Origin of the sequence: Flavobacterium humi (assembly GCF_004745595.1) — a bacterium.
GTDB lineage: Bacteria > Bacteroidota > Bacteroidia > Flavobacteriales > Flavobacteriaceae > Flavobacterium > Flavobacterium humi.
In genome coordinates, this window is sequence record NZ_SRLH01000006.1 from 115,344 (window position 1) to 173,014 (window position 57,671).

Annotated in this window: 45 protein-coding genes and 1 tRNA gene (2 of these 46 cut by a window edge); 18 read left to right on the forward strand and 28 right to left on the reverse strand. The window is 39.5% G+C overall.

Translation table 11 applies throughout. From position 1 onward, the window contains the following. Positions 1 to 1,842, forward strand: partial view of an AsmA family protein gene (locus tag E4635_RS11950; RefSeq protein WP_135526931.1) — the 3' portion only. The gene continues 963 nt to the left of window position 1, outside the view; only the last 1,842 of its 2,805 coding nucleotides appear in the window; the start codon falls outside the window, past its left edge; its stop codon occupies positions 1,840 to 1,842. Positions 1,843 to 1,844: 2 nt separating this feature from the next. Here the strand turns inward: E4635_RS11950 and E4635_RS11955 are convergent, their stop codons facing one another. After that, positions 1,845 to 3,410 carry a hypothetical protein gene (locus E4635_RS11955; RefSeq protein ID WP_135526932.1) on the reverse strand — a complete coding sequence of 522 codons (1,566 nt, stop codon included), beginning with the start codon at positions 3,408 to 3,410 and terminating at the stop codon, positions 1,845 to 1,847. Positions 3,411 to 3,796: 386 nt separating this feature from the next. Between E4635_RS11955 and E4635_RS11960 the strand changes: the two genes are divergently transcribed. Continuing rightward, a complete protein-coding gene (locus E4635_RS11960) occupies positions 3,797 to 5,248 on the forward strand; it encodes a site-specific integrase (protein WP_135526933.1) in 1,452 nt (483 codons plus the stop codon). 179 nt (positions 5,249 to 5,427) lie between these two features. Here E4635_RS11960 and E4635_RS11965 read toward each other — a convergent pair whose 3' ends face one another. From E4635_RS11965 to E4635_RS11995, 7 genes are all read right to left on the reverse strand, one after another. Next, positions 5,428 to 7,059, reverse strand: coding sequence for a type I restriction-modification system subunit M (locus tag E4635_RS11965; protein ID WP_135526934.1), 1,632 nt, complete (start codon positions 7,057 to 7,059; stop codon positions 5,428 to 5,430). Positions 7,060 to 7,072: 13 nt separating this feature from the next. Further along, a complete protein-coding gene (locus tag E4635_RS11970; RefSeq protein WP_135526935.1) occupies positions 7,073 to 8,200 on the reverse strand; it encodes an AAA family ATPase in 1,128 nt (375 codons plus the stop codon). Position 8,201: 1 nt separating this feature from the next. Beyond that, a complete protein-coding gene (locus E4635_RS11975; RefSeq protein WP_135526936.1) occupies positions 8,202 to 9,500 on the reverse strand; it encodes a restriction endonuclease subunit S in 1,299 nt (432 codons plus the stop codon). Further along, positions 9,493 to 12,489: a type I restriction endonuclease subunit R gene (locus E4635_RS11980; RefSeq protein WP_135526937.1), complete on the reverse strand. Its 2,997-nt coding sequence runs from the start codon at positions 12,487 to 12,489 to the stop codon at positions 9,493 to 9,495. The genes E4635_RS11975 and E4635_RS11980 overlap by 8 nt, the downstream gene beginning before the upstream one ends. Next, positions 12,486 to 12,674, reverse strand: coding sequence for a helix-turn-helix transcriptional regulator (locus E4635_RS11985; RefSeq protein ID WP_135526938.1), 189 nt, complete (start codon positions 12,672 to 12,674; stop codon positions 12,486 to 12,488). The genes E4635_RS11980 and E4635_RS11985 overlap by 4 nt, the downstream gene beginning before the upstream one ends. Before the next feature lie 206 nt (positions 12,675 to 12,880). After that, a complete protein-coding gene (locus tag E4635_RS11990) occupies positions 12,881 to 14,509 on the reverse strand; it encodes a hypothetical protein (RefSeq protein ID WP_135526939.1) in 1,629 nt (542 codons plus the stop codon). A gap of 441 nt (positions 14,510 to 14,950) precedes the next feature. Next, a complete protein-coding gene (locus E4635_RS11995) occupies positions 14,951 to 15,178 on the reverse strand; it encodes a helix-turn-helix domain-containing protein (RefSeq protein WP_135526940.1) in 228 nt (75 codons plus the stop codon). A 113-nt stretch (positions 15,179 to 15,291) separates the two neighbouring features. Here E4635_RS11995 and E4635_RS12000 point away from each other — a divergent pair, with 113 nt between their 5' ends. Next, the gene (locus E4635_RS12000) at positions 15,292 to 16,455 is read left to right on the forward strand and encodes an FISUMP domain-containing protein (RefSeq protein WP_135526941.1); all 1,164 of its coding nucleotides are present in this window, start codon (positions 15,292 to 15,294) and stop codon (positions 16,453 to 16,455) included. 927 nt (positions 16,456 to 17,382) lie between these two features. Here the strand turns inward: E4635_RS12000 and E4635_RS12010 are convergent. Next, positions 17,383 to 17,455: transfer RNA gene (locus E4635_RS12010), tRNA-Phe, on the reverse strand. A 99-nt stretch (positions 17,456 to 17,554) separates the two neighbouring features. Between E4635_RS12010 and E4635_RS12015 the strand changes: the two genes are divergently transcribed. From E4635_RS12015 to E4635_RS12035, 5 genes are all read left to right on the forward strand, one after another. After that, positions 17,555 to 18,286: a type III pantothenate kinase gene (locus E4635_RS12015; RefSeq protein WP_135526943.1), complete on the forward strand. Its 732-nt coding sequence runs from the start codon at positions 17,555 to 17,557 to the stop codon at positions 18,284 to 18,286. After that, positions 18,283 to 19,518, forward strand: a complete 1,236-nt coding sequence (locus tag E4635_RS12020) for an outer membrane beta-barrel protein (protein WP_135526944.1) — start codon at positions 18,283 to 18,285, stop codon at positions 19,516 to 19,518. Before E4635_RS12015 ends, E4635_RS12020 begins: the two co-directional genes overlap by 4 nt. A 9-nt stretch (positions 19,519 to 19,527) precedes the next feature. Continuing rightward, positions 19,528 to 20,085, forward strand: a complete 558-nt coding sequence (lptC, locus tag E4635_RS12025) for an LPS export ABC transporter periplasmic protein LptC (protein WP_135526945.1) — start codon at positions 19,528 to 19,530, stop codon at positions 20,083 to 20,085. A gap of 15 nt (positions 20,086 to 20,100) precedes the next feature. After that, entirely contained in the window at positions 20,101 to 20,295 is a 195-nt protein-coding gene (locus E4635_RS12030; RefSeq protein ID WP_135526946.1) for a hypothetical protein, read from the forward strand. A gap of 96 nt (positions 20,296 to 20,391) precedes the next feature. Next, entirely contained in the window at positions 20,392 to 22,485 is a 2,094-nt protein-coding gene (locus E4635_RS12035; protein WP_135526947.1) for a peptidylprolyl isomerase, read from the forward strand. A 63-nt stretch (positions 22,486 to 22,548) separates the two neighbouring features. Here the strand turns inward: E4635_RS12035 and E4635_RS12040 are convergent, their stop codons facing one another. Both E4635_RS12040 and E4635_RS12045 read right to left on the reverse strand, forming a co-directional pair. After that, entirely contained in the window at positions 22,549 to 23,463 is a 915-nt protein-coding gene (locus tag E4635_RS12040) for a GYDIA family GHMP kinase (RefSeq protein ID WP_135526948.1), read from the reverse strand. A gap of 127 nt (positions 23,464 to 23,590) precedes the next feature. Continuing rightward, complete coding sequence (locus E4635_RS12045; RefSeq protein ID WP_262710643.1) at positions 23,591 to 24,919, reverse strand: hydroxymethylglutaryl-CoA reductase, degradative; 1,329 nt, start codon at positions 24,917 to 24,919, stop codon at positions 23,591 to 23,593. A 157-nt stretch (positions 24,920 to 25,076) separates the two neighbouring features. On the opposite strand from E4635_RS12045, the gene E4635_RS12050 reads away from it, so the two are divergent. From E4635_RS12050 to E4635_RS12075, 6 genes are all read left to right on the forward strand, one after another. Further along, complete coding sequence (locus E4635_RS12050) at positions 25,077 to 27,251, forward strand: S9 family peptidase (protein WP_135526950.1); 2,175 nt, start codon at positions 25,077 to 25,079, stop codon at positions 27,249 to 27,251. Positions 27,252 to 27,286: 35 nt separating this feature from the next. Then, positions 27,287 to 29,002, forward strand: coding sequence for a peptide MFS transporter (locus tag E4635_RS12055; protein ID WP_135526951.1), 1,716 nt, complete (start codon positions 27,287 to 27,289; stop codon positions 29,000 to 29,002). 77 nt (positions 29,003 to 29,079) lie between these two features. After that, entirely contained in the window at positions 29,080 to 30,738 is a 1,659-nt protein-coding gene (locus E4635_RS12060) for a peptide MFS transporter (protein WP_135526952.1), read from the forward strand. A 4-nt stretch (positions 30,739 to 30,742) separates the two neighbouring features. Further along, complete coding sequence (locus E4635_RS12065; protein WP_135526953.1) at positions 30,743 to 32,227, forward strand: peptide MFS transporter; 1,485 nt, start codon at positions 30,743 to 30,745, stop codon at positions 32,225 to 32,227. A 49-nt stretch (positions 32,228 to 32,276) separates the two neighbouring features. Next, on the forward strand, positions 32,277 to 32,732 hold the full coding sequence (locus E4635_RS12070; RefSeq protein ID WP_135526954.1) for a thioredoxin family protein: 456 nt from the start codon (positions 32,277 to 32,279) through the stop codon (positions 32,730 to 32,732). A 36-nt stretch (positions 32,733 to 32,768) separates the two neighbouring features. Then, a complete protein-coding gene (locus E4635_RS12075; RefSeq protein WP_135526955.1) occupies positions 32,769 to 33,326 on the forward strand; it encodes a thioredoxin family protein in 558 nt (185 codons plus the stop codon). A gap of 13 nt (positions 33,327 to 33,339) precedes the next feature. Here the strand turns inward: E4635_RS12075 and E4635_RS12080 are convergent, their stop codons facing one another. The 5 genes from E4635_RS12080 to surE all read right to left on the reverse strand — a co-directional run bounded on the left by E4635_RS12080 (position 33,340) and on the right by surE (position 38,195). Then, on the reverse strand, positions 33,340 to 35,325 hold the full coding sequence (locus tag E4635_RS12080; protein ID WP_246020769.1) for a ComEC/Rec2 family competence protein: 1,986 nt from the start codon (positions 35,323 to 35,325) through the stop codon (positions 33,340 to 33,342). Positions 35,326 to 35,414: 89 nt separating this feature from the next. Next, positions 35,415 to 35,984 carry a C40 family peptidase gene (locus E4635_RS12085; RefSeq protein WP_135526957.1) on the reverse strand — a complete coding sequence of 190 codons (570 nt, stop codon included), beginning with the start codon at positions 35,982 to 35,984 and terminating at the stop codon, positions 35,415 to 35,417. Between the two features lie 25 nt (positions 35,985 to 36,009). Beyond that, positions 36,010 to 37,140, reverse strand: a complete 1,131-nt coding sequence (gene lpxB / locus E4635_RS12090; RefSeq protein WP_135526958.1) for a lipid-A-disaccharide synthase — start codon at positions 37,138 to 37,140, stop codon at positions 36,010 to 36,012. A gap of 11 nt (positions 37,141 to 37,151) precedes the next feature. After that, positions 37,152 to 37,424 (reverse strand): hypothetical protein, encoded by a 273-nt coding sequence (locus tag E4635_RS12095; RefSeq protein WP_135526959.1) that lies wholly within the window; start codon positions 37,422 to 37,424, stop codon positions 37,152 to 37,154. A 3-nt stretch (positions 37,425 to 37,427) separates the two neighbouring features. Then, positions 37,428 to 38,195, reverse strand: a complete 768-nt coding sequence (gene surE / locus E4635_RS12100; protein ID WP_135526960.1) for a 5'/3'-nucleotidase SurE — start codon at positions 38,193 to 38,195, stop codon at positions 37,428 to 37,430. 152 nt (positions 38,196 to 38,347) lie between these two features. On the opposite strand from surE, the gene E4635_RS12105 reads away from it, so the two are divergent. Continuing rightward, positions 38,348 to 40,525, forward strand: coding sequence for a carboxy terminal-processing peptidase (locus tag E4635_RS12105; RefSeq protein ID WP_135526961.1), 2,178 nt, complete (start codon positions 38,348 to 38,350; stop codon positions 40,523 to 40,525). Positions 40,526 to 40,655: 130 nt separating this feature from the next. Here the strand turns inward: E4635_RS12105 and E4635_RS12110 are convergent, their stop codons facing one another. Continuing rightward, on the reverse strand, positions 40,656 to 41,219 hold the full coding sequence (locus tag E4635_RS12110; RefSeq protein ID WP_135526962.1) for a hypothetical protein: 564 nt from the start codon (positions 41,217 to 41,219) through the stop codon (positions 40,656 to 40,658). 80 nt (positions 41,220 to 41,299) lie between these two features. Between E4635_RS12110 and E4635_RS12115 the strand changes: the two genes are divergently transcribed. Next, positions 41,300 to 42,112 carry a DNA/RNA non-specific endonuclease gene (locus tag E4635_RS12115; RefSeq protein ID WP_135526963.1) on the forward strand — a complete coding sequence of 271 codons (813 nt, stop codon included), beginning with the start codon at positions 41,300 to 41,302 and terminating at the stop codon, positions 42,110 to 42,112. 85 nt (positions 42,113 to 42,197) lie between these two features. Here E4635_RS12115 and rodA read toward each other — a convergent pair whose 3' ends face one another. The 6 genes from rodA to purH are packed head-to-tail and all read right to left on the reverse strand — an operon-like array spanning position 42,198 to position 49,349. After that, positions 42,198 to 43,454 (reverse strand): rod shape-determining protein RodA, encoded by a 1,257-nt coding sequence (gene rodA / locus E4635_RS12120; protein WP_135526964.1) that lies wholly within the window; start codon positions 43,452 to 43,454, stop codon positions 42,198 to 42,200. Continuing rightward, on the reverse strand, positions 43,455 to 45,395 hold the full coding sequence (gene mrdA, locus E4635_RS12125; RefSeq protein WP_135526965.1) for a penicillin-binding protein 2: 1,941 nt from the start codon (positions 45,393 to 45,395) through the stop codon (positions 43,455 to 43,457). Next, positions 45,392 to 45,898 carry a rod shape-determining protein MreD gene (locus E4635_RS12130; RefSeq protein ID WP_135526966.1) on the reverse strand — a complete coding sequence of 169 codons (507 nt, stop codon included), beginning with the start codon at positions 45,896 to 45,898 and terminating at the stop codon, positions 45,392 to 45,394. Before E4635_RS12130 ends, mrdA begins: the two co-directional genes overlap by 4 nt. Further along, on the reverse strand, positions 45,895 to 46,722 hold the full coding sequence (gene mreC / locus E4635_RS12135) for a rod shape-determining protein MreC (protein WP_135526967.1): 828 nt from the start codon (positions 46,720 to 46,722) through the stop codon (positions 45,895 to 45,897). The genes E4635_RS12130 and mreC overlap by 4 nt, the downstream gene beginning before the upstream one ends. 12 nt (positions 46,723 to 46,734) lie before the next feature. Then, the gene (locus tag E4635_RS12140) at positions 46,735 to 47,763 is read right to left on the reverse strand and encodes a rod shape-determining protein (protein WP_135526968.1); all 1,029 of its coding nucleotides are present in this window, start codon (positions 47,761 to 47,763) and stop codon (positions 46,735 to 46,737) included. A gap of 53 nt (positions 47,764 to 47,816) precedes the next feature. Beyond that, a complete protein-coding gene (gene purH, locus E4635_RS12145; protein WP_135526969.1) occupies positions 47,817 to 49,349 on the reverse strand; it encodes a bifunctional phosphoribosylaminoimidazolecarboxamide formyltransferase/IMP cyclohydrolase in 1,533 nt (510 codons plus the stop codon). A gap of 159 nt (positions 49,350 to 49,508) precedes the next feature. Here purH and E4635_RS12150 point away from each other — a divergent pair, with 159 nt between their 5' ends. Then, positions 49,509 to 50,765 carry an ABC transporter permease gene (locus E4635_RS12150; protein ID WP_135526970.1) on the forward strand — a complete coding sequence of 419 codons (1,257 nt, stop codon included), beginning with the start codon at positions 49,509 to 49,511 and terminating at the stop codon, positions 50,763 to 50,765. 64 nt (positions 50,766 to 50,829) lie between these two features. Here E4635_RS12150 and accD read toward each other — a convergent pair whose 3' ends face one another. The 3 genes from accD to tamL form a co-directional block, all read right to left on the reverse strand. Beyond that, complete coding sequence (accD, locus tag E4635_RS12155; protein WP_135526971.1) at positions 50,830 to 51,684, reverse strand: acetyl-CoA carboxylase, carboxyltransferase subunit beta; 855 nt, start codon at positions 51,682 to 51,684, stop codon at positions 50,830 to 50,832. Between the two features lie 77 nt (positions 51,685 to 51,761). After that, a complete protein-coding gene (fbaA, locus tag E4635_RS12160; protein ID WP_135526972.1) occupies positions 51,762 to 52,829 on the reverse strand; it encodes a class II fructose-bisphosphate aldolase in 1,068 nt (355 codons plus the stop codon). Between the two features lie 40 nt (positions 52,830 to 52,869). Next, on the reverse strand, positions 52,870 to 55,416 hold the full coding sequence (gene tamL, locus E4635_RS12165) for a translocation and assembly module lipoprotein TamL (protein WP_135526973.1): 2,547 nt from the start codon (positions 55,414 to 55,416) through the stop codon (positions 52,870 to 52,872). Positions 55,417 to 55,452: 36 nt separating this feature from the next. Here tamL and E4635_RS12170 point away from each other — a divergent pair, with 36 nt between their 5' ends. Beyond that, a complete protein-coding gene (locus E4635_RS12170) occupies positions 55,453 to 56,181 on the forward strand; it encodes a TrmH family RNA methyltransferase (RefSeq protein ID WP_135526974.1) in 729 nt (242 codons plus the stop codon). Between the two features lie 76 nt (positions 56,182 to 56,257). Here the strand turns inward: E4635_RS12170 and porT are convergent, their stop codons facing one another. Continuing rightward, the gene (gene porT, locus E4635_RS12175) at positions 56,258 to 56,965 is read right to left on the reverse strand and encodes a type IX secretion/gliding motility protein PorT/SprT (protein WP_135526975.1); all 708 of its coding nucleotides are present in this window, start codon (positions 56,963 to 56,965) and stop codon (positions 56,258 to 56,260) included. A gap of 2 nt (positions 56,966 to 56,967) precedes the next feature. After that, positions 56,968 to 57,671 carry the 3' portion of a bifunctional demethylmenaquinone methyltransferase/2-methoxy-6-polyprenyl-1,4-benzoquinol methylase UbiE gene (gene ubiE, locus E4635_RS12180; RefSeq protein WP_135526976.1) on the reverse strand. Its footprint extends 28 nt past the window's final position, so the window shows 704 of its 732 coding nt (coding positions 29-732); the start codon falls outside the window, past its right edge; the stop codon is at positions 56,968 to 56,970.

The following is a 57,671-nucleotide window of genomic DNA, read 5'->3' on the forward strand; positions in this document are numbered from 1 at the left end:
GCCATGAATATCCGCAAGGGTTACATTTCTTATAAAGAAAGCCCGTTTCCGACCTCCAACATCGAAATGAAGTTTAAGACGAAATTACCGTCATTGAACACAGACAGCCTGATTGTTGATCTGGATACGCTGTTCTTCAATGTTGACAAGGATTTCCTGGGAGCAAGGATTCATTCGAAAGGGATGAAGAACATTGCCCTTTCCGCAGATGTAAAATCGAAACTGGACCTGTCAAAATTAAACCGGGCCATAGGATTGCAAAACCTGGATATGAAAGGATTGTTTTCTGCCAAAATAAAAGCCAAAGGAGTTTATAACGCGTCCAGGCATTTGTTCCCGAAAGCGGACGGTTTTGTCAATTTGGAAAACGGATGGTTAAAAACCAGTTATTATCCTAATCCGATCGAGCATATTCAGTTTAAAGGAAAAATCAAGAATACGACAGGATTGTACAAAGATTTGAATGTTTCCCTGACACCGGCTTCTTTTTCGTTTGAAGGAAATCCTATATATGTGCAGGCCGCCCTGTCGGATTTCGATAACATACACTATGATATCAAGGCGAAGGGCAATCTGGATGTGGGCAAGATATATAAGGTTTTTGCGCAAAAAGGCTTGAGTGTCAACGGATTTATCAAAGCAGATGTTGCTTTTAAGGGAACACAAAGCGATGCTATGTCCGGACGGTACGACCGATTGGACAACAAAGGGACGCTCCTGGTACAAAACATTGTGACGGTTTCGAAATATTTTCCTAAGCCTTTCCTGATCAAGGAAGGGAGTTTTACCTTCGACCGGGATAAAATGTGGTTTAAAACCTTTATGGCTAACTACGGCCAGTCTGATTTTGCGATGGATGGCTACCTTCAAAATGCCATCAATTTTGTCTTGGCAGAAAAAGGGACTTTGAAAGGGAATTTCTCGGTTCATTCCGATTTTATAAATGTTGATGAATTCATGTCAGGAACCAATGAAGGACAAGTTCCGCCGTCAGGGGCAAAACAGGCCAAGCCGGCTACAGGAGAAGGAGTGGTGCTTTTGCCGGTCAATACGGCCCTTTCTTTGGCTGCGAATGTTAAAAAAGTAAGCTTTGAAGGCCTGGACCTAAACAACCTGGCCGGGAACCTTGCCCTGGAAGAGGGAAAACTGAAACTGAAAAACACTTCCTTTAACCTCATTGACAGCCGCCTGATGATTGATGGGGCCTATGATGATATAAATACCGGTAAAGCCAACTTTGATTTGCGTTTCCTGGCCAAAGATTTTAATGTCAAAAAGGCCTATAACGAAATCCGGCTTTTTAAGGAATTGGTTTCCGCTGCCGAAAACGCCGAAGGGATCATTTCTGTCGACTACAAACTCAAAGGAGTCCTCGACGGGGCAATGCAGCCCATAATGCCTTCTTTGCAGGGCAATGGCGTAATTTCTGTGAGAAAGGTAAAAATGAAAGGGTTCCGGTTATTGGGCGCTGTAAGCAAAAAAACAGGCTCGGATGGCATTAACGATCCGGACCTTAGTGCATTTGACATAAAATCGTCTATCAGGAATAATGTCATTACCGTAGAGGAAACCAAAGTGAAAGTTGCCTTGTTCCGCCTTAAATTTAACGGGGAAACGAATTTTGACGGACAGTTGAACCTCAGGATGCGCCTTGGATTGCCGCCTTTGGGGATTATAGGAATCCCGGTGGTTATTACCGGTACCAATGATAAACCGGTTGTGAAAATATTCAGCAAAACGGGCAAGGAAGTCGAGAAAACGGAATTTACTGAAGATAAAAGCGTTTCGGCCCCACCTGCAACAACAGAACCTAAAGCAGAGGAATCTCCTAAAAAACCGTAAGGTTAAATCAGTATTTTTTTCAAGCCTTCTTCAATGCTGCGCCAAAAGAGGTTGTAAAACGATTTTTCCGGAATGCGTTCCACGGCTACTTCAGTATCCTTTATTTTTTCGTCCGTATCTTTTTTAACAAAAATACGCGCAATGGCGGTTAGCAGCTTGTTTTTCTTTTCCGGTTTTTTTTCCCGGTAAACGGTAAATTTCAAATCGTCATAATCAATCCCAAAATGGCCTCCGGAGGTTTTATCATTTCCTGTAAAATCAAAATAAACGATGTCAAGCATCCCTTTGGCCGTAACATTTATATAGGGTTTTATAAAAGGGGCCAGCCTGTCTGCCGGCAATTTGCGAATGTTGCCTTTGATCCTGAAACCATCGGTTTTGTCCAGTACATTGAGCGACCAGTTTACTTTCATGGGTGAAATATTCATGAAACGGCATCGGATGGCAATGGCAACATCGGGTAGTTTTTTCTTTTGGAAACCACTGTTAAGGTGCCTGGCATTCAGGTTGAAATGATTAAAGGATATAAGGCCCGGGCCTCTTTCGGAAGTTTTTTCTTCTTCGTATTCCAGTACTGAATTTTGAATTTTAAGGGTGTCGATAGCCAAATCAAATGGCATTTCCCGAAGCAGTTTATTGTACAGCGGCTTTTTCCGAAGGTCGTCAGGCGGCATTTTCGGACGGTAAATATTGGCATTGGCTCGGTTTATCAGTATCGCCCCGGCATGGAAAAAGAATTGCTCCTCTTTGTCAAAACCCCATCGCATTTTCTCAAACCGTATGGTTGAAGCATTTAAAGTGTAGATGTCCCGTTCTTTCGGCATTCGTTTTACGAAATCTGCCCGGTTGTATTGAGGGGTCATGGTGAATTTTTCCAGCAACAATCCTGTATCGCTGGTTTCAATCTGCCCGGATTTGATGTGATAAAACGCATTGGGGCGGTAATACAGGCTGTCGCATCGGAAAGTATAGTTTTGGTACGCAAAAGGGATTTTATGTTCCAGGAGCTTATCGGTAATGGCTACATTTTTCAGTTTAACCGAAATATTGGCAACGTTTAAAATAATCTTATCGTTTTTGATGTTTATGATTTTTATATCGCCACGGTTCAGGTAAATGTCGGGCACTACAATAATTTTCCCAAAAGGGGCAACTACGTCAGACCGGATGCTTTTAGGATTGTTGATTGCGTTTTCATTTTGTTTGTATAAAATGACTTCAGGCTTGGTGATAGTGATGTTTTCAGCCTTGATTTTAGACCGGAAGACAAGGTCCCAAATCTTGACGCCTTTTATGTCAACCACACCGATTTTCGCATAAATGCCTTTTTTTATTACCGTGTCGTTAAGCGCGGCTTTTGGGCATAGCATGATGTTTTCCGCGAGGATAGTGTTTTTCAATAGGGAAATATCCAGATTTTTGTAAGTGATGCTGTATGGAGAATTGTTCTGGTCGTTAATGAGTTTTGGTAGCCGTACCGAAACCCAATAGTCCAGCCCCAAATCAAGCAATATTGCAGCTAGGAATAATACCAATACACTTATAAGTATTTTTTTAACCCATTTCATAGGAATGATTTTAGGTTTTTAAATTTCGGTATAAATGGTTGGCAGATACTTACATTTTGCAGGATTTAGTTTATGTAATTATTAGGTGATTGAGGATTTGCATGTGAAAATGTGGTTCCAGGCAAAAAACGGAATAGCATTAAATACAAAAAACCCACTCGTTTGAGTGGGTTTTTTAACAGTGGTGCCTCCAGTACTAAAGTAGTATTTTATCTAAACTATTGGAAACATTACTTAAATGCCATTATTGGTAGGGTTTTACAAAGTTTTATAAAAATGGTCACTTATCAAAATATATCAAAAATAGCCATATTTTAATAGTTTTTTATACCGTATATTCTACCGTAATGTAAAAAATGAGTATCTTTGAGTATCAAAAAAGTGATATGAAAAAGCCAGTTATAAATTACGTACTCGAATCCAAGGCAAAAAATCCGAATGAGCGAACAAAACCCGAACTCATTATCGCAATGGTTCACGCTGGGTTTATTACTCAAATTGATAATCAAATAAAACACGAGCGTTTTAAAGTATCGCTTGAAACAACGATAAAACCAAAAAATTTCGGTTTGATTAAAGATAACTTCCGATTCAATGAAGACGTATTTGCAAACTTTTCAAGACAAAATAAAGGCGTTAAAACCGCAATGCAGATTTTTGAAACCAAAGTTGACGAATTATATAGTAACTATTTGATAAACGACATTCAACCGACAGCTAAGCAGTTTAAAACAGATTTGTTAATTCAGCTGGGGCGTAAACAACGGGAGCAAAAGAAAACTTTCACGATATTAGCTTACCTCAACGATAAGATAAGTTTGTTTGAATCGTTGAAAGGTAGCGGGCGTAAAGATGAAATTGACGAAAATTCAATCAAAGTGTATCGAACTTTAAAAGTATATTTAGAGCGTTATGAACTTGTTAAGCAAATTCAATTAACATTTGAGAATTTTGACGAATCAACATACTGGGAGTTTTGGAACATTCAGGATGAAATTTTGAGGGGCAAAATAAGCATTCCAAAAAAAGTAGGTGAACGCAAAATAGCTGTCCAAGAAAACGGCTTTCTGATGAGTTCAATTAATAAGTATCAAAAAACATTAATGCGTTTATTGCGTTTGGCAATTGTTGACGGTATAAACGTCAATCTGAATGTTAATAATACTAATCTCATTGTTACTAAAAGCCCAGCGAGCAAAGATATATACGTAAGCGAAAGCGATTTGGTTAAAATTTGGAATTATGAGCCCACCACCACCGAAATGCTATTAGCTAAAGATTACCTTATGTTAGCCAGTTTAACGGGAATGCGCTACGAAAGCATGGAAGTGGCTAATTTGGAACAGATTGAAACGTATAAGGACGGCAGTTATAATTTCAGTTACATTCATTCCAAACAAAACAAAACGGAGACTGAGTGCTATATACCATTGTTTAATCCAGTAATGGAAATCTTAAAGCGATACGGAAATAAGTTTCCTGTACTACCAGCTAATCAAATCGTAAATGAAAATATTAAAATGTTGTTCGGATTGGCGGGAATAAACGCAATGCAGACAATAACTAACGTTACGTATAAATCAGGCGTGATAATTGAAAGCAAGCCCGCTAATGAAGTTATAAGCACACATGATTGTCGTAAAAGTTTCATAACCAACTTGTTTTTAGCTGGCGGAGCTGAAAATATTGTAATGGGAGTAACGCATCCCGATAAAAAACCAATGCACGCAATGGCTGGGGTTTATAACAAATCAACTCTTTTGGATAAAGCTAAGCAGTTTTATGATGAGGTTAATCGTGTTCAAAGAGAAAAACAAAGTGAACTATATAAATTCTAACATATTAAGAAATATATGTGTTTGTAAATAAAAAACTTTAAGAGATGGCATTCAAAAAGAGATGGGATGAGCGCACTCTAACATGTCCTCCTTTTTCTTTTTGTTACAGTCTAATATTCTTTTAATCACAAAAACAAGTTCGAGATTTCTACATTTCATTCATGCCAATAGTGTGAGCATTATATTGGATTCAATCCTAACTCTTTCAAATATTCGTTGTGTTTATCTGTGTTTGTTTTTATACTTTTATTTATTTCAGTTAGTTTAATGTTTACATCTTTCAAGTCAATTTGTATCTCGTCTTCTGAGGTACTCACATATCTTGAAATGTTTAGATTGTAGTCGTTCTTTTTGATTTCGTCCATTGAAACTCTACGAGAATAACGCTCTCTTTCATTTCTGAATTTGTACGTTTCTACTATATTGTCCAAATGTTTTTCAGAAAGTGTATTTTGTCGTTTTCCTTTTTCAAATTGTTCTCCTGCATTGATAAACAATACATCATCTTTCTTCTTACATCTTTTCAAAATCAAAATGCAAACAGGAATACCTGTCGAGTAAAATAAATTGGAAGGTAAACCAATTACAGTGTCAATATAGTTTTCTTTTAAAAGTTTTTCCCTTATTCTTGATTCTGCACCACTACGGAATAAAACTCCGTGAGGTAAAATAATTGCCATAGTTCCTTCTTTAGCTAAAAAGTGCATTCCGTGTAAAAGGAAAGCAAAGTCGGCTGCTGATTTGGGTGCTAAACCATATCCTTTGAAGCGAAAATCTTCTGCTAAAGTATCATTTGGTTCCCAACGCAAACTAAATGGCGGATTGGCTACAATGGCATCAAACTCAATTTTTTTACTCGGATTCATTTCATTGAGTAAATCCCATTGATTGAGCAAAGTGTCACCGTGGAATATCTCAAACTCGGAATCTTTCATACCGTGCAAAAGCATATTCATTCGGGCAAGATTGTAGGTTGTTATATTCTTTTCTTGCCCATAAATTTTACCGATATTTCCTTTAGCTTTCTTTAGTTGGGTTCTTACATTTAAAAGCAAAGAACCCGAACCACAAGTGAAATCCAAAACCTTGTTCAGTTTAGACTTATAACCAGTTGTTGGGTCGTGGGAATCTAACAATACAATTCGTGAAAGAATGGTTGAAATTTGTTGAGGCGTATAAAATTCTCCTGCCTTTTTTCCTGAACCTGCTGCAAACTTCCCAATCAAATATTCATAAGCATCACCAAGCGTGTCGGTATCGGTCGAAAAGTCTGCAATTCCTTCAGCTATTTTGGTTATTATCTTACAGAGTTTATCGTTTCTTTCTTTTTCAGTTTTACCAAGCTTTTCCGAATTCAGATTAATTTCAGAGAACAAGCCCTTAAAAGTGCTATCAAACGATTCATTTTCTATGTATCGAAACCCATCTCCTAAAGTTTTTAATAATTCACCTTTTTGAGTACGGGCTAACTCGGTAATGTTACTCCACAAAAATTTTGGTTTGATTACATAATGGACTTTTTTACGCATTTGTTCCTCAAACTCATCAATGTCTGCTTTATTTTTTTTGTACCAAAGTTCCAAAGGTGGTGGCACTAAAAAGTCTGCTCTTAAATCTTTTGACGGACTTGGTGGGTAATCTTTGCCTAATTCTTTTTTTGCGGCTTCTTCGTAATTGAAAGACAAATAACGAAGGAACAGAAATGAAAGCATATAATCACGGAAATCATCCGCATTCATTACGCCTCTCAAATCATTGGCAATGTCCCAAAGAGTATCGCCTAATTTTTTATTATTTTCTTTTTGTGTCATTGACTTGTCTTTTTTAAGCGAATATTTCAGGTAATTGGAATTCGTATTTTCCCAAAAATGCAGTTAATATTCTGTTGAATAATTCTTTGTTGTCTTCGTTCATTACTACAGGTTGATAGATGGAATACTTACCGTGACTTAACAAATTTAAAGCTCGTGAAAAAAGCATTTCATCTTCAACTCCTGTGATGCAACTTGAAAAGTCGTCATAGCCAAAAAAAGTTGATGTTTTTTCTAAAATAGCTCTCAACATATTAAAATGATAGGTATTTACTATGCCATTTTCTGAAACCTTTTTTAATTCGGTTAATATAGCAACGTGGTGAAAAAATGGTGTTTCATCTGTAGCTCTCAAAATGTAACCGTCCGCACCGTTTTTATGCAGGAAATGGCTTTTGTGCTCAATCTTCTTTAGCTCATTATACATTACGTTGTAGAATAATGAATGATGCGAAGAAATAACCACTTTTACTTTGTCTTTTCCCTTTTTCAAAAGTTTGGCTAAATCACTTGCTACACCAATGGCGTTGTTATCGTCTAATGATGAAATAGGGTCGTCTATGTAAATGTTTTTTACCCAGTTGTACGGACCATTACCATCATCATCAATGGCAAGTTCAATAAGGACAAGAAAAATACACCAAATAAAAATATTCTCTTCACCTCTTGAAACCTTAATGTCTGGTTGCATAATGTATTCAGGTTCACCAGTATCAGGTTTGAATTTTGGATTTTTTACTTGTTTTTTAAATGAAATAGTTTTTTTGATAAAATCAAGGTCAAAATTGAAGTCAGCGTAACGTTCTAAATAACCAAATATTTTTTCATCTAAAGCCAACTCCTTAAAACCATTAAAAAATGCAGACTGGGTATTTATAATTAAATGCCTTTCAATGTCATTATCTAGGTCGTTATTCCAATGAAAAAGGTCTTCTGTAAAAGCATTATAATAAAGTGTGTCAGTTTCAGGATTTTTCTTTCTCTGCTTGCTGATATTTTTGAACTCCATTGAAAGACGTGTTTTGCCCGTTCCATTATAGGCATACAGCAAAACAAAGTGATGATTGTTTAAATCGTCTCTTAGCCTGACAGCCACATTTTTTAATGTTTTGTACTTATATATTTTTTTTTGACCGCTCATTTTATTCAATCATTTTCGGAAATAAACTCTGCATCAATCCACTTTTGTGATGCTTCAACTCTTCGATTCTTTCCGTTTGAGCAGTGATTACTTCATCTAAAGCAGAAAGACAAGAAGCTATTTTTTGTTGCTCTTTTATATTGGGGGGAAACCAAACTTTGTAATTTTTAATTTGCTGTGCACTAATGTGAGGTATTCCAGAACTCGTATTTACTGAATCTACATATGTTCTAAAATTATCTGAAATGAAAAATTGATATATAAAACTAAAATCTGCTTTTTTATTTGCTCTGATTCTTGCTACTCTTTGAATTAAAATTGCATTTTCATCAGACTTACCTACAAGAGCAACATTTTTCCCAACTTTAGAACCGTCCATTGCAATAACAATGTCATTTTCTTTAACAAAATATCTCTTTAATTTTTCTAATGTTCCTAAATAGTATTTGTCAATTTCTTTTGAATGTCTGATATATCCTTCTGTTATATTGATGCCTCTTAATATTGGCATTCCAGATTCATCATCACATATTTCCTCACCTTTAAGTGCTATTCCAGAAAATAAATCAATAAAATCATCCACCTCTTTCAACATCCAAGCACCATCTTTCTCAAACTCCTTGAACCGATATTTCGGCACTTTCTTTCCCTCTTGCGGAAAAAGGTTTTGCATCAAGCCTTTTTTGTGGTCTTTGAGTAAATCCAATTTTTGAGTTTGACCTGCAATTACTTCGTCTAAAGACGAAAGGCAGGATGCGATTTTTTGTTGTTCTTGTGGGTTTGGAATTGGAACTTTTAGGTTGAGAAACGCAACTTTTGACAAGTTGTATCTAGTACTCCCTTGTGCTATTGCCGAAACAGACGTTCTATAAATTGGACTATGAAATAAGTATCGGGAAAATTGTGGTTGCGTTTTTTCTAATTCAAATGGTCTTAGGGCAAAGCAAAAACTATTCAAATAAATATCCTCTTTAGGAGAATCAACAAGCACAGATGCAAAGCCAACTTCATCTGGAGTTTCTGAAGAAGTAGTATATAAAATGTCACCTTTCTGGAGTGTGTTTTGGTTCTCATTTTCATCAATTTCAACTTTACCGCACTTTTGGTAATCTATAATGGAGTTGTCGAAAACTTGCTTGTAAGTTACATATGATTTACCTGTACCAAAATCTTCACCACTTTTACCAGTTAGCCCATTTATAGTTATGCCAAGCTCAGAAATTTTCTTTTCTGCCCAATCTCCATCATTCTCAAAGTCAGGAAAACGCAATTCAGGTGTTAATTTTTTCTTCTTACTCATACGCTGCTAATCCTGAAATTTCACGCCCTTGGGCAAGTTTTTTTAATTGTGGTACTAAATCTTCCATCAATGCCAACTCTTTTACTCTGCGTTCTTTCCAACTCAAATCCAATGGTGCTAAAAGGTCGGTTAGTTTTTCACCGTCAAAAATCATTCGGCTCGTTATCTTTTCAATAAATTTTTTTAAGTCAGTCGTTTGCAAGCCGTGTTTGTTAGCAATTGTCGCTATTTCCTTATTGTACTTATCGTCTTTAAATTTGTCATAGCCCTTGCGAAGCATTTCAACATCTTGTCCGCTTTCCCAATCTAAACCATTGATATATTCAGTTAAATCTTCTTCTTCATCCATTAAATTGGAATTGGATTTCAACAAGCTAATCACTTGTGATTTAGTCATTTTTTGCTTGGCAGGTTTCTTTTGTGTGCTGTCGGCAATCAAACTCATTATGTAATCGTAATCTATTACGGCAGAAGCAAACAACACAAATTCAAAATCAAGTTGCTGAATTTCAGGCGGTGCATTTTCACCTTCTTTTTGTTGTATTTCTCGTAACTGCTTGGCTGTTTCTATGTACGAACTACGGAACTCTTGCAAAGATTCTTCGGGCAAAATAGCTTCAATTTTTGCTTTTTGTTTTTCGTCTATGTCCGTGTATTGGTCAAGCTGTGTTTTTAACCTTTGTACTTCTTTGAAATTTTTCACAAAGGCAATTCTTGCTGCATCACCTTTTAAATTGTAAACTTCCTGTGGTTCGTTTACCAAATTATGCTCCTGCATAAATACACCCAATTTCTCAACCGCTTCTTTGTACTTGTCAATCATTACAGGTGCAGGGTCAACCAACCAAATTTCTCTTGCTTTTCCTTTGTCTTCTCCTGAGAACAATGCAATGGCTTGATTTACGGAATCCTGTTGCGAACGGAAATCTAAAATATTTCCATAAGGTTTGGTGTCGTTCAATACACGGTTTGTTCTTGAAAATGCCTGAATCAATCCGTGGTATTTCAAATTCTTGTCCACATACAAGGTATTCAAGTATTTGCTATCGAAACCCGTGAGCAACATATCTACTACTATGGTAATGTCAATTTTATTCTCGTGTGAATAATCTTTGTTGCTGTATTGTTGGTCTTTGATTCGTTTTTGTACATCTTGATAGTACAAATCAAATTCATTGATGATGTGATTGGTGTTAAATTGCTTATTGTAATTTTCTATTATTTCCGTTAATGCTTTTTTCTTCTCTTCTGGATTTTGTTTGTTATCCTCACGTTCTTGCGTCAAATCTTCCTGTAATTGTTTGATGTCAGCCGCATTTTTTTGACTTTGTTGGTCCCCTTGTTTAGCAATGAGTTGAGAAGGTGGCGAAAACACACAAGCAACATTTAATGGGGCATACTCAGTATTTTCCGTTTGTTTCTTCTTTTGAATTTCTTTGAATAACTGATAATATTCAATTGCATTATTGATGGATGCCGCAGCCAAAACCGCATTAAATTTTCGTGAATTGGTGGCAGCATTGTGTTTGGTTAAAATTGCTTCTACAACTGCTTGTCTTGAAATAACCTCTCCTGGTTTTTGATTTTTGTTGCCTTTGAAATAATCAATATGAAAACGCAATACATTTTTATCTTCAATAGCGTGTGTAATTGTGTATGCGTGTAGTCTTTTTTGGAAAATGTCTTCTGTAATTTTATAAGAAGCGTATTCGCCTTCTCTTATGCTGTACGTGGCATTTTCGTCAAAAATAGGTGTACCTGTAAAACCGAATAATTGAGCATTTGGGAAAAACTCTTTAATCGCTTTGTGATTTTCACCAAACTGCGAACGGTGACATTCGTCAAAGATAAAAACGACACGTTTTTTACTCAATGGCTCTAATCGCTCTTTATAGTTTTTCTTGTAAGTTCCATCCAATGCCAAGCCTAATTTTTGAATGGTGGTAACAATTACTTTGTCGGCATAATCTGTAGAAAGTAAACGCTTTACTAAAGTTTCAGTATTTGTGTTTTCTTCTACGCTTCCTTCCTGAAATTTATTGAACTCCTCACGGGTTTGTCGGTCAAGGTCTTTACGGTCAACCACAAACAAACATTTTTCAATTTCGTGATTGTCCTTTAAAAGGGTAGAAGCTTTGAAAGAAGTTAAGGTTTTACCGCTACCTGTGGTGTGCCAAATGTAGCCGTTACCTCTGTTTTGTTTAACACATTCTTCAATTGCCTTTACTGCATAAATTTGATAAGGTCGCATAACGAGCAATTTCTGTTCGCTTTCCACCAAAACCATATACTTGCTTATCATTTCACCAAGTGTGCACTTGCCAAGAAACTTTTCAGTGAATGAATCAAGGTGAGTAATTTTCTTATTGCTTTCGTCTGCTAATTGATAAATCGGTAAAAACTGTTCATCTGCATTAAATTGAAAATGCTGAATCTTGTTATTTGCAAAATAGTAGGTGTTACTTCTATTACTAACAATGAACAATTGCATAAAGCAAAGCAATGAATTTCCGTAACCGTTGCCCGCTTCGTTTTTGTAATCTACGATTTGCTGCATTGCTTTTCGTGCTGAAATGTCGAGCTTCTTTAACTCGATTTGCACCACTGGTAAGCCATTAATCAGTAATATGATGTCGTAGCGTTGATGACTGTTTTCGGTATTTATACGTAACTGACTTATAACTTCAAAATCGTTTTTGCACCAATCTTTTATATTTACCAATGTGTAATGCAATGGTGTTCCGTCCTCACGTTGGAAAAATTGTCTTTCACGCAATTTCTTAGAAGCTACAAATACATCAGAGTTTATAATTTCCTCTCGAAGTCTTAAAAACTCATTGTCTGTCAAGTGAACACGGTTAAGTTCTTCAAATTTTGCTTTGAAATTTTGCTCAAGCGTTTTCCTGTCAACTATGTCTGGTCGGTAAATGTATTTCAGCCCTTTTAGTTGCTCTATGAGGTTTAATTCTATTTGATTCTCTTTACTCATTCTTCTTTCAATAAATCTTTGGCATTAACATCCAAAATTTTTGCAATTCGGTACAAATCTTCAAGGCTTGGTTGTCTCACATTGCGAGAATACTCGTTAATTGTGTTGTAACTTTTATCCAACTTCTTAGCAAGCCAAGTTTGGGAAATGCCTTTTTCTTTAAGTACTTCTTTAATTCGGTTCATTGAAGCCTAATTAATTTTTAACAGGTCAAAGATAGTAAAATTGCACTGCTGAGTAGTGTAAATGTCCACAATATTGTCGTGGGTGAATAGGGGCAAGCTTTTTTGGTTTTTCAGCGTTGGCTTTTGCCAAATCCCAAACCAATCAAAAGTAATATGGATATACCTAAAAGCAAAAACCTACTCCGTAATGGAATAGGTCTTCTGTTTTATTTAAAAAGGTTCATTTTTCCAAAACCACCGTCAATACAGGTTTCAACGACACATTGTGTTTTGTATTTTTCTGGGACTTCATCAATAAAGTTATACTCCGATAATACATCATAACATGTGTCCAAACTCGATTCTGTTAGATAACTACCGTATTTTATCCTGAATCTTTTGAAAAATTCATCGATTGTTATTCGTTTGGTTTTGGTTTCCATGGCAACCGCTTCCGCTTCATTGGTATCATCAGCATCACCCGCAACCGAATCCATAATAGCGCATTCAACCTCATTTTTTGCGCTGGTATCTTTAACACAGGTTTTAACACCATGCTCCAAAATGATTCGGTTCATGGTTTCCATTACCACCGTTTTATCTTTTTCCTCGCATAACAACGCATCATAAACGTATAGGACATAAATCCCAATCGAATTAAGGTATTTTATAACATCGGTCATTATTACAACTTCGAGCTTAAACATTTTTTGCGAAGTGATTTTGTGACCATTGGTTTTTTTGTCATGGTAAAGCCTTGAAAGCATATTCGCTTCATTTTTGGAATAATAATTAAATAATGGTGATGCTGTCATACCGTGCCAATTTTTATTGAAAAAGCTCAAATGCTCAATCTTCACCAATTTTTCATCAATTCCAGCCAGTTCCGCTATTTTCTCATGCGTTAAATATTCATGTTTGCCTTGGTACAGGTACATTGCTAAATTCGGGTGCAACGCCCTGTAATCGCATTCAACCAACTTTTTGCCATCTATGGTAATTTCATTGCGAATCCATGCAGGCATCAACGTGAAAGAATCCACCACACGCCCACCACTTTTATGGTCTCCAGCGACTGGAATCATAAAGCCTCGGTTGGTCAAGTATTCAAATATTTTGATGTGGTCTTCCACAAATCTCCTATTGTCGGCATCTGCCCAGTAACTATTATCATGCTTGTTTCGCATGGTCAGGATTTTGCCTTTTTTGGTTGTGTATTTGTTTTTTACCAGTTGTTTCCCAATCTCCAGAAATTCTTTGGATGTAGGCAATTCAATTCTAGGGTATAACTTCACGAGATTGTAGCAGATTGTATTTTCCAAAGCTTCATTAAACAGCCTGTAATAGATTTTGTTTCTGTTTTGGATAATTCCGTTGTCTTTGATAATATAGTCGGTTAAACCTGGCTTAAAATAACTGTCAGGTAACCTGTATTTTCTGGAGTGTCCGCCTTTGACATAACGACCATCAACTTCAATCATAGCTCCCGTTGAAGTACCCGCAAGCAAAGCTTCAATGATTCTTGGATAAACGAAAGTATTGTCTTTGTTTTTGGTCTGTTCGTGAAGTATTTTAGAATTTAGGTGCTTCCAGCGGTCATCTGTGTAATGTGTGCTGGCAAGATTCGATGCCACCAAAAGGCATTTTTCCACTGCCACATCAATATCGGGGTCGATTGCTTTTAAAAGTTCTTCTGAAACATGTTTTCTTAGGTTGGTTTCCATTTTTTTCGGAATCCAAATCGAATTAACATTTGGGAAGATTAGGGCTAATTCGGCAAAATTTTCATCATGGTGAAGGATTTGTAAATCCTCTGTATCGCCTGTAAGCGATAGGTAATCGTTTTTAAGATTCATTGTATATTCTCTTATTCTGCTTCACCCAGCGTGTGGGTGATTATTGTTTTTGGCTCCTACACTCGGTAAGAGAAGCTGGGGTAATTACTCCCCAGCAACCAAGGATTTTAATGAGTTTTCTCTCATATGTTCAATTATACTAACAAATCTGAAAACAGTCAAGCACTTTGAAGGACTATTTTTTAAAAACTTTTATTTACTGGTTTTGGAATAGCGCAAACAGTGCATAAACATATTAATCCAATACTTCTCTATTACCTTATTTTATTGGTATTACATAAGATTATTATACAATATATTTAAGTAACATATATGAGTATAAATGAAGAAATAATAAGAAAATAGTAAGAAGATATTAATAGAAATAATACTAAATAAAATAATTAGTACTTAATAGTAGTAGAAAATTGCAAAACTTTAATGTAGTGGGTGTGGCTGATGCTAAGCACCAACAAATAGCGCAGATATTTCAACATTTAGCGCTTTAGCAATACGGATGCACTTGTCAATTCCCATGATTTGCTTACCTAACATATAACGTCTGAGAGCTTCAATGTCCAAATCAGCATCATGAGCCACATGTCTTACTTTCAGATTTTTATCCTCGATAATTTTTTTAATGTTAATACCAACATTTTTGACTGATTCAGGAATTTCCGTTTTTCTCATCTTATATTCATTAAGACACGAAAAGTATAAGTAACGTGTCAAAAAAACAGGAACGTATAATTCCAGTCATATTCGTCTGTTTTTATATATTTGTTTGATTAATAATTTATTTTATGAAAAATTATACCTTAAAAACGCCAGCTTTAATAATCCTGTCTTTTCTTTTTGTGAATTGCAAAAACAACAATGCTGAGAATAAAAATTTGCCTTCCCCAAATGTTAGACCTTTAGAAGAAAGTTCCAATAGCGGTGAAACTTCATCGTATCAATCCGAAACGGTTAAAATTGGTGGACTGGAATGGACTTCAATAAATTTGGAAGTGAGTACATTTAAAAATGGTGATACTATTTTCCATGCGAAAACTAATAAAGAATGGGAACGAGCTGGAAAACTTCACATACCCGCCTACTGTTATTATGACAATAATCCACTAAATGGTGATATATACGGGAAACTTTATAATTGGTATGCGGTTATGGACGAAAGGGGACTTGCACCCGAAGGTTACTTTATTCCAAGCGATAATGAATATTGGGTTTTGCTGGGTCACTATAATATGTATCAACATTCAGACAATGAAAGAAGTTCGCAAGCATCTTCAAAGCTTCAAACTAGAGGTTCAGGGTCATTTCAGGCTGTGCTTGGTGGGTATCGAATGGAAACGGGTGGTTTTGCTAAAATCGATGAAGCTGGACATTGGTGGTCGTCAGAAAATTTTTGGAAGCAAGGTTTAAACGGTTCTGAAATCAAAATCCAACCAAGCGAATTATATATGGATGATACTTTTGTTTCAGGACCTGGGGCTGGTGTATATGATGCTGGGTGTGGGTATTCAATTCGATGTGTTAAAGGTGAATCTATGAGAACTACTAAGATACCAGTTTTAGAAAATGAACATATCGAGGTTGATAAAAATGGAAAACTAAGAAATGGAGTAGTAACATTTTATAGTAGTATGGGGAACGTTTCAAAAACATTTGTTAATGGTGTTGAAAATGGCGAACGATTAAGTTTTAGTCCTTACGGTGATTTGCTTAGCAAAGAAATGTATAAGAAAGCTCAGTTGAATGGTTTATCAATTTACTACCATGACAGCCATTGGAAGCATAAAACACATGAAGGAAATTATGTTAATGGGAAAAAAGAAGGCGAATGGATATATTATGATTGGATTGCAAAACCAGAGCTAGCTGAAAAATTTGAAATGCGTATCACAAAAAGAGAGTACTATCAGAATAATGAAAAAATAAAAACAGTTTATGAACCCCAACCTTAGCTTTTAAAGTAGAACAGGTCAATATTATAGGCGAATAATGTTCCCATAGCGCACCGCATTAGCACGCTTGCGCTATAGGTTTCAAAAGTCAGAATGCCACCCCTAGGTGGTAAAAACACCCCTCTCCCCCTGTAAACGTTGTGAAAAGTTGGGAAATGTGTTTTCTAACGGTTACCACCCTCATAGGCGAACATTCCCTTAATGTATTATGGTGTGCATGATGTGGCGTTTAAATTTTCCAGAATTTTTTGAGAAATGGATTTTGGAAGATATTTATTAGATAAAGAGGCACTATGAGGATAATCATTACATTAAGCCAGCTGAGGCGAATATTAAGGTCAGAAACCGTTAAATTTCCTATAACATTTGAAGTAACGAATTTTACGGATGAAGAACTTACAGAGTTTTCACAAATGTTGCAACCAAAAAAGAAACGAGACTAACCTCTCGTTTTTTTTATAGCGGAACTTTCTTAAAAATATGCGCTAAAAACCATAACTAAGTATAAATCATAAAAAAACAACTTGCAACGTGTTACATTTCGTAGTAAGTTTGTCTTAATCTGAATAAGCATGGTAAAATATGACAAATAACAACCGTTAGCCTTGTGCGGTGAATTCAGGACAAAAGGCTTAACACGTTTCAATTAATGGAATATGTTAACAGTAAAGAAGCGATGAGAATGTTATCAATTAAGAGTACAACAACGCTGATGAAGTATGAGAGTGAGGGCAAAATTAAACCAACTCGAATTTTAGGAAGCAACCGTAAAAGATATAAGGTTGTGGATTTGCAAAAAATATTAAAAGGCTACTAATTTAGTAGTCTTTTTTTATGAGGTTACGTTTTTTTCTACCGTTTTTTCTACCGTAAAAGAAAAAACCCTTGACTATCTTATTGATATTCAAGGGTTTTCATTTTTAAAAGTGGTGCCTCCAGGAATCGAACCAGGGACACACGGATTTTCAGTCCGTTGCTCTACCAACTGAGCTAAGGCACCTTTGCTGTTGCGGGTGCAAATATAGAACCATTTTTCATTTATCCAAAACAAATTTTTAAAAAAATCTATTCGTAACTTTGGATACTCAAAATAAACTCCATGATTTTAACTGTAGATGTTGGGAATACCCGAATTAAAAGCGCTGTATTTGAGAATGATACACTTGTAGAAGTAATGGTTTTTCCCCATGAAAATTTTTTCGGGACGATTGAAAATATTTTAAAAAAATTTCAAAACATCACTGTTTTGGCCGTTGCATCTGTCGGAAAACTGGATGTGGAAGCCTTCAAATCGTTTTCAGATAGGGTGAAAATCCATTTTATTACCCGTGAAAATGCTTTTCCATTCCTAAATCAGTATGCCACTCCGCAGACTTTAGGTATTGACCGTATGGTTTTGGCTGCCGGGGCCGTCCTTCAATTCCCGGGACAGAACAGGTTGATTATAGATGCAGGCACTTGTGTAACCTATGATTTTGTAGATGAAAACGATGTGTATCATGGCGGGGCCATTTCGCCCGGGACTAGATTGCGTTACGAATCCATGCACAATTATACGGCTAAACTTCCCTTACTGACCTTGGAAGATCCCGGGAGCCTAATCGGTAATTCAACAGGACAGTCCATGCATTCGGGGGTGATTAACGGTTTGGCTTTTGAAATTGACGGTTATATCGATGCTTTACAAAGTGAAAATGAAAACTTTATCATAATTTTAACTGGTGGCGACGCTAATTTTTTGGCTAAACGATTAAAAAATACCATATTTGCCAATTCAAATTTTCTTCTGGAGAGTTTGAATAATCTTTATCTATATCAAAATCGAAAATGATTAAAAAAATCTTATTAGGCAGTTTGATGCTGCTTTCGCTACATAGTTTTGCCCAGGAAAGTACCGCTTCTCCATATTCTTTCTACGGATTAGGAGAAGTAAAGTTCAAAGGGACGGTTGAAAATAAATCTATGGGAGGATTGGGTATTTTGCCTGATAGTATCCATACGAATTTGCAAAACCCTGCGGCATTATCGGCGTTAAAGCTTACTTTGTTCTCAGTTGCCGGAACGTACAATACCCAGTCACTGAAAACAGAATCGGCCTCTGAAAAAGCCAGAAGGACTTCTTTGGATTACATTGCCATGGCATTCCCAGCCGGAAAACTTGGGTTGACCTTGGGGATGATGCCTTATTCTTCGGTAGGATATAAGATACGATATGAATCGCCTACCGATGTTAAAGACAACAAAGGAAAAGGAGGCGTTAACAGGGTATTTGTGGGAGCAGGTTACCAGCTTACATCAAAAATAAGCGTAGGGTTGGATTTTGGATACAATTTCGGGAAAATCGAAACCACTACAGCTGTTTTTCCAGTGCCCGCCATTCAAAATGGATCAAGAGAATTAAACACTTCCGTGCTTAACGGGATAAATTTCAATGCGGGAGCGATTTACAAGACAAAAATCAAAAAATACGATTTCATCACAAGTGCCACTTTTTCGCCGGAAGCTAATATAAAATCCAGTAATACCAGGAATACTGCCACCATTACTTACGATTCTCAAGGAAATGAAATTGTGATCGATCCAAGAGATGTTTCTGTTGCCGATTCGGATTTGAAGATGCCGTCGAAGTTTTCATTCGGTTCAGGGATCGGGGAAATCAGGAAATGGTTTGTGGGCTTTGAAACCACTTTCCAGGGGAAAAGGGAATTTGGGAACGCTTATGCAGAGAAAGCCAGTTTCGAGAGTTCTTCAAAATTCTCTTTAGGAGGGTATTATGTCCCGAATTACAATTCGTTTACCAATTATTTCAATAAAATAACGTACAGGGGAGGTCTTCGTTACGAAAATACAGGCTTGGTAGTCAATTCACAATCCATAAAAGACAGAGCCTTGACTTTAGGTCTTGGATTGCCAATCAACGGATCTTTTTCCAATATCAACATCGGTTTTGAGTTCGGTAAAAGAGGGACAACCGTTGCCAACCTGGTTCAGGAAAACTATTTCAATGTTTCCGTAGGGCTATCCTTTAACGACAGATGGTTCGTGAAACGTAAATACGATTAATTTTTTTTGATGCAAGCAAAACTCCGTCGGATCATATCATTTCAAAAAGTGCTGTTGCTTAGTGCGGCGACACTTTTTTTGATTTCCTGTGAAGACAATATCAATGAAGTCCGGAAAATCAATATCAAAGAGCTCAATCCTGTTGGGGAAGCCACGGATTTTAACTTGAAATATACCGATTCGGGCAAGATAAAAGCCATTTTGATTTCGCCTCAAATGCTCGATTTTTCTCATTTGGAATTCCCTTTTACCGAATTCCCGAAAGGAGTGAACGTGACCATTTATGATAACCAGGGGAATAAAAGTTTCGTAACCTCAAATTACGCTATTTCGTATTCGGGTTCCAATCTTATAGATTTGAGCGGAAAGGTGAAAATTACCACGCATGACGGTAAGATGCTGGAAACGGAACAATTGTATTACGACCAGAAAAACGAATGGTTTTTTACCCAAAAGGCTTATAAGTTTACCGATAAAGGCAATGTGATTGAAGGTTTGGGAATTGATTTCAGCAAGGACTTTAAAACATTGGATACACAACAAATTACAGGGGTTTACAGCCTTTAACATAAATCAGGACACATGAATTATTTAAAATACACTCAATATGTTTACTTGTTGGCAGGATTATATTTTGCTTACGACGGATTTTCAAAACTGAATTCGGGAACAGATGCCCCGTATCTTAGCTTTTGCATTGCTGGCGCTGCCATTGTGATGTTTTTCTTCCGTAGGAAATTTGCAAAAAAATTCGACAATTACAACAAGAAACAATAAAAATTTAAACTTTCTATTAAAATAAAAGCGAACAACTTTTATTATTTCATAGATAATTGTATTTTCGCCCACTGAATAAAAAATAATATTTAAAAAATGGCAGTTTTATCAAAAATTAGACAACGCTCTTTTCTAGTTATCGCGATAGTAGGATTAGCATTATTTGCATTTATAATCGGAGCATTGATTGAAAACGGTGGTTTTGGCCAAACGTCAAGAAATGCCGGGACTATTAACGGAGTAGACGTTCCTTTTGAAGACTTTAGAATTAAAGTTGACGCAGCTCAAAAAAGCCAGCAAGGTATGTCTTTGATGCAAGCGACTAACGGAGTTTGGGAGCAGGAAGTAAAAAGAGTTTTGCTTGAAGGACAATACGAAAAATTAGGTTTGAGAATTGGGAACGACCAATTGATCAATGTAATTAAGGAAGATCCTCAATTTGCGCAAAACCCACAATTTCAAAATGCTGCCGGTAAATTTGATAAAGGGAAATTCAACGAATTTATCGCTTCGATAAAAAATACATCTCCTGAAAGATGGCAGCAATGGCTGGAGTATGAAAAGCAATTGTCGGCTTTTGCTACTGAGCAAATGTACAACACCATGCTGAAATCAGGTTTTTATACTACTCAGGCCGATGGTAAATTCAATTACGAATTGGAAAACAATAAAGTTACTTTTGATGTAGTTTCTGTTCCATATTCTACAATTGATGATAAAAAAGTGGAGCTTACAGATGCTGAGATCACCGCTTACATGAAAAAAGACGAGAAGAAATACAAAGCGGATGAAACCCGTGAGATCGAATTCGTAATGATCGAAGACAAACCTTCTGCACAGGACGAAAAAGAAGTTAAGGATAAAGTTATGGGATTGTTGAATCCTGTTGCCGATGATCCGAAAACACCTGAAGTAGACGAAAGCAAGGTTGGTTTTACCAATGCGCCTAATGTTGTTGATTTTGTGAATGCAAATTCTGATATTAAATACGATTCAACGTATATCGCTAAGAAAGATTTACCGGTGGAACATGCAGAAGCGTTATTCAATACTGCTCCTGGACAGGTTTACGGTCCTTATATGTTTGGTAATTACTATTGTATTTCCAAATCTTTAGGAAAGAAATCAGCTGTAAATGTTAAAGCAAGTCATATCTTGATCTCTTACAAAGGAGCTGCAAGATCACAGGCGACCAGAACTAAGGAAGAAGCCCAGGCTAAAGCAAACCAGCTTTTGGCGCAGGTAACTGCAAACCCATCTTCATTCCCAATGGTTGCTTTTACTAATTCTGATGATTCTTCAAAACAACAAGGAGGGGATTTAGGGTATTTCTCTAAAGGGCAAATGACTAAAAATTTCGAAAATTTTGTTTTCGGGAACCCTGTTGGAAAGATCGGTTTGGTTGAAACGGAATTCGGTTACCACATCATTAACGTAACAGACAAGCAAGACGGTATCCGTTTGGCTACTATTGCTCAGAAAATAGCGCCATCTGAAGCGACAAGCGATGCGGTTTTCACCCAGGCGACCAAGTTTGAAATGGCGGCTAATGAAAAAGCTTTCGATGTTGCGGCAAAAGAATTGAAATTAACAGTTGCTCCTGTTGCTAAATTAGGTGCCCTAGATGAAAATATCCAGGGAGTAGGAAGCCAAAGGGAAATTGTTCGTTGGGCTTTCGGAGCTAAAGAAGGTGATGTGAAACGTTTCAATATTCCTGCAGGGCATGTTGTAGCACGTTTGAAAAAAATAAACGAAGCCGGCTTGTTGCCAATCGAAGATGCGAAAATGGCCTTTGGTGCTAAATTAAGAAATGAGAAAAAAGCGGAATTGATCAAAGCTAAAATGACCGGTGCAACTCTTGAAGCGGTTTCAAAAGCGACTGGTTCTCCTATCAAAGAAGCGAAAGATATCGTAGCTACCAATCCTTATATCCAAACTATCGGTGCTGAATCAAAAGTGGTTGGAACAGCATTCTCATTGAAACCAGGCGTAGTTTCTCAAGCTATCGACGGAAATTCGGGAGTATTCAAAATCAGAGTGAAATCATCTGCTAAAGCTCCTGCTGTTGCGGAATATAAAGATATCATCACACGATTGAACGGCCAATCAAGAGGTTCTGTTCAAGGAAGAGTATACAATGTCTTGAAAGATGATGCTGATATTAAAGATAACAGAGCTCAGTTTAACTAATAACAGAGTAAAGGAATAAATAAAAAACCGCCCATATGAGGCGGTTTTTTTTATTTCGTTTTTTTATAAAATCATTTCTTCATATGGGATTACGGTTCCATAGCCCCGATCTTTAAAATATGATACGGGATCCTGCTTTGAAATGGCCAGGATAAAATCACCGCCCCAGGCACCAAGGCTTTTGATTACACCGTCGAAATCTGGAAACAAGGCCTCCTTGGCTGTCTGCATTTCCAGGAAATTACTCAATTCGATTTCGTGCTTTTGGAGCTCAAGGGCAAATTCTTTGGGGTGAGTGGCTTGGAGTACCGTTTCGGTAATCTGATTTATTTTAGGGATAAGCTTGGTTATATCGCCCTGCTTGTTGTAATAATTGGCAATGGCGGTCCTGCTGTTTTGTTTTTTATTCAGATAAACGAAATAAATTTTGTCGGTAAAGGCCGGTTTGAAGTCCGCAGGGTGTACTATTGGTTTTCCGTCAATTAATTGGTACGTAATCGGAAAATCGTTCTGGGCACAGGCAATATCGTAACCGCTTCCGCCAAAACTGTTCCTAAGCAAAGTATAGGCATCGATGGCAAGCCATTGGGCGATATTGTTGATTAGGGTTGAGGAAGTACCCAAACCCCAAAACTTAGGGAAAGTCAATGTGGTCTGGATGTGGTATCCATCCGATTTTATAATAAAATCCGGAGCCAGCAGATAGGCTTGGTGAAGGATTTCCGTTAAAGTGTTTTGGATAGCATTTCCCGTATCGGGTTTATCTTTTGCTATGATAGCAGCAAAAGGAATGGCCGATTCGAACCAGATACTCCCGTCTGCATCGAAGCTTTTCCATTGGATGGTTTTGTCGCTTCCCTCTTCGATAACCATGTTTTGCCCGTATTTTGTAGGCAACGCCAATGCTTTTGCCCCGTCAAGAACCACGTATTCGGCTGTAAGGAGTAGTTTTCCGTTGCTGTAGAACGTTTTTTTCATAATATGGGCTGTTTTTCAATAAGCAGGTCCCTAGCCCCGATAGCAATGGAAATCCTGTGGTTGGGCGATGCGGGAGCAATCGCGCAAAAACAGATTGCAATGGATAGCGGGAAATAGCTCCTGATTTTTATTTTCTCAGGTTTTCAATAAAATCAACTACCGCCGAATGCGATGCCGTATGTTTTTCGAAATGCTTCAGCACTTGTTTGCGTTCGTTTTCGGTGGTCTGGAATTGGTTCAGGATGTTCATCAAATGCATTTTCATGTGCCCTTGTTGGATTCCGGTGGTTGTCAGGGAACGCAAAGCGGCGAAATTCTGGGCCAATCCGGCTACGGCGACAATTTCCATTAATTCGTGCGCGGATGGTTTTCCTAACATTTCGAGTGCCATTTTGGCCATCGGGTGTAATGAGGTCAGCCCGCCGATGGTTCCTAGCGCCAGAGGGATTTCCATCCAGAAGGTAAAGATCCCGTTTTCGACTTTGGCGTGCGAAAGGCTGGAATACCTGCCATCTCGGGAAGCATAAGCGTGGACACCGGCTTCAACGGCCCTGAAATCATTCCCGGTGGCTAACACCACGGCGTCTATCCCGTTCATAATCCCTTTATTGTGGGTAACGGCGCGATAGGGTTCTATTTCGGCGATTTTTACGGCCCGGACGAATTTTTCGGCAAATTCTTCCTGGGAAATGTTTTTTTCTTCTTTTAAATCTTCGACCGGACAGGAAACTTCGGCCCGGACAATGCAATTAGGGACGTAATTCGATAAAATGCTCATTACGACCTGTATGTTTTTTTCTGTTTCGGAAAAAGCGGCAAACAGCTGGGCTTCTTCCTTCAGTGTTTTGGCAAACTGCTCCAGGCAGGAATTGATGAAATTGGCGCCCATGGAATCCTTGGTCTCAAAAGTGGCATGGAGCTGGTAGTAGTTTTCCAGTTCGGCAGTTTTGTCGCGCAATTCGATATCCAAAATGCCGCCGCCGCGTTTTTGCATGTTTTTAGTGATGCTTTCGGTTTGGGAGAACAATTTTGGCTTGACCTGGGTGAAAAAATCCTGTAGTTTCACTGCGTCTCCCTGAAAGATAAAATGGACCTGGCCGATTTTTTCGGAATTTAAAACCGTCGCTTTAAATCCGCCTCTGGAAGCCCAGAATTTAGCAGATTTACTGGCTGCGGCCACTACGGAGCTTTCTTCGATGGCCATCGGAATGGTGTGGTTTTTTCCATTGATGACAAAATTTGGGGCCACGCCAAGAGGCAAGTAAAAATTGGTCAGGGTGTTTTCGATGAATTCGTCGTGCAGTTTTTGCAAATCAGCATCGGAATTCCAGTATTTTCTGATTGTTTCTATCGCTTGGTCAGCGTCTGCAAAATGGGTCGAAGCGATCCAGTTGATTTTTTCTTCCTTCGATAATTTCGAAAATCCCGCAATGGCTTTTGTCATGTTGACTTGTATTAATTGAGATGCAAATATAAGGGTTGAAGTTCAATTTTTGGCCCGAAATCGTTGCTGAAATTAATTTTTAAGAGGCCTGATTCTGCATTTAACAAAATTTAATGAGGTTATGTGCTATTTTTTCACTAAAATTGGGCGTTTTTTATCATTACATCACATGAAAATAGTACAAAAATTACTTTTATTTCTCTTATTTGCTTCGTTTTCAGCGATAGGACAACAAAAAATTACACTTGAGGAAATATGGAGCGGCGCTTTCAGGACGCAGGGAATGACCGAATTGGAAGCGATGAAGAACACCAACCAGTACACTGTACTCAATGCAGACAGGGCTTCTAATTCTTCGCAAATCGATTTGTATGACTTCGCTACCTTAAACAAGGTTTCGACCCTTATTGATTCCAAAAATTTCCCGGAACTGGAAGGGGTTGACAGTTATACGTTCAGTAAAGACGAAAAGAAAATCCTGATCGCCAATAATTCGGACCAGATTTTCCGCCATTCGTTCGTTGCGGACTATTTCATTTACGATACGGCGTCCAAAACGCTGACAAAATTAGCGGACCATAAAGTGCAGGAACCGACTTTTTCTCCTGATGGAACCAAGGTTGGATATGCCTACCAGAATAATTTGTATGTGTATGATATAGCTTCAAAAAAACAGACCCAGATTACGACAGACGGAAAGAAAAATGCCGTTATCAACGGTGTTACGGATTGGGTTTATGAAGAAGAGTTTTCTTTTGTACGTGCTTTCGACTGGAATGCTGCAAACGACAAAATTGCCTATATCCGTTTTGATGAAACTGACGTTCCTGAATTCTCCATGGATATGTACCTGCAAGGGTTGTACCCAACAAAAGATACTTTCAAATATCCGAAAGCGGGAGAGAAGAACGCGGTTGTTTCCCTGCATATCTATGATGTGAAAACAGGAACTACAAAGAAAATCAATTTAGGGAATTACAATGATTTCTATATCGCCAGGATGCAATGGACCAACGAAGCCAATACGTTATGTGCCCAGGTGCTCAACCGCCATCAGGACAATCTTGACCTGCTGTTTGTTGACGGTAATTCGGGAGTAGCCAAAGTGGTGCTGAACGAAAAGGACAAAGCTTATGTAGATGTGACCGATAACCTGACCTTTTTAAAAGACAACAGTTTTATCTGGACTTCCGAAAAAGACGGGTTTAACCATATTTACCATTACGATAAAAACGGGAAGCTGAAAAACCAGATCACGAAAGGGAACTGGGAAGTGACCAGTTACTATGGTTTCGATGAAAAATCAGGGACTATTTATTACCAGTCGGTAGAGAACGGTTCTATTAACCGTGATGTGTACAGCATCAAGCTCAACGGGACCGCTAAAACCCGCCTAACTTCCATGACCGGTACAAACAATGCGACTTTCAGCCCTAATTTCCAATATTTCATTAATTCGTTTTCGAGTGCTAAAAACGCGCCGAGGTTTACGTTGAACGAATCCTCCACAGGAAAATTGATCAAGACGATTGTTTCCAATGATGCTTTGGAAACGAAATTGTCCAAATACTACGATTTGCCTTCCAAAGAATTTTTCGAGGTAACGACTTCAAAAGGTAATAAATTAAATGCCTGGATGATCAAACCGAAAAATTTTGATGCTTCCAAAAAATATCCTGTATTCATGTATCAATATTCCGGCCCGGGATCGCAACAGGTAAATAACGACTGGAACAGTTCCGACGATTATTGGTTTATGATGTTGGCCGAACAAGGTTACATTGTGGCTTGCGTGGACGGACGCGGTACTGGTTTTAAAGGAGCCGAATTCAAGAAATGCACCCAAAAGGAATTAGGGAAATTTGAAGTGGAAGACCAGATCGAAGCAGCAAAAGTATTCGGAAGCTATGCGTATGTGGATAAATCAAGAATCGGTATTTTCGGCTGGTCGTATGGAGGTTTCATGGCTTCGAATTGTATTTTCCAGGGTGCCGATGTTTTTAAAACCGCCATTGCCGTTGCCCCGGTAACGAGCTGGAGGTATTATGATAGCATTTACACCGAAAGATATATGCAGACGCCGCAGGAAAATGCCAGCGGTTACGATAACAATTCACCGATTAACCATGTGAGCAAGCTGAAAGGGAATTTCCTTCTGATCCATGGAAGCGGGGATGACAATGTGCATGTGCAGAACACTATGAAAATGGTGGAAGCCCTTGTACAGGCCAACAAACAATTCGATATGGCGATCTATCCGGACAAAAACCACGGTATTTACGGCGGGAAAACGCGTTTGCAATTGTATACCAAAATGACGAATTTCATCAAAGAGAAACTATAATTTTTTTAAATATTTTACTAACCAAAAACAATAAAATGAGTGAAACAACAGTAAAAAAAGGACATCCAAAAGGGCTTTGGGTACTATTCGGAACGGAGATGTGGGAACGGTTCAATTTCTATGGAATGAGAGCATTGCTTACATTGTTTATGGTAAATTCTCTATTGATAAAAGAAGCTGATTCAGCAATTATTTATGGTGGGTTTTTAGCTTTATGTTATTTAACACCGCTTTTAGGAGGTTTTATCTCGGACAGATTCTTCGGGAACAGAAACTGTATCATGCTTGGCGGAATGATGATGGCCGTGGGCCAGTTTTTATTGTTTTTAAGCGCTTCAACATTTTCGACTAACTTAGGAGGTGCCAAAACTTTTATGTGGTTGGCTTTGTTTATTATTATTTTCGGTAACGGATTTTTCAAGCCGAATATTTCCAGTATGGTAGGAAGTTTGTATCCAAAACAAGAAAAAAGCAAACTGGATTCTGCCTTTACCATATTTTATATGGGGATCAATATTGGGGCATTTTTGGGTCAATTCATCTGTCCTTATTTAGGAGATGTAAAAGATGATGCGGGTGTAAGGGATATCTTTGCATTCAAGTGGGGTTTCCTTGCCGCTTCTATTGCCATGATCATCGGGACAATAACGTTCTTTATCCTTAAGAATAAATATGTAGTGACTCCTGAAGGAAGGCCTATTGGAGGATTGCCAAAACACAATACTACCGAAGATTTTGAGGATGGTGAAACGCAAACGGCACATTTTACAGGTAAATCAATTGGTATTGCTATTGCATTATTTGCGGCTCTGTTTTTTGTTTTCCGATATTTATTAGTGGGTGAATTTGGTGTTACTTCTGTAGAAATGGGCCAGTTGATTAAAGGGATTATCTATCCATTTATCTATTCTGCCGGTATTGCCTTAGCGTATTTAATTATGAGTTCTGCAGAAAATAAAGTGGAAAGACAAAGAATATGGGTAATTTACATCGTATCTTTCTTTATAATATTTTTCTGGGCAGCATTTGAACAGGCAGGTTCTTCATTGACGTTCATTGCTGACAATCAAACGGACAGACATATCTTCGGTTGGGACATGCCTCCTTCCATGGTGCAGATTTTTAATGGGTTATTCGTAGTCGCATTGGCTTTGCCTTTCAGTTTGTTATGGGATAAATTAAGAGCCAAAGATAAAGAGCCGGTTTCTCCCCTAAAACAAGCAATTGGTCTTGCTTTGATCGCTTTAAGTTATTTTATCATTGCGCATAACGTAAAAGATTTGGGCAACTCGGGATTATTAGCCATTAAATGGTTGATGTTATTATACTTAATCCAAACTATGGGTGAGCTTTGTTTATCTCCTATCGGATTGTCATTGGTAGGTAAATTGGCCCCTAAAAGATTTGCATCGTTGCTTTATGGTGTATTCTTTATTTCAAATGCTGCCGGATATGCTTTGGCGGGTTCATTAGGAGCTATTATCCCTGCAACAGGAGATAAGTTTGCAAAAGCATCAAAATTAGGAGTAAACCTTCAGGATGTATTGGATAAGAAGATAACGCTAACCCCTGAGCAGGTTGCTTTATTTGAAAAAGAGCAATTGCCTCTCGCAAATACTTCATTTGCAGGGTTTGAAATCCATAATTTATATGAATTCTTCATGGTATTTGTTGTTCTTTGTGGTATTGCAGCTGTAATCTTGGCAATACTCTCTCCGCGTTTAAAGAAAATGATGAACGGAGTACAATAACTCTATTAAAAAATATTTTTATATCTTTCAAGCCTGTAACGTTGTTGCAGGCTTTTTATTTTAATACCAGGAAAATTATGTGGAAAACTCACCCGAAAGCGTTGCCTTATTTGTTTTTGTCTGAAATGTGGGAGCGTTTCGGTTATTATCTGATGATTGGGATTTTTACGCTGTACCTAAAAGATGTGCAGACAGGATTCGCCATGACCGAAAAAGAAGCCGCCGACCTATACGGGACTTACATCGCACTGGTTTTTTTAACGCCATTTATCGGAGGCCTTGTCGCAGACCGTTACCTGGGCTATCGAAAATCGATTATCATTGGAGGTATCCTCATGTCTGCCGGTTATTTTATGATGGGAATCCACAGCATTACCATGTTGTATGTCGCGATGACCTTTGTCATTGTAGGAAATGGTTTCTTCAAGCCGAATATTTCCACGTTGCTTGGGAATTTCTATAATGAAGAAAAGTTTAAAGAAAAGAAAGACGAAGGGTACAACATATTTTATATGGGAATCAATCTTGGGGCTACGATCTGTAATTTCTTCGGTGCCGTGCTCTATAACGCTTACGGCTGGTCGTGGGCTTTTGCGGCGGCTGGAGTAGGGATGCTGATAGGTGTTATGGTTTTTATGTTAGGAACCAAACATTATGTTGGCAAGGACGAGAAAAAAGGAGTGCAGGAAGGGGATATGCCTTTCTGGAAGATTGTGGCTTTCATCCTGGTGCCTTCTGTTGTTTTCGGGGTGATTGGGTGGATGCTTAAAGGTGTGGCTTCAGATGCCAATCCGGACAGTTACATTTTCGGTTCCGATAGCACGGATGCCTTTATTTTTGCCTGCATACCCGTTATATTCTTTTACGGAAGTTTGTATTTCAAGGCGAAAGAACAGGACAAAAGGCCTATCGGTGCTTTATTGGCTATTTTTGCGGTAGTAATTCTTTTCTGGGCTGTATTTAAATTGAACGGTTCGGCTTTGACAACCTGGGCAGACCGTTATACAGACAGAGAGCTGACTGGCGTTTCAGAATCGGTGTTCAGCGGGTTGAAACTATCCAAGGAAGTCGAATTCAAAAAAGATTCCATCGAATTGTACGATGAAAATTTCCGCCTTCAGAAAGAAAACGGGATTGTACAGAAAGAAGTCAATTATCCTTTATATTTCAGGAATGTGGCCGAAAACAAAAAACCGGCTGAAGGATCTAAAATAAGCCTTTGGGCTACCAATCTCAGCCAGTCGATCAACCCGTTCTGGGTCATTGTACTCACACCATTGGTCGTTGCTTTTTTTACTTTTTTGCGCAACAGGCAAAAGGAACCGAGCACGCCTACCAAAATCGCTTTCGGATTACTCATTTCCGCCTTGTCGGTTTTAGTGATGGTCGCTGCTGTCAAAATGGGCGATAACGGAACCCAGAAAGTAAGCGTTTGGTGGCTGGTGGCAAATTATGGGGTAATAACCATAGGGGAATTGTTCTTAAGCCCGATGGGATTGTCGATAGTGTCCAAACTAAGCCCGGCAAACATCACATCTTTAATGATGGGAGGATGGTTCCTGGCTACGTCAATAGGAAATAAATTAAGCGGTGTCCTGGCCAGTATGTGGGATACCTATGAAAATAAAGCGGATTTCTTCTGGGTAAATTTCGGGTTGCTGCTTTTTGCGACCCTTCTGATGTTTGCCTTGCTGAAACAGTTGAATAAAGTAATGAAAGAAAAAGGAATAAATTAAAAACATGGAAAATAAATTAACAATTGAACAAATTCAGGATTTTGAAGGGAAGTACCCAAAACAGCTTTGGTATCTATTTACCGTAGAGATGTGGGAGCGTTTTTGCTTCTATGGGATGCGGGGCGTACTTACTTTTTTTATGGTAGACCAGTTGCTGCTTAAAGACGATGCTGCAAACCTGCAATACGGTGCAATCCAGGCTTTTGTTTATGCTTTTACTTTTATCGGAGGGATATTTGCAGACAAGGTTTTAGGATTCAGGAAGTCTTTGTTTTTTGGAGGGATGGTGATGATTTTAGGGAATTTGTTGATTGCTTTTGCACCACAGCAGTTGTTTTATTTCGGGATTGCCTTTTCCATTATCGGGACAGGTTTCTTTAAACCGAATATTTCTTCCATGGTTGGGGAATTGTACCACGAAGGCGACGGAAGGAGAGATGCCGGCTACGGAATGTTTTACGCTGGGATAAATATCGGTGGATTGCTGGGCGGAGCCCTGTGTATTTATTTAGGGAAATACTATTCATGGTCACTTTGCTTTCTTGCAGCCGCCATCGTAATGACTTTAGGGCTGCTTACCTTCTTGTTTACCAAAAAACACCTTGGTCCAATCGGGGATTCTCCGTTATTGGCACTTCCGGATTCGAAACGTAAAATCAGGGAGATTTCGGTTTATTTAGGGTCGTTGTTGAGTATACCTTTGATTTTTATCATGGTAAAAAATACGGATTATACGGATTATTTCATGTATTCCATCGGTATAATTGCGGTGGCTTATTTTATGTATGAAGTCATCAAAACAGGGAATACGAGTGTGCAGAAGAAACTTATGGCGGCCTTCCTGTTCATCTTCTTCTACTTTTTGTTTAATGCGATTTATGAGCAGAGCGGCGGGTCGCTTTCGTTGTTTGCCAAAGATAATCTGAGCCATAATCTATTGTTCTTCAACATTGATCCTAATGTGGTAAACAATAGTTCCAATACACTGTTTGTAGTGGTCTTAAGTCCAATAATCGGATTGTTGTGGCTGTGGCTTGCCAAGATAAAACTGGAACCGAACACCTTGATAAAATTCGGAATCGGGTTTTTATTCCTTTCCGCCTCGTTTTATATCTTTTATTATACTAAGTTTTTTGCCAATGCCGAAGGGATAACTTCTTTGAATGTATTTACCTTTGCATACTTTGTCACAACTATCGGAGAGTTATGTTTAGGACCTATCGGGATGTCGATCATTACCAAACTGGCCCCGAAAAAATTATTCGGGATGATGATGGGATTGTGGTTCCTTGCCAGTGCTTTCGGGCAATTGGCAGCCGGTAAACTGGGCGCTGAAATCTCAAGGTCAAACGAAGGGGCGACCTTGCTTTCCAAATTGCAGTCCTATACCGAAGGGTATTATCAATTGGCTGTATATTCTTTGGTAGCCGGGATTATTTTGATTGTGGCAAGCCCAATGATAAAAAAACTAATGCAGGGAGTGAAATAAAATTTGTAACTTCGGCATTGTTTTTGATATTTATATAAAAAAAATACTCATGAAGAAAATACTTTTAGCACTGTTTTTGTTGCTAGGAACCTTATCAATACAAGCGCAGGAGATTAGATGGATGTCACTGGATGAAGCATTGGCCAAACAAAAGAAGAACCCAAAGCCTATCCTTATGAATGTATATACAGATTGGTACGGGCCGTGTAAGATGATGGATGCCAATACCTTTCATGATGCTGCGGTTGCTGATTTTATCAATAAGAATTATTATGCCGTGAAGTTTAACGCCGAAGGGAATTCTTCTGTAAATTACCAGGGCACCACATATACAAATCCTGGCTATGACCCGAACAGGAAAGGAAGGAACAGCGCGCACGATTTGACAAAGTTCCTAAAAGTGCAGCAGTATCCGTCCATTTTTGTTATTGGCAAGACAGGAAGCGTTCAAACATCAATTGTAGGGTACAGGACACCGGAGCAATTATTAAGCGATTTACGATAATCAATAAAATAGTTTTTAACCATAAATTTTGAATATATGAACAATTTTAAATATGCCTTGTTTTCAGTTCCGTTACTGATCGTTTTATGGTTAACTCCATTTCATGCTCCAAAGGCAAACAAAGCAGAAGGGACCGAGCTTGTCTGGTTGACTAACCTGGAAGATGCCCAAAAAATCTCTAAAAAAACAGGGAGGCCTATTTTTGCTAATTTTACCGGAAGCGATTGGTGCGGATGGTGCCATAAATTAGCCAGGGAAGTCTTCAATACGCCGGAATTTAAGGAATGGTCAGACAAGAATGTCGTATTGCTGGAATTGGATTTTCCAAGGAATAAAGCCCTGGACGAAAAATTGAAAGCTCAAAACAATTCATTATTGCAGTTTTTCCAGGTGCAGGGATTCCCGACCATTTGGGTTTTTACTATGGAAATGGATAAAACCACCAATAAATACACGATAAACCCAATTGGTAAGACCGGTTATTTAAACGGAGGCCCGAAAGTTTTTACCGAATCGGTTGATGGTATGATCACGCAATACAAAACACAACAGAAGGAAAAATCCAAAGAGGAGAAAACGTCCAAAAAATCATAAGGATCCCAGGGATTCAATAACTATAAAATCCTTTTTCATATGTACTGTGAAAAGGGATTTTTTTATGCCTGCAGGTTTCCTTCCATGTCGTTACATAGCTTTTATAATTGGAAGCATCGGCGATAATTATTTGCGGTTTTTGTACCATGAGCAATCTTTCCAGGTTTATTTTAGGTGATTCCCTCAAAAGAATGACATCCGCCTGGCCCGAAGTATTGTAAATCCCAGATTTATCGATGACCAACGTTTTGGTATTATGGGAAAAATACGTGTTTTTAAGTTTCTTTACAGATTCTATTGTACAGAAATGGGCGGTTGCGTATGATTGGACCATTTTCCTTTCAAAACTGTTTTCCGGCAAGCTGTCATTCGTAAAAAGGACGATCTTCTTACCGCTACGTTGTGCCATGATGGTTTTCTTAGGGGTATTAAACACAATATATTCTTCTTTGTTTTCCTCGGTCCAATGCGTACCGATAATCACGGCCTGGAAAAGTAGTATACAGCAAGTGGCAAAAGTGATTTTGCCGAAAGAAGGTTTGCTGAACCACAAAATCCAACTAATCAGGGCCAAGTAAGCCAAAAGAAGCAAAGAAAATGATAAAGGGATGTCTTTGATGACGAAACTTTCAACCGAAGCCACCCATTTGATAAAACCGTTCATGATCGTAATGCAAAATTCCACAGTTTTGGATAATACTATCGGGACAATATCAAAATAAGCTAGGACCATTAAAAGCACTCCTAAAGCCATAACCACTGATAAACAAGGAATCAGCACTACATTCGTTACAAAAAACAAACCCGGGAATTGATGGAAATAATAAATACTTAAAGGAAATGCCCCAATCTGTGCGGCAAATGAAACCGTAAGGATATCCCAAAAATAAACCGCGATTTTGTTTTCCGGCTGCCAAAGCGCCTTGAGTTTAGGCTGTAGCCAAAGGATGAAAAACAAAGCGATGTAACTTAACTGAAAACCGACATCAAATAAAAACAACGGCTCAGCCAGCAAAATCAAGAACAACGAAACAATAAGAGTATGATAGGTATTGGTTTCCCGGTTAAGGAGCATTCCCATAGCCAGGAAACTGAACATTGTGGCAGACCGGACAACAGACGGCGCCAATCCGGCAACCAATGCAAAAAGCCATAGGGAAATCAGTACGATTGTAAACCGAATGGTGTTTCCCCATTTGTTTTTAGGCAGTGGTTTTAGGAGAAAAGTCACCAGGAGCAGTATAAAACCGACATGCAATCCGGAAACAGATAATATATGGACTGCGCCTGCATATTGGTAATCCCGGAGGACTTCCGGGGAAATATCCTGTTGCTGGCCTAAAATCAAAGCGGTAACCACGGCAAGTTCTTTCTTTTTAAACCCGTTTTTGGACAGGTTCCCAATGATGGTATTCCGAAACTCCGAAGTATAATACCAAACGTCTTTTGTTAGTTCAGGATTGACTGTCAATTCACGTTTTTTTGTAAACATTTGAGCGTAAATGCCTTTGGTTTCCAGATAGCGGCCATAATCAAACTGGTCCGGATTGCCGGGTTTGAAATTTAGGGCCAATTGCCCTCTGATCAGGAGTTCGGTTCCGGGGATAAATTCTTTACTATCCGTATCTTTTTTTATATTCAACAGGATTTTGCCGCTCTGCTGCGTATGGTCAACCTGTTTTATTTCAGCAATATAGCGGGTATTTTTTGTAGAGTTTTTTAATTTTTCCCGAATCAAAACCCGAATGGAATGCCTGTTCTCAAAAGTAGCCGAATTGTGCATGTAATGATCTTTCTTGTTAGTATCGTTATGGATAATGGTTGTTGTGATCCCGATGCAGAAAAACAAACTATACAGACAGATGGAAAAGAGAGGTTTCGGCCGGTATTCCTTACGGTTTTGTATATAGGCAACCCCAAATGCGATCCCGGATACGCCAAGCAAACCAAAGCCGATACTACTGCTGAATTTCGAATAATAGGCTGTGATTATGCCCATGATAAACCAGGTTGTGATTCGTACAACCGGAAATTTTAATACCTTCATGAGAGCAAGATACTAAAAAAATGTAAGAAAAATAGTCGCTATTACAGTATGCGGTTTATTTGGGCGAAAGTCCTGGCGTAATAGGATTCTTTTGTGGAAGAAATGATAACGCCTTTTTGCGTGGAAGAATGGATGAATTTTATTTCATCATCATTAATTTCGGTAATCATCCCCACATGGTTTATGACGCTTTTGCCGTTGGTCCGGAAAAAAATCAGGTCGCCTTTTTTTGCTTCGGATTTGTCGATTTCCTCACCGGTTTTAGACATTTCGTTTGATGTCCTGGGTAGTTTGATGTTGAAATTATTGAAAGTAGCGATCATCAACCCTGAACAATCCATGCCTTCTTCCGTTGTGCCGGCCGTCTTGTATTTCACGCCCAGGTAATGCGTGGCTGTCCGAATTAATTTCTCCGAAGTTGCCGATTCCCGGTTTGTTGCGTTTTTGGATTTTTCACCTGCGCTCTTTCCGGAAGAGATTTTTCCGTGCGGGTCTTTATAAATGCCTCTTTTTTGTGCCTCGCTTTTTGAAGTTACTATAGAAGAACCGGTTTTACAACTGCTCAGCAGTATGGCTATGGCAAAAAAAGCAAAAAGTGTTTTATAAGTCATCCCGAATAATTAAAAAAGCTGCCGGTTATGCCGGTTTTGTTTTTGAGGCTACATCTTTAACGATAAGTTTTGCGGTTTTATTGCTTGCACCTTCGCCTCCTAATTTTGTTTCCAGGACTTCATATTCGGCCAGGAGCTGGCTCCGGTAAGCAGGATCCAGGATTTTTTCCAATTCGGTTTTGATTTTTTTAGGGTTGCAGTCTTCCTGGATTAATTCAGCCACGACTTCTTTATCCATAATCAAATTGACAAGCGAAATGTATTTTAAGGTAATGATCCGTTTGGCGATTTGGTACGAAAACCAATTCCCTTTGTACAGGACAACTTCAGGGACTTTGAACAAGGCCGTTTCAAGGGTTGCCGTGCCGGAAGTTACAAGCGCGGCATGCGAAACACTTAATAATCCGTAGGTTTTGTTGGAAATGAAATGAACCTGGTCGTTGGTTAAAAACTGCTCGTAAAAGGAGAATTCCTGGCTAGGAGCCCCGGCAATTACAAACTGGTATTCCGGGAAATATTGTATAACGGAAAGCATTTCGGAAAGCATTTTTGAAATTTCCTGCTTTCGGCTTCCCGGCAAAAGGGCAATAATCGGTTTTTCATCCAGATGGTTATCCTTCCTGAATTGCAACGCGTCTGTTTCCGGGCTGTTATGGATGGCATCGATTAGCGGATGACCCACGAATGCTACCGGGAAATGATGTTTCTTTTCGTAAAAATCTTTTTCAAAAGGAAGGATGACATACATTTTGTCTACATCGCGTTTTATGGCTTTTATCCTGTTCTCTTTCCAGGCCCATATTTGCGGAGAAATATAATAATAGGTTTTCATGCCCAGGTTCTTGGCCCATTTCGCAATCCGCATATTGAAACCCGGATAATCAATGAAAATCAAGGCGTCCGGTTGGAAATCAGCAATATCGGCTTTGCAAATTTTGATGTTGTTCAAAATGGTTTTCAGGTTCATGACGACTTCTGCAAAACCCATAAAAGCCAGGTCCCGGTAATGTTTTACCAAAGTACCGCCGGCCTTCTGCATTAAATCACCACCCCAAAAACGGATTTCAGCCTGCGGGTCTTCTGCAAGGATGCCCTTCATTAAATTCGCTCCGTGCAGGTCGCCTGAAGCCTCACCGGCAATAATATAATATTTCATCTGTTATCGTTTTAAACAAATAATGTAAGTATAGTGAGCAGGATCGTGGCCAAAACAACACCGCGGGCCATCAGTTCTTTGTCCATTTTCAATAAAATGAAAAAAGCAATAATGTTTAAAATCGCTCCAAGAGTGATCACTTTTCCTAAAATGTCCTGGCTTTTTAAACCTGAGATCCCATTTGAAAAATCGTAGTGCATAAAAAATTGAAGGTAAAGGTAAACGCCTAAAAAAGTGGCGATAAACCCTATAACGGTACCGATAAGTAAATCTGTTTTTTTCATTTTTTAAAGATTCCAGTTGTTTAATTGTTGGATGGCATGGTGCGCCGTCATGTCAAATTGAACAGGTACTATGGAAATATATCCTTGTCCCAAAGCCCATTCGTCAGTGTCCTGGCCCTTGTCCAGATTGATGAATTCCCCGGTAAGCCAATAATAATCCTTTCCTTGCGGGGTTTTCCGCTTGTCGAATTTTTCCGCCCAGATCGCTTTCGCCTGACGGCATATTTTGATGCCTTTTAACTCGTTTTTTTTCTTTTTGGGAAAATTGACATTCAAAACGACATTCTCAGGCAATCCCTTTTCTAAAACTTCTAAAGCAATTTGTTTGATATACGGTTTAAAGGTTTCAAAATCAGCATTCCAGTCATAATCCAACAGCGAAAACCCGATGGCCGGGATGCCTTCAATACCCGCTTCTACGGCAGCACTCATCGTTCCGGAATAAATGACATTTATCGAGGAATTCGAGCCATGGTTCACCCCGGAAACACATAAGTCCGGTTTTTGTTTCAAGATCTCGTTTACCGCAAATTTGACACAATCGACAGGAGTCCCGGAGCAGGTGTATTCCGTAATGGCGGCACCTTCTGCAGAAACTTTATTCAGGTGTAGCATGCTGTTTATGGTAATGGCATGGCCCATGGCACTTTGGGGGCTGTCCGGCGCGACCACGACCACGGTCCCTAATTCGTTCATTACTTCAATAAGTGCACGGATTCCCGGAGCCGAAATACTGTCGTCGTTGGTGACTAAAATTAATGGTTTTTTCATTCGTCTGAAAAATGATGTATGAAATTTAATATGAAAAAATATGGCTAAAATAAGCATTTTTATGCGGAAGAAGTTAATTTTACATGTTTAACAAAAAATTATGCAGACAAGATGTTTTTGGCATGGTTTTTTATGTACATTAGTTGAATATTATGAATGCAATCTGGACTTTTATGAAAAAGAATTATAAGATAATCGTATTGATAGTTGCTATCTCGGCAACGCTGTGGAGTTTTGTTCCGAAAAACCAAGGTGATCCTGAAAAGGACAAAATGCTTTTGGACTTAATTTCGTTTGTCATTGAAAAAGGGCATTATGATCCGATTGCTATGGATGATAAGTTTTCTCGTGGTGTTTATAAAGACTACCTCGATGCATTGGATCCTTCCAAAAGGTTCTTTGTGGAGTCGGATATTGAAGAGTTCAAGGTCTATGAAAATCAAATTGACGACCTGATCAAGAGCAAAGACCTGACATTTTTCGAATTGACCTACCAGCGCCTGCAAAAAAGAATGCAGGAAGCGAAAGTGGTCTATAAGGCTTTGAATGACAAACCCTATGATTTTACTACGGATGAAACGATCAACCTGGATTCCGATAAGAATGCTTTTGCCAAAAATTACAGCGAACTGAAAACCAGATGGAGACTTCAAATGAAGCTGTCCGTTTTGGCAACAGTACTGGACAAGCAAAAGCTGGAAGAAGACAAAAAACTCAAAGATCCTAAATACACTCCAAAAACCTTTACGCAATTGGAGAAAGAGGCAAGGGAATCTACTTCAAAATCGTTGAACGACTATTTTGATTTTATTGAGGACCTGGATCGTGAAAACTGGTTTGAAGTATTTGTGAATGCTGTGGTTACACAATATGACCCGCATACTTTTTATTTCGCTCCTGAAGAAAAGGAAAAATTCGACATCAGTATCAGCGGTAAGCTGGAAGGTATCGGAGCCCGATTACAAAAGAAAAACGATTTTACGGAAATATCCGAATTGATTTCCGGCGGGCCGGCATGGAGAGGAAAAGAATTGGAGCAAGGAGATGTTATCCTGAAAGTAGCGCAAGGAAACGGCGAACCTGTTGAAGTTGTCGGGATGCGCCTGGATGATGTGGTTAAGAAAATCAAAGGACCAAAAGGGACCGAAGTAAAACTGACGGTTAAAAAGGTTGATGGTTCCATCAAGATCATATCTATCATCAGGGATATCGTGGAAATAGAGGAAACCTATGTGAAATCAAGTGTAGTAGAGAAAAACGGTATCAAATACGGAGTAATCTACCTGCCGAAATTCTACATTGATTTTGAAAACAACGACAATCGTGATGCCGGTAAAGACGTAGCCCTGGAAGTGGAAAAACTTAAAAAAGCCGGAGTCCAGGGAATTGTAATGGATTTGCGTGATAACGGAGGAGGTTCCTTAAAAACCGTAGTGGATATTACCGGTTTGTTTATTGAAGAGGGACCGGTGGTTCAGATCAAATCATCAGGAAAGAAAAAAGAAGTATTGTATGACCATGACCCTAAAGTGCAATGGGATGGGCCGTTGGTTGTCCTGATTAATAATTTTTCAGCTTCTGCATCAGAAATTTTTGCAGCGGCAATCCAGGATTACAAACGTGGTGTCATTATCGGAAGCAAGCAATCATATGGTAAAGGTACTGTTCAGAATGTAATCGATCTGAACCAGTTTGTACGCAACAGTTCTTACGGTGATTTCGGGGCTTTGAAAACGACTACCCAAAAATTCTATAGAATCAATGGAGGTTCTACGCAATTGGAAGGTGTGGCTAGTGATGTGGCTATCCCGGACCGTTATTCCTATATCAAAATTGGGGAGCGCGATGTTGAAAATGCAATGCCTTGGGACAAAATCGATGAAGCGCCTTACGAGCCTTTGAAATCAATCACGAATTTTGATGCGGTTGTTGCCAATAGTCAAAAAAGGCTGGCTGAAAACAATCAGTTCAAGCTGATAGATGAAAACGCGAAATGGATCAATGACAGGAAAGAGGATAATGTAGTAAGCCTGAATATCAATAAGTTTAAAGCGGAACAGGCGAGTATTGAGGAAATCACCAAAAAATACAAAGCCATCACCAGCTATAAAAACCAGCTGATATTCAACTCGTTGCCTGATGAAGTAGAGTTGATCAAAAAGGATGAGGTTCTGGGCCAAAAAAGACAGGACTGGCACGAAACATTGTCTAAAGATGCTTATGTAGAAGAAGCTCTTAATGTCTTGGGTGATATCAAAGTCAAAAAAACAATTGCCAGCAAAAACAACCTGAATATCAAAAACAGAAAAGACAAATTGGTCAAATCATAATAAAAGCAATTGCCTTTACGGAAATATTAAAAGCTCCCGGACAAATTATCCGGGAGCTTTTTTGTTATCAGGAGTATTTCACCTAATTTATAAGTATTGTATAAAAAAACCACCGTTATGGTGGCCTTGGTTATCTTGAGAATTTCTGGGCTTCCTTGGCTGCCTTTTCAATTTTTTTGCGTTGGTCGGCTGCTTTTCGCTTTAATTTTTCCTGCTTCTCATTCCATTTCTGGATGTCATTTGGAGAGAGTTTTCCTCTTTTGTTCTGCTTCTCAAATTTTTCCAGGTCTTTTGTTATGTCTTTTTCAATGTCGGTGAGTTTCTCTTTGGCATCTTCATAGTTTTTTTGGGCTTTGGCTGCTTTTTCCCGGTTTTTCTCCATCCTTTCGCGTTCTTTCTCCAGGTTTTTTTGTGCTTTCTCCATCCTTTCGGCTGCTTTTTCGGAGGCTGCTATCCGCTTTTCTTCTTCCCGGATCTTTTTTTCCTGCTCCTTCTGTGCTTTTTCAGCGGCTTTCTTTGCTTCCTTTTCGGCTCTTTCCGCTTCTTTTTGTACGGTAAGGACATTTGCCAGTGAATCTTTTTTGCGAGCTAATTCCAGTTGTTCTTTAGACGGCGCTGCAGTGGTTGTTTCTTGTGCCATAACGGTCAGGTGAGCAAATAATGCCAGACCGGCGATCATAAATTTTCCCTTCATAGAATGTATGTTTTTACGGGTTTTGTGTTGTTAAGTTTATCTATATTTACATTATAAATTTACAATAATTTGAATGCGTTATGAAAATATATTTCAAAATTTTGATTGTTTTTGTTTGCCTGTTGAGCTCCTTGCATTGCTCTAAGCGAAAAAATAATCAGATAGAGGAAACCCCGGCACAAAACGACCTGACAGCTATCCAGCCTGTAGCGGACGGCAGGGATTTCTATTTGCCGGTTTCCACAACGCACGAAATTATCAGGCACAACTATTATACTCTGTCCTATAGTGAAAAATATGAACAGGCCGAATGGGTGGCTTATGAGCTTAAGAAAAACGAATTAAGCCGCACGGATTTTGAACGTCCTTTTTTTGTGGAAGATCCGGAGGTTGAAAGCGGTTCGGCCAGTTGGAAGAACTACAAGCGTTCCGGCTATGATAAAGGCCATTTGTGCCCGGCTGCAGACAGGAGATTCTCCAGAGAAGCTTTTGAAGAAACGTTCTATACCTCAAATATTTCCCCACAGCTGAAAGATTTCAATGCCGGAGTCTGGAGCAGGCTGGAGCAGAAAACAAGGTATTGGGCCGCGAAATATGATGGCGTTTATGTTGTGACGGGCGGCGTACTTACAGCTGGGCTTAAAACGATTGGTAAGGAATCGGTTGCTGTGCCTAAGTATTTTTATAAAATATTGTTGGACAATTCCAGGGGAGAATACAAGGCCATTGCTTTTTTGGTCCCGCACGAAGACTCTGAAAAACCCCTGAATGCATTTGTAGTTCCCATTGACCAGATTGAGAAAATGACCGGAATTGATTTCTTTCCAAAGTTGGCTGATCCCATTGAAAATAAATTGGAAAAGGAGAGTGATTACAAAGGCTGGAGTTTCTAGCCCAGATGGGAATGGTTATCCTTTTTCTTGTTTCTTTAACAAGGAAAAGATAGAAATGGACAGCTGGATTAGCTTCAAAAAAACATTACCATTCGTTTACTTTATTGGCATCCATTTTTACAAAAATAAAAAGTAAAATGGTAAAACCCCATAAACTCGAACCGCCATAAGAAAGGAACGGCAAGGGTACGCCAATAGTAGGAAATATCCCGATAACCATGGAAATATTAACAAAAAAGTGTGTGAATAAAACCGCTGCAACACCATAACCGTATACACGGCTGAATTTGGTTTTTTGATTTTCGGCAAGGTAAATGACACGGAGGATCAAGGCGACAAAAAGCAATACCAGTACCGATGAACCTGCAAATCCCCATTCTTCTCCAACGGTAGTGAAAATGTAGTCTGTGTGCTGTTCCGGGACGAAATTCCCTTTGGTCTGCGTGCCTTCCAGGTAACCTTTTCCAAGCCAGCCTCCTGAGCCAATGGCGATTTCCGATTGATTTGTATTGTAACCTACACCGGACATATCGACTTCTTTCCCCAAAAGGATATTAAAACGGTCCCTGTGGTGTTGTTTGAATACATTTTCGAAGACATAATCTACCGATAGTGTAAACCCTGCCATAGCAATAAATACCAAAGCACTTGCAATAATATTGCGGTTTATCCTGCGTGATTTGAAGTAATGTAAGGCTACCAGGATAAAACTGATAAGGATAACATATTGTGGTTTAAGCAACAAGGACATTACAAACAAGACCACGGCTCCAAAACCGGACCATAGGTACCAGGTTGGCAATCCTTCTCGGTTAAGGACCAATATAAACATCATGAAAATCAGGGCACTTCCAGGATCCGGCTGTGGCAGGATCAATAAAATCGGCAATCCCATAATCAGTAGGGCCAGGATTTGATGGTTTAGGTTTTTGAGGTTTATTTGAGGGTCGCTTAAATATTTGGCCAGGGCCAAAGCGGTAGCGGCTTTTGCAAATTCTGATGGTTGGAGCGTAAATCCGCCGATGGCGTACCAACAACGCTGGCCGGCAATGGTTTTCCCAAAGAGGAAGAGCCCTGCGAGCAGCAGTAATGAGGAGCCAAATAAGACACTGGCAAACCGTTCATAAAATTTAGCGTCTATGGTCAGGATGACAATAATCAGCAAAACCGTAAAGGCTATGAAAATAAGCTGCTTGCCGTAATTTTGGTTGAAATCAAAGTAATAGGCTGAGTTAGGAGTCATATCTGCGGAATAGATAGTCATCCAACCCAGGGTCACTAGGGCAACATAAAGGGATATTGTTATCCAATCGATGTTATTAGAAACACTTTGATTTTTCATTTATACTGTTTTTGTCGCTTTTTTTATGGAATCTGCTTTCTTCTTGCTTAAAACCCTTGTGACGGAATCCTTTTTCACTTTAAGTTTGTACATGGAGTCAATGAACTTACGGGTAAATTTATTGTATTCGCTTTGCAGGCTTTTTTCCAGTACTCTTTTTTCCCTGTCTTTCTGGGTGATTTTCCTGTTGATGTATTTTTCAATCATCAAAGTTGTGATAGGCCCGGCTGTTGTAGATCCGAAACCACCGTTTTCCACTAAAACTGCAATAGCAATCTTCGGGTTTTCTTTTGGGGCAAAGGCAACGAAAATGGAGTGGTCTGCCAGCTGTACTTTTTTACCGTTTATTTTGGCAAAGTTTTCGGCAGTCCCCGTTTTTCCGCAGATTTCTATTCCTTCAACATTTAGGAAATAAGCTGTCCCGGTTTTAAATACTTCAGATAATCCTTCTATGACAGGCTTGAAATATTTCTTATCTATAGTGGTGACGTGCTTGGTCCTGAATTTTTTGTCAATTTGCTGGCCTTTGATCTTTTTGATGATGTGAGGCGTATAATAATAACCCTGATTGGCAACGGTAGCCATCATGTTTGCCAACTGTATCGGGGTCATCAAGACCTCTCCCTGGCCTATGGAGTTCGAAACAATGGCTGTTGCGCGCCAGCCGCCATTCGGGTAGGCTTTCTGATAGGTTTTGGATGTTGGGATGTTACCTCTTCGGCCGGTAGGCAAATCATAGCCCATGAATTGTCCCAGTCCGAAACTTTTTACGTGGCCACTCCATACATCGACACCTTCTGACGGTGTTGCAAATTTATTGATAGTCCTCAGGTAGGTATTGCCAAAATAAGCATTACAGGATTTTGCAATTCCCATGTGGAGCTTACGGACACCTCCGCCACAATGGCAACGCATAAACCTGCCCCGGCCATAACTGAAGCCATGGTTACAGACAAAAGAGCTTGACGTGTCAATGGCCTGGACCTGTAATCCTGCCAGCGCCGTTAAGATCTTAAAAGGCGATCCCGGAGGATATTCGGCCAATAAACTTCTGTCGTATAACGGTTTTGCCAACGAATCATTGTATAATTTGGTGTAATTCCTGGAGCGTTGGCGCCCTACTAAAATAGCTGGGTTGTACGAAGGAGCAGTTACAAGTGCCAGGATTTCACCCGAACTCGGTTCAATAGCAATAATGCCACCTCTTTTGTTTTTCATCAGGGCTTCACCATATTTTTGGAGCTCTGCGTCAATGGTCAGCGTGATGTCTTTTCCCTGTACGGCAATAGTGTCAAAACGGCCTTCTTTATAAGGGCCGATTTCCCTGTTGAAGCGGTCTCTTTGAATGTGTTTTACGCCCTTAATCCCGCGAAGTTCGGTTTCGTATGTTTCTTCAACGCCTTGTTTTCCTAACAAATCCCCGCTTTTGTAATAAGGATTCCTTTTGATGATGGCTTCGTTGGCCTGGGTGATAAAACCAAAAACATTGGCTCCGGCATCTATCTGATAATCACGAAGGGAACGTTTCTGGATGTAGAACCCTTCAAATTTTCGTTCCTTTTCCTGAAAAGCGGCATACTCCAATTTGTTGAGCTGCCCCAAAAATACGGACGGCAACATTGGGCTGTACACGACTGCTTTTTCTATTTTCTTGATAAAATCTTCTTTGGTAATGTGCAAAAGATTGCAGAACTCAAGCGTGTCTAACGTCTTTATTTCACGCGGGACCACCATGATATCATATGACGGCTGGTTGGCTACCAGCAATTCCCCGTGCCGGTCATAAATATAACCTCGTTCCGGATAGTCATACTTGATCTTGATGGATATGTTTTCGGATTTTAATTTGAAAGTGTCGTCTATAATCTGTAAATAAAAAAGCCTTGCTATGATTAATATAGCAGAAACTATAATCATACCTGGTAATAATAGCTTTCTCATTTTTTCTTTGGCTTAAATAAATAGATGATCAGAATACTAACTAATAACGTAAAAAGTGTTGTAACAATTGTCCTTAGGAGCGCATCCAGGATAAAAGTGAATTTGAATAATTCCAGCAGGAACAATATCAGGTGGTGCGTCAGTATCGATATCAATATAAAAGTAAATCTTTCCGGGGAAAGCCGGTCATTGATCTTGATAGTTTGGTATTCGTAGCTTAATCCGAAGGAAAATTTGAAAAATGACGGACGCACATAGGCCAGTATCAAACAGGCTGCCGCATGGACACCTCCGGAATTGGAGAACAAATCGACGGTCAGTCCCAGTAAAAAGCTGGCAATCAACAAGCGGGCCCTATTGGTATTTACAGGATATAATAAAATAAATAAAATATAAGGATAGGGATTGATATAGCCGAATAAATCGATATTGTTGAAAATAACGATTTGCGCAGCCAGGAGTAATATAAACCTGATAAGATTGAGTATCAATGCACTATTCATTGTTGTGGCTTGGTTTCTGCTTCTAATTTATTGATTTCGTCACTTTCCTTATTCGTGATCACATAGACATGGTTCAAATTTGTCATGTCGTTAAATAACCGGACATCGAGCGTAAAATAATTGGTCTCCGAATCCGTATATATTTTATCGATAATTCCTATCGGGATATTTTCCGGGAAAATGGTTGAACGGCCTCCGGTAACAATCGTATCCCCTTTCTTAACCGAAGCCAAACGGGGGATTTCCGTCAGTTGCACATATCCGGCATTCTTTGCATTCCAGGTCAGGGAACCGAAATGGTTCGACCGCTTAACCTTCGCATTGATTTTTGATTTGATGTTCAGGACGCTTAAGATGGTAGCGTACCTTGGGGACGTTTTTTCAATGATCCCTACTATTCCCTGGCTGTTTACCACTCCCATATCGGCTTTTATCCCCTGAAGGGAACCACTGTTTATGGTTAAGTAATTTTCAGAAGTGTTATAGGTGTTGTTGATTACTTTTGTCTGGATGACATTGATTTTATCATACCCTTTAACGCTGTCTTTTTCCAACGTCGAAGTACTGTCTTTTTTGTTGAAAAGGATTTTTCTCAAACGGGCATTTTCCTGTGCTAACTTATCGTTTTGTTCCTTTAAGCTAAAATAGGTTTTTACTTCGTTAACCTGTTCGTACACCGAGCCCGTTACAATATTGGCTGAATTTACCACTTGGCTCCTATGGTAAGAGTGGGATTGGATGGTGAGTACTAATGAGGTTATCAAAAGCAGCAAAAACAGTAAACGAGTACTGTTTTTAAATATAAAATTAAATATTTGCTGCATTTATTTACTTAATTATTTGATAAGGATACTTCTGTATTTTGTAAGGTTTTTTAATGCCATACCTGTACCACGTACTACGGCTCTCAACGGGTCTTCAGCAATAAAGACAGGTAAATCTGTTTTTAGGGAAATACGTTTGTCTAACCCACGCAGCATAGAACCTCCTCCGGCAAGGTAAATCCCGGTATTGTAAATATCGGCAGCCAATTCCGGCGGTGTTTGGGATAACGTTTCCATAATCGCATCTTCAATACGCTGTATCGATTTGTCGAGTGCCTTGGCAATTTCCCTGGAAGAAACTTCAACCTGTTTCGGTTTGCCCGTAAGCAAGTCACGTCCCTGAACGGACATGTCTTCCGGCGGGGAATCCAGGTCTTCAATAGCAGCACCGATTTCAATCTTGATTTTTTCGGCAGTTGTCTCACCCACAAATAAATTATGCTGTGTACGCATGTAATAGATGATATCATTGGTAAAGACGTCACCGGCAATTTTAACCGATTTGTCACAAACGATACCGCCTAAGGCAATAACGGCGATTTCAGTTGTTCCTCCACCGATATCCACAATCATGTTTCCTTTTGGCTGCATGATGTCGATGCCGATACCGATAGAAGCGGCCATCGGCTCATGGATCAGGTATACTTCCTTACCATTCACACGCTCTGCGGATTCTTTTACCGCACGCATTTCCACTTCCGTAATACCCGAAGGGATACAGATCACCATTCGTAAGGCAGGTGTGAATAATTTTTTCTGCAAGGCAGGGATGCTTCTGATGAGCATTTTGATCATTTGCTCCGAAGCGTCAAAATCTGCAATAACCCCGTCTTTCAAAGGACGGATGGTCTTTATGTTTTCATGTGTCTTCCCCTGCATCAGATTTGCTTCCTTACCAACAGCAATAATTTTGCCTGTTATTCGGTCTCGGGCGACAATAGATGGACTGTCAATCACAACTTTATCATTGTGAATAATCAGAGTGTTTGCGGTACCAAGGTCAATAGCGATGTCCTCGGTCATGAAATCAAAAAATCCCATATTCAATCGGGGTTATGTTCGTTTATACTAAATTTTCTACAAAAGTAATAAAATTAATGTTTGAAATGACGAATTCCTGTAAATACCATCGCAACATTATTTTCGTTGCAATAATTAATGCTCAATTCATCTTTTATCGATCCTCCAGGCTGAATTACAGCCGTAATTCCTGCGTTCCTCGCAATTTCCACACAATCCGGAAAAGGGAAAAAAGCATCGCTGGCCATAACTGCCCCAGTCAGGTCGAATTCGAAGGAAACCGCTTTCTGGATGGCCTGGTTCAAAGCGTCTACCCTTGAGGTCTGCCCGGTTCCGGAAGCACACAATTGCCTGTTTTTTGCCAGGACGATCGTGTTCGATTTGGTGTGCTTGCATATTTTGGAAGCAAACAATAAATCTTCCACTTCTTCCTGTGTTGGAGACGTTTTGGTGGCCGCCTTCAGGTGCGCTTTGGTATCCGTAACCAAATCCTTATCCTGTACCAAAATACCGTTTAGGCATGTTCTGACAGAAGTTTCAGGCAAATTCACTTCCTTTTGGACTAATATAATTCTATTCTTTTTTTCTTCTAATAAATCTACGGCAAGATCATCAAAACCCGGGGCAATGACTACTTCGCAGAATAGTTTGTTGATTTCTTCGGCTGTAGCCATATCAATGGTTCCGTTTGCAATCAACACACCTCCGAATGCAGAAGTCGGGTCACCGGCCAACGCATCAAGATAGGCTTCCTTCATGGTTTTCCTGGTAGCGATCCCACAAGCATTGTTGTGTTTCAAAATCGCAAACGTAGGTTTGTCATTCTTGAATTCGTTCATCAGGTTCACGGCAGCGTCCACATCAAGCAAGTTGTTGTAAGATAATTCTTTACCGTGCAGTTTGGTGAACATTTTGTCAAATTCGCCAAAGAAAAAACCTTTCTGATGAGGGTTCTCTCCATAACGCAAAACATTGCCTTTTATTTCACTAATCTTCAAAACAGTTTCTTCCTGGTTTTGGTTGAAGTAATTGAAAATGGCCGAATCATAATGAGAGGAAACATTGAAAGCCTTTGTGGCGAATGTTTTTCTTTCCTCAAAAGTAGTGGCTCCGTTGTTTTTTGTAATGCAATCCAGCAACAAAGCATATTCGTTTACGGAAGGAACAATTACCGTATCCTTGAAATTTTTTGCCGCAGCACGGATCAGTGAGATACCGCCGATGTCAATCTTTTCGATAATATCAGCATCACTGGCACCAGAAGCAACCGTTTTCTCAAACGGATATAAATCTACAATGACCAGGTCAATTTGCGGGATGTCGAATTCCTTCATCTGCTGCACATCGCTTTCATTGTCCTGACGGTTCAGGATTCCTCCGAAAACTTTCGGATGCAACGTTTTTACCCTTCCGCCAAGAATAGACGGATAAGAGGTCACGTCCTCTACGGGAACAACTGGAATGCCCAGGTTTTTAATAAAATCCTCGGTTCCGCCGGTAGAATAAATGGTGACTTTTTGTTCGTGCAGTTTTTGTACAATTGGTTCAAGGCCCGTTTTATCAAACACTGAAATTAGTGCCGATTGGATAGTTTTTGTAGTATTCATTGTGTTGTTGAAGTTTGTACTGCAAAAGTAGTTTTTTTGTAATTAATTTTAGGGCTGGATTGTAACAAAAATTTCATTTTCACTACTAATTTTTAAATTAGAATCCTGGTGGCTTTTTTTGGCCCGGAAAGATGCTTTGATCCAATAAACTTCCTCTTTATGATTGTATATGTCCGATTGCTGAAAGAAAGTTTCAGTTTTGCCATAAACGCGTTGCGAAACAACAAGTTGCGAACATTACTGTCGCTTTTGGGAGTTACCATTGGTATTTTCTCGATTATCGCGGTACTCGCTGCGGTAGATTCCCTGGACAGGAAAATCAAAAAAGATATCGGAAGCCTGGATAACAGTTCTGTTTTCGTATTCAAATATTGTTTTGGGCCAACGGATGTCCCGGACTGGAAAATGGAGCAGTTCCCGGATGTTTCGTACGATGAATATAAAATGCTCAAAAACGAATTGACCGATGTCCAAACGGTTTGTTTCCAGTTTTATGCCGGAAGGGAAAATGTGAAATTCGAATCCAAAACCATCAGTTCCATTGCCGTTATTCCGTGCACCTATGAATTTTCGGATATTGAAAAACTGGATTTTAAGGAAGGCCGTTTCTTTAGCGAGCAGGAATCCAATACGGGAGCCAATGCGGTTGTCATCGGTTACGAAATTGCAAAATCCTTATTTGATGGGCTTTCACCCATAGGGAAAGATGTCAGGCTCTACGGCCAAAGGTTTAAAGTGGTGGGTGTATTGAAAAAAGTAGGGGACAGGATGATTAGTTTCGGGTCCAACCCAGATACGACAATTTACCCAACAGTTAACAGGATACGGAGTTTGTTTGGTGACAACGCCGAAAAATTCACCCCAATCATTATTATCAAACCGGCCAAAACTATTGATGATGAGACTTTAAAAGCCCAGATTACCCAAAAATTACGAAATTACAGAGGGATCAAAACCGGGCAGGACGATAATTTCTTTATCAACTTCCTCAAAGGAGCCACCGAAATGATAGACCAGACCATTGGTTTTATGAATATGATCGGTTGGATCATTGCCGGGTTTTCACTTTTGGTAGGCGGTTTCGGAATTGCCAATATCATGTTCGTTTCGGTAAAGGAACGGACCAATCTGATAGGGATCCAAAAATCTTTGGGTGCCAAAAACAAATTTATTTTGCTTCAGTTTTTGTTCGAGGCGATCATCTTATCCGTTTTCGGAGGGATTATCGGGATATTCCTGGTATGGCTGATTGCATTGCTCCTGACCAACGCGCTCGATTTTGAGTTCGTGCTGAGTTTTTGGAACATTACCCTAGGTGCCGGCCTGGCTGCCTTTATCGGCTTGATTTCCGGTATCCTCCCGGCGATTTCAGCGGCAAGGCTTGATCCTGTTGAAGCCATTAGGAGCGGGATGTAGATGCCTAACTATTCTTCTAAAAAACAAACATAAAAAAATCCCGTCTTTTAGGCGGGATTTTTTGTTATCGTATTTCCTGGTTCAGGATCAAATCCAGGTACAGGTTTATTTTATCTTTCAGCTCTTTCCTTGGCGTAATAAAATCAAGGAAACCGTGCTCTAACAGGAATTCTGCCGTCTGGAATCCTTCCGGCAAGTCTTTTCCTGTGGTGTCTTTTACAACACGTGGCCCGGCAAAACCGATCAAGGCCCCCGGCTCGGAAATATTCACATCGCCCAACATCGCATAAGAAGCCGTAGTTCCTCCGGTGGTAGGATCTGTACACAAAGAGATGTAAGGGATTTTAGCTTCTGCCAATTGTGCTAATTTAGCAGATGTTTTGGCTAACTGCATTAAGGAATACGCCGCTTCCATCATACGTGCACCTCCGGATTTCGAGATCATCACAAACGGAATGTTGTTTTTGATGGAATGATTGATACCACGGGCAATTTTTTCACCCACAACAGCACCCATAGAACCACCGATAAAAGCAAAGTCCATACAGCAAACTACCAGGTCTTTCCCTTTTGATTTTCCTACTCCGGTACGGACAGCATCTTTCAGTTTGGTTTTGTTGATGGCGTCTACCAGACGGTCTGAGTATTTTTTAGTATCCACAAACCCTAGCGGGTCTTTGGCCGTCATATTTTCATCAAGTTCGATAAATTCGTTGTTGTCAAATAATATCTGGAAATATTCAGCACTTCCTATACGAACATGGAAATCATCTTCCGGGCTCACCCAAAGATTTCTCGCCAGTTCTTCTGCATCTACTATTTTACCTGTTGGAGATTTGTACCAAAGCCCTTTAGGAACATCCATTTTATCTTCGGTAGCCGTCGTAATTCCTTTTTCTTTTCTTTTAAACCAACTCATAATTTCTAAGTTTAGAATCTAAAATCGAAATCCAGGAATTGGCTTTTTATAGCAAACCCTGAATTTTCCTTTTTGATTTATAGTGTATTTACATTATTTAAATCGGCAAATGCCTGCTCTAATCTGGTATTGAAGGTCACTTCTCCTTCGCGGATCCATTTTCTCGGATCATAGTGTTTTTTATTTGGTGAATCCGCACCTTCTGGGCTTCCGATCTGGGTTTTCAGATAATCGATCTTGGCCGTGATATAATCACGGATCCCTTCTGTGTATGCAAATTGCAAATCGGTATCAATATTCATTTTAACCACTCCGTAGGTAATGGCTTCCCTGATTTCTTCCAAAGTGGAACCTGAACCGCCGTGGAAAACAAAATCCACAGGGTTTTGACCTGTATTGAATTTGTTCTGAACATATTCCTGCGAGTTTTTCAGGATTTTCGGCGTCAATTTCACATTGCCTGGTTTGTATACACCATGCACGTTTCCAAAGGCTGCGGCAATGGTAAAACGAGGAGAGATTTTCAATAATTCCTCATACGCAAAAGCAACTTCTTCCGGTTGAGTGTAAAGTTTTGAGCTGTCCACATCGCTGTTGTCCACGCCGTCTTCCTCACCGCCGGTAATGCCCAGTTCGATTTCAAGGGTCATGCCCATTTTGCTCATCCTGGCCAGGTATTCTTTACAGATTTCGATATTTTCGTGAATCGGTTCTTCAGATAGATCGATCATGTGAGATGAATATAACGGTTTTCCTGTTTCGGCAAAATATTTTTCCGAAGCATCCAGTAGCCCGTCAATCCAAGGCAAAAGGTTTTTGGCACAATGGTCTGTATGCAAAATAACGGTCGCGCCGTATGCTTCTGCCAAAGTGTGTATGTGTTTTGCTCCGGCAACAGCGCCCAAAATGGCAGATTGCTGGTTTTCATTGGACAATCCTTTTCCGGCATTAAATTGTGCTCCGCCGTTTGAGAATTGAATGATTACCGGGGCTTTTAATTTAGCTGCTGTTTCCAAAACACCATTGACAGTGCTTGAACCTACAACGTTTACAGCCGGAAGCGCAAATCCTTTTTGTTTCGCATAGTTGAAAATTTCCTGAACCTGATCTCCAGTTGCAACGCCTGGTTTTATGTTGTGTGCCATTTGTTTAAAAAATTAGATTGACAAAATTACAAATTTACTTTTAGAACGGATAGTTTATACCAATATTTAGCACAGATTTGCTCAAATTTAATTCTTTAAACCATCGTTCGTTTTCTGTTTTTGCCGGATTATAGGTCTTGAAACCAAAGTCTACACGGGCTACGAAGAACTTGAAATCATACCGGAAGCCTATTCCCGTACCAAGTGCCAGATCCTTCAATGATGAAAATCCGGTAAATACCTTCGTTTCGTCCGTTTCGTTGTCCAGGACATTCCAGATATTGCCACAATCCGCAAAAAGAGCTCCGTAGAAACTTCCGAAATAACGATAGCGGAACTCCGCATTCAGCGCGATTTTCATATTGGCCTCGTTAAAATCGTTTAGCCCTCCGGAACGGCCAGGACCCAAACTGTACGATTGCCAAGCCCTGTTGTCGTTAGAACCTCCGGCAAAATAACTTCTCGAGAATGGAATGGATTTCGAATTTCCGTAAGGAATGGCAATCCCAAAAAAGCTTCGAACGGCAAAAATATTATAGTTCCCCAAATCCCAGTGTTTGATATAGTCGAATTCGGTTTTGATATATTGCGAATACTGCAACCCGAAAACCGTCCTTGTCCCATCTTCGCTTTTAGGCTGGTTGGATAGGCTGGCCGCCAGCGAAAGTACATTCCCGGCAGATTCTATTTTCCCACGGAAACTGTAAAATTCCTTGTCAAAGAAATCGGTTTTGCTGTCTTTGGAATAACTGAAATTCGAAGCGAAAATCAAATTGTTTTCCGTAAGCCTGTCTTTTCGTTCCTTGATACTCTTGATACTCCTGAAATCTGTCCCGGCAGGATCCAATGAAGGGAATTCGTTGTTCAGCGCGCCTTCCAGGAACATATCGGCCCCGCCTTGCGCTATGGTAAGATTGCCAAATTCGTCCACATAATCCGGATTGGTATTGTACGTGCCGGCAAAGTCGTTTAGTTTGGTGTAAGAGGAACGGTATACGTTGAAATAATTCTTGGTATTGATGTTCTTGACATACTGAATGTTTACCAAATCGAACCGCGCGCTGGTATTCCTGCCCGGAGTCCAGCTGTAATTGATGGTTGTGGTAAAGTTTTCCTTGTCCAGGCCGATGTTCCGCTGCTTGGCAAAACCAACACTGATCAAACTGTTGGGAAACATGGTTTTAGGTACTATTTTTTCCGTCCCGAACGGAAGGAATAATCTTGGGAAACTCAGCCTCAAATCAGTACCGATTTCCGAGATGTTAAAAAACTGATCGTCTGGATTGGCTAAATCTTTGGAAGAACCGATATTCCCCCGAAGCCCAAGTTCCAGGATTTCGGCACCCCTGAAAAGATTTCGTATCGATACTGAAGTACTTCCCGAAATACCGAAATCCTGAATGTTGGAATGCGTAAAATCGGCATTGGCCCTAAAACTGAATTTGTCTTTCGAAACCAGGTAGATATTGGTCTTCAGTGTTTTGCTGATCGTGTCTTCGGTATACGTAATGTTCGGATAGTTGAAAATCCTTAAGTTGTTAAGGGAACGCAGCGTTTGAGTTCTTTTGGAATCACTGTACACACTGTCCTTATAAATAAAAACGGCATTGGTTATCGCTCTCGGCCTGTAGCGTAATTTGTTGCTGCTGTAAAGGTTGAAATTCCCGTATTTTGCACTGTCAGCAACTTTTTGCCTGTTTTTGGATACCGAGTCGGTAGTGAAAATATTGACTTCGCTGATGCGGTAGATATCATACGGTTTTGTAGTGGTACTGTCTCCTTTCCTTGCAATCTGATCGGTGATATTTATTTTTACCGGCGATTTTTTGCTGGCCGTGTCAATATCAAAATAGATGCTTTGCTGCTGGAAATAGTACACTCCGTGATTCCTGAAATAGGTCGTGATCCTGTTGCGTTCGGCATCAAAATTCTCGGCTTTGTACTGCTGGCCTTCTTTAATGATAGACCTTCTTTTGGAACGCAGATACAAAGAATCCAAGGCAGGTGTTTCAATTTCCCGTGAAATGGTATCCAGGAAAGTAGGCTGTCCCGTGCTAAGTTTGTACACGATATTACCGCGTTTGTTTTCCTCGTAATGAATGTCAAAAGAGGCTTTGGCATCAAAATACCCTTGGTTGAAATAGAAAGCCCGTAAGCGTTTTATCGATCTCCTGGTTTTTGCCGTGTCAATGATAACAGGAGGTTCTCCGGTCCTTCTTAAAAAACTGTGCCATCCGGAATACCAAAAAGATTTCCCAAGGCGGTCCACTTGTTTTTTCGAAAGCCATTTTATTTTGCGCCTGTATTTGTCAGGACGGGCAGTGTATTTTGCCCTAAAGATAGAATCCGTATTGTTTTTGGCCAGGTTGTACATGTTCAGCCGGAGTTTATACCCTAAAATAGAAGTATTGGGCTGCTGTATGATCTGGGCCACGACATCTTCCTGCGAATTTTTTTTATCATTGATGAGGATTTCGTTCTTTGTTAAAAGGAATTTCTTATCCGGGACTTTCTTAACAACATTACACGCTGAAATAAGTGTAGCGATTAGAATAAATATTGATATTTTTGCAGTACGATTGTTCAAACTATTCGGAAATTTATTTCAAAAATACACTTTTTTATGGTTAGTAAAAACCAAATAAAACTTATAACGGGTTTAGTTCAGAAAAAATACAGGAAGCAGCATCGATTATTTTTTGCCGAAGGCGTAAAAGTGATTGAGGAATTGTTGCATTCCGATTTTGAGCTGGAGCATGTATTTCATACGAAACCTATGTTTGTAAACGTTCCGGAGCACAAAAAAGTATCTGTTTCCGAATCGGAACTTAAAAAAATAAGTGCTTTGACAACGCCAAACGATTGCCTGGCTGTTTTCAGGATACCTGAAGAAAAACCGGTTGCGCCCGGCGGATTGGTACTGGCCCTTGACGATATCCGTGATCCGGGGAACCTGGGCACGATTATCCGTTTGTGTGACTGGTTCGGGATTAGCCAGATCATTTGCTCGGAACAAACTGTTGATGTGTACAACCCTAAAGTTGTCCAGGCCACTATGGGTTCCATCGGAAGGGTCAATATCAGTTATCTTGACCTGGAATCATACCTGTCTCAATCGGGAACGGCTGTTTTCGGGACTTTTATGGAAGGTGACAATATTTATAAAGAGGCATTGCCTACGGAAGGTATTATCGTGTTGGGGAACGAAGCCAACGGTATCTCAAAAAGCATTGAAGGATTGGTAACCAAAAAAATAAGCATTCCGCGTTTCGGCAACCTGCAACTGACCGAAAGCCTGAATGTAGCCACCGCTACCGCCATCGTATTAAGCGAATTCAAAAGAAACGCATAGCAACAAAAAAAGCAGCCTGTTTTCCAAGCTGCTTTTTTTTATTCTATCATTGGCTACAAAAGCCTTGTTTCGGATATTAATGGAAGGCGAAATTGATAAAGATCCCGCGTGTCATCATCTTGTTTACATTGCCTGTCCAGGGGCTGTTTGGGTCGTTATCGGGGATAAGTTCGTTTTTCATCCCGAAAACACCTCGTATGGAAGGCGAAAACTTAAAATATTCCATATACAAATCAATACCTAAACCAAGCTCGTAATTGCTGGTGTTTTTCAGCATCCGGAACCGGTTTGAGGAATTGTCGTCTTTCGAATTGGCATTGCTCGACAGATTCATATCGGATGAAATCCCACCCAAAACATATGGCCTTACGTTCCCCATCCTTTTGGAAGAAAATTTAAGGAGCAGCGGGAAGTGGATGTAGGTTGATTTTACCTCACGCAATGCATCTACAGCATTTGTCATATGCGGGAAATGCAAATTCCGCTGGCCGTAATACAATCCGGGCTCAAAACGAAGGTCTACATATTCGGTCAGGCGCAAATTGGTGATCAAACCTACGTTAAACCCCATCTGGCTGTCTACCAGGATGTCCTGGTCGTCGTATTTTTTGTCAATTTTGAAATCATAACTATTGAGTCCCAGGAAAAAACCAAAGTGGATCCGCTGTTTGTCAAAGTTCTCCAAATTGATGATGGGTTTTTTGGCAAACATGCTTTTGCTGAAAACCTGTGCATTGCTTATAGTTGACGATATAAGGATGAGTAAAAAAAATAGTTTCTTCATTGTTATTTTTTAGAAGCCGAATAAATAGTTGCTACTCCGAAAGTTTGCGGCAAATGCTTTACATCTATAAACCCAATTTTCCGCAAAATATTGTTCAATTCTTCACCGTACGGGAAAATTGAGGCAGAATCGGATAAATATTGGTACGCTACTTTGTCTTTGGAGAAAAGTTTACCGATAACCGGCAGTATGTATTTTGTATAAAAGCGGTATCCTTGTTTGTATGGGAAACGGTCCGGGACAGAAGTTTCCAGGATGACAAAAAGCCCTCCGGGTTTCAGTACACGCAGTATCTCGGCAAGCCCTTGCTGCAGGTTTTCAAAATTCCGGATACCAAAGGCAACGGTTACCACATCAAAAGACGCCTCTTCAAAAGGGATTTTTTCCGAATCGCCCAAAACCAGCTCGATCCTTTCGGATAAATTCTTATGGGCCACTTTTTGCTTCCCTACTTCGAGCATACCGGCAGAAATGTCAAGGCCGATGATTTTTTTTGCCTGCGTATTGGCCAGCAAAATAGCCAGGTCCCCGGTTCCTGTTGCAATGTCAAGTATGGTTTCGGGGTTTTTTCCAGCCACCATCTTCAGAATCTTTTTGCGCCATTTGATGTCCACTCCAAACGAGATAACCCGGTTCAGGCTGTCGTATTTTGTAGAGATGGTGTCAAACATTTTTGCGACTTGTTCCTTCTTTCCCAGGTCAGAAT

Coding starts and splice junctions, on each gene's coding strand:
- lpxB (WP_135526958.1), bottom strand. CDS start 37,140: ATGAAATATTATATTATTGCCGGTGAGGCTTCAGGCGACCTGCACGGA.
- E4635_RS12095 (WP_135526959.1), bottom strand. CDS start 37,424: ATGAAAAAAACAGATTTACTTATCGGTACCGTTATAGGGTTTATCGCC.
- E4635_RS12150 (WP_135526970.1), top strand. CDS start 49,509: ATGATTGTATATGTCCGATTGCTGAAAGAAAGTTTCAGTTTTGCCATA.
- E4635_RS12030 (WP_135526946.1), top strand. CDS start 20,101: ATGAATTATTTAAAATACACTCAATATGTTTACTTGTTGGCAGGATTA.
- purH (WP_135526969.1), bottom strand. CDS start 49,349: ATGAATACTACAAAAACTATCCAATCGGCACTAATTTCAGTGTTTGAT.
- E4635_RS11990 (WP_135526939.1), bottom strand. CDS start 14,509: ATGAATCTTAAAAACGATTACCTATCGCTTACAGGCGATACAGAGGAT.
- E4635_RS11985 (WP_135526938.1), bottom strand. CDS start 12,674: ATGAACCGAATTAAAGAAGTACTTAAAGAAAAAGGCATTTCCCAAACT.
- E4635_RS11975 (WP_135526936.1), bottom strand. CDS start 9,500: ATGAGTAAGAAGAAAAAATTAACACCTGAATTGCGTTTTCCTGACTTT.
- surE (WP_135526960.1), bottom strand. CDS start 38,195: ATGAAAAAACCATTAATTTTAGTCACCAACGACGACAGTATTTCGGCT.
- E4635_RS12040 (WP_135526948.1), bottom strand. CDS start 23,463: ATGAAAAAAACGTTCTACAGCAACGGAAAACTACTCCTTACAGCCGAA.
- E4635_RS12015 (WP_135526943.1), top strand. CDS start 17,555: ATGATTTTAACTGTAGATGTTGGGAATACCCGAATTAAAAGCGCTGTA.
- E4635_RS11965 (WP_135526934.1), bottom strand. CDS start 7,059: ATGACACAAAAAGAAAATAATAAAAAATTAGGCGATACTCTTTGGGAC.
- E4635_RS11955 (WP_135526932.1), bottom strand. CDS start 3,410: ATGAAATGGGTTAAAAAAATACTTATAAGTGTATTGGTATTATTCCTA.
- E4635_RS12065 (WP_135526953.1), top strand. CDS start 30,743: ATGGAAAATAAATTAACAATTGAACAAATTCAGGATTTTGAAGGGAAG.
- E4635_RS12115 (WP_135526963.1), top strand. CDS start 41,300: ATGAAAATATATTTCAAAATTTTGATTGTTTTTGTTTGCCTGTTGAGC.
- E4635_RS12085 (WP_135526957.1), bottom strand. CDS start 35,984: ATGACTTATAAAACACTTTTTGCTTTTTTTGCCATAGCCATACTGCTG.
- lptC (WP_135526945.1), top strand. CDS start 19,528: ATGCAAGCAAAACTCCGTCGGATCATATCATTTCAAAAAGTGCTGTTG.
- E4635_RS12140 (WP_135526968.1), bottom strand. CDS start 47,763: ATGGGATTTTTTGATTTCATGACCGAGGACATCGCTATTGACCTTGGT.
- E4635_RS11960 (WP_135526933.1), top strand. CDS start 3,797: ATGAAAAAGCCAGTTATAAATTACGTACTCGAATCCAAGGCAAAAAAT.
- E4635_RS12050 (WP_135526950.1), top strand. CDS start 25,077: ATGAAAATAGTACAAAAATTACTTTTATTTCTCTTATTTGCTTCGTTT.
- mrdA (WP_135526965.1), bottom strand. CDS start 45,395: ATGAGAAAGCTATTATTACCAGGTATGATTATAGTTTCTGCTATATTA.
- fbaA (WP_135526972.1), bottom strand. CDS start 52,829: ATGGCACACAACATAAAACCAGGCGTTGCAACTGGAGATCAGGTTCAG.
- E4635_RS12055 (WP_135526951.1), top strand. CDS start 27,287: ATGAGTGAAACAACAGTAAAAAAAGGACATCCAAAAGGGCTTTGGGTA.
- rodA (WP_135526964.1), bottom strand. CDS start 43,454: ATGAAAAATCAAAGTGTTTCTAATAACATCGATTGGATAACAATATCC.
- accD (WP_135526971.1), bottom strand. CDS start 51,684: ATGAGTTGGTTTAAAAGAAAAGAAAAAGGAATTACGACGGCTACCGAA.
- E4635_RS12130 (WP_135526966.1), bottom strand. CDS start 45,898: ATGAATAGTGCATTGATACTCAATCTTATCAGGTTTATATTACTCCTG.
- E4635_RS12020 (WP_135526944.1), top strand. CDS start 18,283: ATGATTAAAAAAATCTTATTAGGCAGTTTGATGCTGCTTTCGCTACAT.
- E4635_RS12035 (WP_135526947.1), top strand. CDS start 20,392: ATGGCAGTTTTATCAAAAATTAGACAACGCTCTTTTCTAGTTATCGCG.
- E4635_RS12105 (WP_135526961.1), top strand. CDS start 38,348: ATGAATGCAATCTGGACTTTTATGAAAAAGAATTATAAGATAATCGTA.
- E4635_RS12075 (WP_135526955.1), top strand. CDS start 32,769: ATGAACAATTTTAAATATGCCTTGTTTTCAGTTCCGTTACTGATCGTT.
- porT (WP_135526975.1), bottom strand. CDS start 56,965: ATGAAGAAACTATTTTTTTTACTCATCCTTATATCGTCAACTATAAGC.
- E4635_RS12080 (WP_246020769.1), bottom strand. CDS start 35,325: ATGGGCATAATCACAGCCTATTATTCGAAATTCAGCAGTAGTATCGGC.
- E4635_RS11995 (WP_135526940.1), bottom strand. CDS start 15,178: ATGAGAAAAACGGAAATTCCTGAATCAGTCAAAAATGTTGGTATTAAC.
- E4635_RS12070 (WP_135526954.1), top strand. CDS start 32,277: ATGAAGAAAATACTTTTAGCACTGTTTTTGTTGCTAGGAACCTTATCA.
- E4635_RS11970 (WP_135526935.1), bottom strand. CDS start 8,200: ATGAGCGGTCAAAAAAAAATATATAAGTACAAAACATTAAAAAATGTG.
- E4635_RS12170 (WP_135526974.1), top strand. CDS start 55,453: ATGGTTAGTAAAAACCAAATAAAACTTATAACGGGTTTAGTTCAGAAA.
- E4635_RS12000 (WP_135526941.1), top strand. CDS start 15,292: ATGAAAAATTATACCTTAAAAACGCCAGCTTTAATAATCCTGTCTTTT.
- E4635_RS12110 (WP_135526962.1), bottom strand. CDS start 41,219: ATGAAGGGAAAATTTATGATCGCCGGTCTGGCATTATTTGCTCACCTG.
- E4635_RS12060 (WP_135526952.1), top strand. CDS start 29,080: ATGTGGAAAACTCACCCGAAAGCGTTGCCTTATTTGTTTTTGTCTGAA.
- E4635_RS11980 (WP_135526937.1), bottom strand. CDS start 12,489: ATGAGTAAAGAGAATCAAATAGAATTAAACCTCATAGAGCAACTAAAA.
- mreC (WP_135526967.1), bottom strand. CDS start 46,722: ATGCAGCAAATATTTAATTTTATATTTAAAAACAGTACTCGTTTACTG.